Source organism: Calidifontibacillus oryziterrae, assembly GCF_000331575.1.
Classification (GTDB): domain Bacteria; phylum Bacillota; class Bacilli; order Bacillales; family Bacillaceae_J; genus Calidifontibacillus_A; species Calidifontibacillus_A oryziterrae.
In genome coordinates, this window is the sequence record NZ_ANOK01000003.1 from 576,713 (window position 1) to 634,383 (window position 57,671).

Annotated in this window: 69 protein-coding genes and 4 pseudogenes (1 of these 73 cut by a window edge); 15 read left to right on the top strand and 58 right to left on the bottom strand. The window is 34.2% G+C overall.

Features of this window, described 5'->3' with window-relative positions; genetic code table 11:
• From D612_RS0102875 to D612_RS0102925, 10 genes are all read right to left on the bottom strand, one after another.
• Positions 1 to 1,382 carry the 5' portion of a P-loop domain-containing protein gene (locus D612_RS0102875; protein WP_017753978.1) on the bottom strand. 1,846 nt of this gene lie to the left of the window's left edge, so 1,382 of the gene's 3,228 nt are visible here — the first part of the coding sequence; it begins with the start codon at positions 1,380 to 1,382; its stop codon lies beyond the left edge, outside the window.
• Complete coding sequence (locus D612_RS0102880; protein WP_017753979.1) at positions 1,354 to 2,514, bottom strand: hypothetical protein; 1,161 nt, start codon at positions 2,512 to 2,514, stop codon at positions 1,354 to 1,356. Before D612_RS0102880 ends, D612_RS0102875 begins: the two co-directional genes overlap by 29 nt.
• A 244-nt stretch (positions 2,515 to 2,758) precedes the next feature.
• A complete protein-coding gene (locus D612_RS0102885) occupies positions 2,759 to 3,754 on the bottom strand; it encodes an arsenic resistance protein (protein WP_017753980.1) in 996 nt (331 codons plus the stop codon).
• 186 nt (positions 3,755 to 3,940) lie between these two features.
• Complete coding sequence (locus D612_RS0102890; protein ID WP_017753981.1) at positions 3,941 to 4,390, bottom strand: CBO0543 family protein; 450 nt, start codon at positions 4,388 to 4,390, stop codon at positions 3,941 to 3,943.
• A 372-nt stretch (positions 4,391 to 4,762) separates the two neighbouring features.
• Positions 4,763 to 5,311, bottom strand: coding sequence for a DUF2812 domain-containing protein (locus D612_RS0102895; protein ID WP_017753982.1), 549 nt, complete (start codon positions 5,309 to 5,311; stop codon positions 4,763 to 4,765).
• Positions 5,311 to 5,637: a PadR family transcriptional regulator gene (locus tag D612_RS0102900; protein WP_026092366.1), complete on the bottom strand. Its 327-nt coding sequence runs from the start codon at positions 5,635 to 5,637 to the stop codon at positions 5,311 to 5,313. Before D612_RS0102900 ends, D612_RS0102895 begins: the two co-directional genes overlap by 1 nt.
• 181 nt (positions 5,638 to 5,818) lie before the next feature.
• Positions 5,819 to 6,097 (bottom strand): hypothetical protein, encoded by a 279-nt coding sequence (locus tag D612_RS0102905; RefSeq protein WP_017753984.1) that lies wholly within the window; start codon positions 6,095 to 6,097, stop codon positions 5,819 to 5,821.
• Positions 6,098 to 6,398: 301 nt separating this feature from the next.
• Positions 6,399 to 7,091 carry an aspartate/glutamate racemase family protein gene (locus D612_RS0102910; RefSeq protein ID WP_017753985.1) on the bottom strand — a complete coding sequence of 231 codons (693 nt, stop codon included), beginning with the start codon at positions 7,089 to 7,091 and terminating at the stop codon, positions 6,399 to 6,401.
• A 336-nt stretch (positions 7,092 to 7,427) separates the two neighbouring features.
• Entirely contained in the window at positions 7,428 to 8,672 is a 1,245-nt protein-coding gene (locus tag D612_RS0102915; protein WP_017753986.1) for an aminopeptidase, read from the bottom strand.
• 162 nt (positions 8,673 to 8,834) lie between these two features.
• Complete coding sequence (locus tag D612_RS0102925) at positions 8,835 to 9,038, bottom strand: helix-turn-helix transcriptional regulator (protein WP_017753987.1); 204 nt, start codon at positions 9,036 to 9,038, stop codon at positions 8,835 to 8,837.
• A gap of 486 nt (positions 9,039 to 9,524) precedes the next feature.
• Here D612_RS0102925 and D612_RS0102930 point away from each other — a divergent pair, with 486 nt between their 5' ends.
• Together D612_RS0102930 and D612_RS0102935 are read left to right on the top strand one after the other, a co-directional pair.
• Positions 9,525 to 10,583, top strand: coding sequence for an ABC transporter substrate-binding protein (locus tag D612_RS0102930; RefSeq protein WP_017753988.1), 1,059 nt, complete (start codon positions 9,525 to 9,527; stop codon positions 10,581 to 10,583).
• Positions 10,584 to 10,913: 330 nt separating this feature from the next.
• Positions 10,914 to 11,321 (top strand): DUF1259 domain-containing protein, encoded by a 408-nt coding sequence (locus D612_RS0102935; protein WP_017753989.1) that lies wholly within the window; start codon positions 10,914 to 10,916, stop codon positions 11,319 to 11,321.
• Positions 11,322 to 11,475: 154 nt separating this feature from the next.
• On the opposite strand, the gene D612_RS0102940 is transcribed toward D612_RS0102935, so the two are convergent.
• The 3 genes from D612_RS0102940 to D612_RS0102950 all read right to left on the bottom strand — a co-directional run bounded on the left by D612_RS0102940 (position 11,476) and on the right by D612_RS0102950 (position 14,268).
• On the bottom strand, positions 11,476 to 12,078 hold the full coding sequence (locus D612_RS0102940; RefSeq protein WP_017753990.1) for an undecaprenyl-diphosphatase: 603 nt from the start codon (positions 12,076 to 12,078) through the stop codon (positions 11,476 to 11,478).
• Between the two features lie 147 nt (positions 12,079 to 12,225).
• Complete coding sequence (locus D612_RS0102945; protein WP_017753991.1) at positions 12,226 to 12,540, bottom strand: PadR family transcriptional regulator; 315 nt, start codon at positions 12,538 to 12,540, stop codon at positions 12,226 to 12,228.
• Positions 12,541 to 13,458: 918 nt separating this feature from the next.
• Positions 13,459 to 14,268 carry a hypothetical protein gene (locus D612_RS0102950; protein WP_017753992.1) on the bottom strand — a complete coding sequence of 270 codons (810 nt, stop codon included), beginning with the start codon at positions 14,266 to 14,268 and terminating at the stop codon, positions 13,459 to 13,461.
• Between the two features lie 222 nt (positions 14,269 to 14,490).
• Here D612_RS0102950 and D612_RS0102955 point away from each other — a divergent pair, with 222 nt between their 5' ends.
• Together D612_RS0102955 and D612_RS0102960 are read left to right on the top strand one after the other, a co-directional pair.
• Entirely contained in the window at positions 14,491 to 15,246 is a 756-nt protein-coding gene (locus D612_RS0102955) for a DUF2087 domain-containing protein (protein WP_026092368.1), read from the top strand.
• Positions 15,247 to 15,268: 22 nt separating this feature from the next.
• On the top strand, positions 15,269 to 15,625 hold the full coding sequence (locus D612_RS0102960; RefSeq protein ID WP_017753994.1) for a GIY-YIG nuclease family protein: 357 nt from the start codon (positions 15,269 to 15,271) through the stop codon (positions 15,623 to 15,625).
• A gap of 445 nt (positions 15,626 to 16,070) precedes the next feature.
• Here the strand turns inward: D612_RS0102960 and D612_RS0102970 are convergent, their stop codons facing one another.
• From D612_RS0102970 to D612_RS0102995, 6 genes are all read right to left on the bottom strand, one after another.
• A complete protein-coding gene (locus D612_RS0102970) occupies positions 16,071 to 17,375 on the bottom strand; it encodes a DUF4179 domain-containing protein (RefSeq protein ID WP_017753996.1) in 1,305 nt (434 codons plus the stop codon).
• The gene (locus D612_RS0102975; protein WP_017753997.1) at positions 17,368 to 17,892 is read right to left on the bottom strand and encodes a sigma-70 family RNA polymerase sigma factor; all 525 of its coding nucleotides are present in this window, start codon (positions 17,890 to 17,892) and stop codon (positions 17,368 to 17,370) included. The genes D612_RS0102970 and D612_RS0102975 overlap by 8 nt, the downstream gene beginning before the upstream one ends.
• Before the next feature lie 327 nt (positions 17,893 to 18,219).
• On the bottom strand, positions 18,220 to 18,507 hold the full coding sequence (locus tag D612_RS0102980; protein WP_017753998.1) for a hypothetical protein: 288 nt from the start codon (positions 18,505 to 18,507) through the stop codon (positions 18,220 to 18,222).
• Between the two features lie 231 nt (positions 18,508 to 18,738).
• Positions 18,739 to 19,170 carry a DUF1801 domain-containing protein gene (locus D612_RS0102985; RefSeq protein WP_017753999.1) on the bottom strand — a complete coding sequence of 144 codons (432 nt, stop codon included), beginning with the start codon at positions 19,168 to 19,170 and terminating at the stop codon, positions 18,739 to 18,741.
• Positions 19,171 to 19,219: 49 nt separating this feature from the next.
• On the bottom strand, positions 19,220 to 20,044 hold the full coding sequence (locus D612_RS0102990) for a metallophosphoesterase (protein ID WP_017754000.1): 825 nt from the start codon (positions 20,042 to 20,044) through the stop codon (positions 19,220 to 19,222).
• Positions 20,045 to 20,144: 100 nt separating this feature from the next.
• Entirely contained in the window at positions 20,145 to 20,759 is a 615-nt protein-coding gene (locus D612_RS0102995; protein ID WP_017754001.1) for a LysE family translocator, read from the bottom strand.
• Positions 20,760 to 20,878: 119 nt separating this feature from the next.
• Between D612_RS0102995 and D612_RS0103000 the strand changes: the two genes are divergently transcribed.
• Both D612_RS0103000 and D612_RS0103005 read left to right on the top strand, forming a co-directional pair.
• Complete coding sequence (locus D612_RS0103000; RefSeq protein ID WP_017754002.1) at positions 20,879 to 22,252, top strand: aminotransferase-like domain-containing protein; 1,374 nt, start codon at positions 20,879 to 20,881, stop codon at positions 22,250 to 22,252.
• Positions 22,253 to 22,479: 227 nt separating this feature from the next.
• On the top strand, positions 22,480 to 23,178 hold the full coding sequence (locus D612_RS0103005) for a hypothetical protein (protein WP_017754003.1): 699 nt from the start codon (positions 22,480 to 22,482) through the stop codon (positions 23,176 to 23,178).
• A gap of 94 nt (positions 23,179 to 23,272) precedes the next feature.
• On the opposite strand, the gene D612_RS0103010 is transcribed toward D612_RS0103005, so the two are convergent.
• The 14 genes and pseudogenes from D612_RS0103010 to trhA (D612_RS0103085) all read right to left on the bottom strand — a co-directional run.
• Entirely contained in the window at positions 23,273 to 24,262 is a 990-nt protein-coding gene (locus D612_RS0103010; protein ID WP_017754004.1) for an anti sigma factor C-terminal domain-containing protein, read from the bottom strand.
• Positions 24,252 to 24,755, bottom strand: a complete 504-nt coding sequence (locus D612_RS0103015) for an RNA polymerase sigma factor (RefSeq protein WP_017754005.1) — start codon at positions 24,753 to 24,755, stop codon at positions 24,252 to 24,254. Before D612_RS0103015 ends, D612_RS0103010 begins: the two co-directional genes overlap by 11 nt.
• A 391-nt stretch (positions 24,756 to 25,146) precedes the next feature.
• Complete coding sequence (locus D612_RS0103020) at positions 25,147 to 25,911, bottom strand: GNAT family N-acetyltransferase (RefSeq protein WP_034725809.1); 765 nt, start codon at positions 25,909 to 25,911, stop codon at positions 25,147 to 25,149.
• A gap of 202 nt (positions 25,912 to 26,113) precedes the next feature.
• Complete coding sequence (locus D612_RS0103025; RefSeq protein WP_017754007.1) at positions 26,114 to 27,340, bottom strand: multidrug effflux MFS transporter; 1,227 nt, start codon at positions 27,338 to 27,340, stop codon at positions 26,114 to 26,116.
• Between the two features lie 142 nt (positions 27,341 to 27,482).
• Positions 27,483 to 27,641 carry a hypothetical protein gene (locus tag D612_RS19675; RefSeq protein WP_017754008.1) on the bottom strand — a complete coding sequence of 53 codons (159 nt, stop codon included), beginning with the start codon at positions 27,639 to 27,641 and terminating at the stop codon, positions 27,483 to 27,485.
• Positions 27,642 to 27,744: 103 nt separating this feature from the next.
• Positions 27,745 to 28,149: a hypothetical protein gene (locus tag D612_RS0103035; protein WP_017754009.1), complete on the bottom strand. Its 405-nt coding sequence runs from the start codon at positions 28,147 to 28,149 to the stop codon at positions 27,745 to 27,747.
• Positions 28,146 to 28,370 (bottom strand): helix-turn-helix domain-containing protein, encoded by a 225-nt coding sequence (locus D612_RS0103040; RefSeq protein ID WP_017754010.1) that lies wholly within the window; start codon positions 28,368 to 28,370, stop codon positions 28,146 to 28,148. Before D612_RS0103040 ends, D612_RS0103035 begins: the two co-directional genes overlap by 4 nt.
• A gap of 10 nt (positions 28,371 to 28,380) precedes the next feature.
• Complete coding sequence (locus D612_RS0103045; protein ID WP_017754011.1) at positions 28,381 to 28,857, bottom strand: DUF2975 domain-containing protein; 477 nt, start codon at positions 28,855 to 28,857, stop codon at positions 28,381 to 28,383.
• 285 nt (positions 28,858 to 29,142) lie between these two features.
• The gene (locus tag D612_RS0103050) at positions 29,143 to 29,529 is read right to left on the bottom strand and encodes an FAS1-like dehydratase domain-containing protein (protein WP_017754012.1); all 387 of its coding nucleotides are present in this window, start codon (positions 29,527 to 29,529) and stop codon (positions 29,143 to 29,145) included.
• Positions 29,530 to 29,747: 218 nt separating this feature from the next.
• Positions 29,748 to 30,179 (bottom strand): hypothetical protein, encoded by a 432-nt coding sequence (locus D612_RS0103055; RefSeq protein WP_017754013.1) that lies wholly within the window; start codon positions 30,177 to 30,179, stop codon positions 29,748 to 29,750.
• A 480-nt stretch (positions 30,180 to 30,659) separates the two neighbouring features.
• Complete coding sequence (locus tag D612_RS0103065) at positions 30,660 to 31,091, bottom strand: hypothetical protein (protein ID WP_017754015.1); 432 nt, start codon at positions 31,089 to 31,091, stop codon at positions 30,660 to 30,662.
• 341 nt (positions 31,092 to 31,432) lie between these two features.
• Positions 31,433 to 31,825 (bottom strand): hypothetical protein, encoded by a 393-nt coding sequence (locus D612_RS0103070; protein ID WP_017754016.1) that lies wholly within the window; start codon positions 31,823 to 31,825, stop codon positions 31,433 to 31,435.
• Between the two features lie 198 nt (positions 31,826 to 32,023).
• Positions 32,024 to 32,359 carry a hypothetical protein gene (locus D612_RS0103075; protein ID WP_017754017.1) on the bottom strand — a complete coding sequence of 112 codons (336 nt, stop codon included), beginning with the start codon at positions 32,357 to 32,359 and terminating at the stop codon, positions 32,024 to 32,026.
• Positions 32,360 to 33,148: 789 nt separating this feature from the next.
• A pseudogene (gene trhA, locus D612_RS0103085) lies at positions 33,149 to 33,379 on the bottom strand (PAQR family membrane homeostasis protein TrhA); the annotation flags it as partial.
• A 267-nt stretch (positions 33,380 to 33,646) separates the two neighbouring features.
• On the opposite strand from trhA (D612_RS0103085), the gene D612_RS0103090 reads away from it, so the two are divergent.
• Both D612_RS0103090 and D612_RS0103095 read left to right on the top strand, forming a co-directional pair.
• Entirely contained in the window at positions 33,647 to 34,456 is an 810-nt protein-coding gene (locus tag D612_RS0103090; RefSeq protein WP_017754019.1) for an AAA family ATPase, read from the top strand.
• A gap of 162 nt (positions 34,457 to 34,618) precedes the next feature.
• Complete coding sequence (locus D612_RS0103095) at positions 34,619 to 35,023, top strand: hypothetical protein (RefSeq protein WP_017754020.1); 405 nt, start codon at positions 34,619 to 34,621, stop codon at positions 35,021 to 35,023.
• A gap of 162 nt (positions 35,024 to 35,185) precedes the next feature.
• Here D612_RS0103095 and D612_RS0103100 read toward each other — a convergent pair whose 3' ends face one another.
• The 18 genes and pseudogenes from D612_RS0103100 to D612_RS0103180 form a co-directional block, all read right to left on the bottom strand.
• The gene (locus D612_RS0103100; protein WP_017754021.1) at positions 35,186 to 35,767 is read right to left on the bottom strand and encodes a hypothetical protein; all 582 of its coding nucleotides are present in this window, start codon (positions 35,765 to 35,767) and stop codon (positions 35,186 to 35,188) included.
• Positions 35,768 to 36,035: 268 nt separating this feature from the next.
• Positions 36,036 to 36,677, bottom strand: a complete 642-nt coding sequence (gene trhA / locus D612_RS0103105) for a PAQR family membrane homeostasis protein TrhA (protein ID WP_017754022.1) — start codon at positions 36,675 to 36,677, stop codon at positions 36,036 to 36,038.
• Positions 36,678 to 36,711: 34 nt separating this feature from the next.
• Positions 36,712 to 36,924, bottom strand: a pseudogene (locus D612_RS0103110) (LysR family transcriptional regulator substrate-binding protein); the annotation flags it as partial.
• A gap of 111 nt (positions 36,925 to 37,035) precedes the next feature.
• Positions 37,036 to 37,572 carry a hypothetical protein gene (locus D612_RS0103115; protein ID WP_017754024.1) on the bottom strand — a complete coding sequence of 179 codons (537 nt, stop codon included), beginning with the start codon at positions 37,570 to 37,572 and terminating at the stop codon, positions 37,036 to 37,038.
• A 56-nt stretch (positions 37,573 to 37,628) separates the two neighbouring features.
• Positions 37,629 to 37,709: pseudogene (locus D612_RS20085) on the bottom strand (YoaP domain-containing protein); the annotation flags it as partial.
• 589 nt (positions 37,710 to 38,298) lie between these two features.
• Positions 38,299 to 39,003, bottom strand: coding sequence for a methyltransferase domain-containing protein (locus tag D612_RS0103120; RefSeq protein WP_017754025.1), 705 nt, complete (start codon positions 39,001 to 39,003; stop codon positions 38,299 to 38,301).
• A gap of 231 nt (positions 39,004 to 39,234) precedes the next feature.
• Positions 39,235 to 39,747, bottom strand: a complete 513-nt coding sequence (locus D612_RS0103125; protein ID WP_017754026.1) for a GNAT family N-acetyltransferase — start codon at positions 39,745 to 39,747, stop codon at positions 39,235 to 39,237.
• A gap of 163 nt (positions 39,748 to 39,910) precedes the next feature.
• Entirely contained in the window at positions 39,911 to 41,353 is a 1,443-nt protein-coding gene (locus tag D612_RS0103130) for a YcdB/YcdC domain-containing protein (RefSeq protein ID WP_407637442.1), read from the bottom strand.
• A 190-nt stretch (positions 41,354 to 41,543) separates the two neighbouring features.
• Positions 41,544 to 41,750 carry a hypothetical protein gene (locus D612_RS0103135; RefSeq protein WP_017754028.1) on the bottom strand — a complete coding sequence of 69 codons (207 nt, stop codon included), beginning with the start codon at positions 41,748 to 41,750 and terminating at the stop codon, positions 41,544 to 41,546.
• Between the two features lie 23 nt (positions 41,751 to 41,773).
• A pseudogene (locus tag D612_RS17750) lies at positions 41,774 to 42,025 on the bottom strand (LURP-one-related/scramblase family protein); the annotation flags it as partial.
• 70 nt (positions 42,026 to 42,095) lie between these two features.
• Positions 42,096 to 42,446, bottom strand: coding sequence for a DUF2200 domain-containing protein (locus D612_RS0103145; RefSeq protein ID WP_017754030.1), 351 nt, complete (start codon positions 42,444 to 42,446; stop codon positions 42,096 to 42,098).
• 69 nt (positions 42,447 to 42,515) lie between these two features.
• Positions 42,516 to 42,773: a hypothetical protein gene (locus D612_RS0103150; RefSeq protein WP_017754031.1), complete on the bottom strand. Its 258-nt coding sequence runs from the start codon at positions 42,771 to 42,773 to the stop codon at positions 42,516 to 42,518.
• Between the two features lie 44 nt (positions 42,774 to 42,817).
• Positions 42,818 to 42,979, bottom strand: coding sequence for a hypothetical protein (locus tag D612_RS19680; protein WP_017754032.1), 162 nt, complete (start codon positions 42,977 to 42,979; stop codon positions 42,818 to 42,820).
• A gap of 42 nt (positions 42,980 to 43,021) precedes the next feature.
• Positions 43,022 to 43,411, bottom strand: a complete 390-nt coding sequence (locus D612_RS0103160) for a hypothetical protein (protein ID WP_017754033.1) — start codon at positions 43,409 to 43,411, stop codon at positions 43,022 to 43,024.
• A gap of 530 nt (positions 43,412 to 43,941) precedes the next feature.
• Positions 43,942 to 44,130, bottom strand: coding sequence for a hypothetical protein (locus tag D612_RS0103165; protein WP_017754034.1), 189 nt, complete (start codon positions 44,128 to 44,130; stop codon positions 43,942 to 43,944).
• A 202-nt stretch (positions 44,131 to 44,332) separates the two neighbouring features.
• Entirely contained in the window at positions 44,333 to 44,929 is a 597-nt protein-coding gene (locus D612_RS0103170; protein WP_017754035.1) for an NADPH-dependent FMN reductase, read from the bottom strand.
• 347 nt (positions 44,930 to 45,276) lie between these two features.
• Positions 45,277 to 46,356, bottom strand: a complete 1,080-nt coding sequence (gene rsgA / locus D612_RS0103175; RefSeq protein WP_017754036.1) for a ribosome small subunit-dependent GTPase A — start codon at positions 46,354 to 46,356, stop codon at positions 45,277 to 45,279.
• 189 nt (positions 46,357 to 46,545) lie between these two features.
• Entirely contained in the window at positions 46,546 to 47,700 is a 1,155-nt protein-coding gene (locus tag D612_RS0103180; RefSeq protein WP_017754037.1) for a cysteine desulfurase family protein, read from the bottom strand.
• A 282-nt stretch (positions 47,701 to 47,982) separates the two neighbouring features.
• On the opposite strand from D612_RS0103180, the gene D612_RS0103185 reads away from it, so the two are divergent.
• Entirely contained in the window at positions 47,983 to 48,201 is a 219-nt protein-coding gene (locus tag D612_RS0103185) for a hypothetical protein (protein ID WP_017754038.1), read from the top strand.
• Positions 48,202 to 48,577: 376 nt separating this feature from the next.
• On the opposite strand, the gene D612_RS0103190 is transcribed toward D612_RS0103185, so the two are convergent.
• The 4 genes from D612_RS0103190 to D612_RS0103205 form a co-directional block, all read right to left on the bottom strand.
• Complete coding sequence (locus D612_RS0103190) at positions 48,578 to 48,967, bottom strand: hypothetical protein (RefSeq protein WP_233274975.1); 390 nt, start codon at positions 48,965 to 48,967, stop codon at positions 48,578 to 48,580.
• A gap of 250 nt (positions 48,968 to 49,217) precedes the next feature.
• Complete coding sequence (locus D612_RS0103195; RefSeq protein WP_017754040.1) at positions 49,218 to 49,619, bottom strand: DUF5367 family protein; 402 nt, start codon at positions 49,617 to 49,619, stop codon at positions 49,218 to 49,220.
• Positions 49,619 to 50,206 carry a TetR/AcrR family transcriptional regulator gene (locus tag D612_RS0103200; RefSeq protein ID WP_017754041.1) on the bottom strand — a complete coding sequence of 196 codons (588 nt, stop codon included), beginning with the start codon at positions 50,204 to 50,206 and terminating at the stop codon, positions 49,619 to 49,621. Before D612_RS0103200 ends, D612_RS0103195 begins: the two co-directional genes overlap by 1 nt.
• Before the next feature lie 177 nt (positions 50,207 to 50,383).
• Positions 50,384 to 50,758 (bottom strand): nuclear transport factor 2 family protein, encoded by a 375-nt coding sequence (locus tag D612_RS0103205; protein WP_026092373.1) that lies wholly within the window; start codon positions 50,756 to 50,758, stop codon positions 50,384 to 50,386.
• Positions 50,759 to 50,920: 162 nt separating this feature from the next.
• Here D612_RS0103205 and D612_RS0103210 point away from each other — a divergent pair, with 162 nt between their 5' ends.
• Positions 50,921 to 51,745 carry an MBL fold metallo-hydrolase gene (locus D612_RS0103210; protein ID WP_017754043.1) on the top strand — a complete coding sequence of 275 codons (825 nt, stop codon included), beginning with the start codon at positions 50,921 to 50,923 and terminating at the stop codon, positions 51,743 to 51,745.
• A 198-nt stretch (positions 51,746 to 51,943) separates the two neighbouring features.
• Here D612_RS0103210 and D612_RS0103215 read toward each other — a convergent pair whose 3' ends face one another.
• The 3 genes from D612_RS0103215 to D612_RS0103225 all read right to left on the bottom strand — a co-directional run bounded on the left by D612_RS0103215 (position 51,944) and on the right by D612_RS0103225 (position 54,459).
• Entirely contained in the window at positions 51,944 to 53,401 is a 1,458-nt protein-coding gene (locus D612_RS0103215) for a DUF4153 domain-containing protein (RefSeq protein ID WP_017754044.1), read from the bottom strand.
• A gap of 91 nt (positions 53,402 to 53,492) precedes the next feature.
• Positions 53,493 to 54,131 carry an HAAS signaling domain-containing protein gene (locus D612_RS0103220; protein WP_017754045.1) on the bottom strand — a complete coding sequence of 213 codons (639 nt, stop codon included), beginning with the start codon at positions 54,129 to 54,131 and terminating at the stop codon, positions 53,493 to 53,495.
• Complete coding sequence (locus tag D612_RS0103225; RefSeq protein WP_017754046.1) at positions 54,112 to 54,459, bottom strand: PadR family transcriptional regulator; 348 nt, start codon at positions 54,457 to 54,459, stop codon at positions 54,112 to 54,114. Before D612_RS0103225 ends, D612_RS0103220 begins: the two co-directional genes overlap by 20 nt.
• 484 nt (positions 54,460 to 54,943) lie before the next feature.
• On the opposite strand from D612_RS0103225, the gene D612_RS0103230 reads away from it, so the two are divergent.
• The 5 genes from D612_RS0103230 (at position 54,944) to D612_RS0103250 (ending at position 57,161) form a co-directional block, all read left to right on the top strand.
• Complete coding sequence (locus tag D612_RS0103230; protein WP_017754047.1) at positions 54,944 to 55,162, top strand: hypothetical protein; 219 nt, start codon at positions 54,944 to 54,946, stop codon at positions 55,160 to 55,162.
• Between the two features lie 126 nt (positions 55,163 to 55,288).
• Positions 55,289 to 56,050 (top strand): spore coat protein, encoded by a 762-nt coding sequence (locus D612_RS19900; protein WP_017754048.1) that lies wholly within the window; start codon positions 55,289 to 55,291, stop codon positions 56,048 to 56,050.
• A 38-nt stretch (positions 56,051 to 56,088) separates the two neighbouring features.
• Positions 56,089 to 56,268 carry a hypothetical protein gene (locus D612_RS19685; RefSeq protein WP_017754049.1) on the top strand — a complete coding sequence of 60 codons (180 nt, stop codon included), beginning with the start codon at positions 56,089 to 56,091 and terminating at the stop codon, positions 56,266 to 56,268.
• Positions 56,269 to 56,307: 39 nt separating this feature from the next.
• Entirely contained in the window at positions 56,308 to 56,640 is a 333-nt protein-coding gene (locus D612_RS19905) for a hypothetical protein (RefSeq protein WP_017754050.1), read from the top strand.
• Positions 56,641 to 56,732: 92 nt separating this feature from the next.
• Positions 56,733 to 57,161, top strand: a complete 429-nt coding sequence (locus D612_RS0103250) for a spore coat protein (protein ID WP_017754051.1) — start codon at positions 56,733 to 56,735, stop codon at positions 57,159 to 57,161.
• The last annotated feature ends 510 nt before the right edge of the window (positions 57,162 to 57,671 follow it).

Sequence of the window (57,671 nt, forward strand, 5' to 3'; positions counted from 1 at the left end):
TTGCTATCAGATTTAGCTACGATATTTTTTATTGTAGAGGGCTTAAAATATTGTTTATATGGTGATAATGCATGACCGATATAGGCATGTAATAGCTCTTTGTTTTCCTTCGCATCTCTATTTACAAGCATTTTTTCAGTAAAGGTATATTGCTTCAGTTTTTCTTCAATAAATTTTGGGATATCCTCATCATTTCTACATGTTAGCAATATAAACACGTTATCATGGATGTCTTCAATTTTTGGAATATAGTCAAATATTGTTGGTCCTTTTGTTTTACGAATTTCATCGATACCATCAATGATTAATAATAGTTTGTCTTTTCTACTTTTTCGAGAATAGTTTTGTAAAAAGACATTCAACATTTGCGCCATATCTTTTCGATCTTGAATATTCATCGGTAGCCGTTTATTAATCCCACCCTTTTGCTGAATCAGAAAGCGGATTGTACTTATAAAGCTACTACTGCTTTCGTTTAGGGCATCGTTAATGTAATACGTTAGAACATTGCAATTTTCTAACAGATATTTGTTTCCTATGTTTTCGTCTAAAATTTTGACAAAGGTCGTTTTTCCCATTGCAGCTTCCATTTGCAATAAGAAAATCCCTTTATCGTGCGTTTTCAACAGGGAATCAATTTTACTAGTTAAATAGTGCGGAGTGAGCACATCGTCACGAATCGTAAGGAGTTCTTCTTCTTCACTTAATAAATACGTATCCCCATCAAGATCACTTTCGAATTGGTGAAGCTTTAATTGGGATGATACCATTTTATATAATTGCTCAATCTCTGGGATCCTTTCTTTCGTTTTATGAGCACTATGATAATCAAGAATGGCCGTTTTACCGTTCCGAGAATAGTACGTATCATAAAAATAAATCCTTTGCTCCCTATAAAGAATATAAGGATTTAAAAGGACCGATTGTCCATTGTTGTATTGAACGTATAGTGTACCGGCTTGCTCTTTCCAATCATTTACGACTGAACCTTTCAAGGTTTGAATCGTATTGTCAATGTTAAGATACATTGTGAGGGTTTCATATGATACGGCATGATTTCTGAAATATTCAGTAATCAACTTAATATGCTCTGTCATCGTTTGCTTAAATTCAGTAGATGTATGATTTTGCAGGGCGCCATGACCAATACAATCATTGCGCCAGCGCGTTACGTCCCCATCATAAAAGAGTTCGACAACATCCTTCAAAATTGCAGATAGCGGGTGGTCGTTCGCGATGTGTTTACTGAGAGCTTTCGCTAGCATATGCCAATCGCCTAAGCTTAACGGCTTGCCAACAAGTCTAACAAGTATCATTATATCGTCTGTAGTTTTTTCCTCTTTGTTGTAAAGCTCACTTACCGTAACTAAAAATTGAAGCATTTAGATTTAACATGTTTTTTTCATGGATGCCGCGGCGGATTTTGTAAATATTATAATATTTTAACTTCGTCATAATATCTTCGATCCGCTGAATTTGTTGTAATGACAACTGATCTAACACATCGCCAGCAGCACTGCCTTCATGGGTGTGAATCGTATATAGGAATAAAATAATATCTAATTGAAATTCGGGAACAATGATTTGCTGTTGCTCTAATAATGGTAGCAATTCTGATTGGATTTTCACTAGAGCGGGCTTCACATAATTATACTTACGATCAATTCTAATTAATGTTTCGAATTTTTTCGAAATATCTAGTAATTGGATTTTTTTACTATGATCATCTAGCTGGCAGAAGCGCTTCAATGTGATTTCAAGGAAATGATCGTGCTGCTCCAACTCGTTGTTTGTATATATTTCATATAAGGCATCACTGAATTTTCCTTGCGCTAACTGTCGTTTTATATGCTGCTCGACCGTGTTTTCAAAAAATGAGAATTTATAGGGACTGTTGTACAGATCTTCAATTCGTCCGCGCTCGGTTTTCGTAAACTTTCCTGAAGTTCTTGTTAAATATGTATTACAGACGCCATCGGCGAGCATGAGCTTGAAGTTGTCGCGGGCATCACCAAACTGAATTGTATATTTCCAATCATTTTTTTTCGTTAAGGCTTTTCGCGCTAGACCGACAATAACGCGTTCCCGTAATTTTTGTTCATATTGCTCAAAAGGAATGATGCCGTAGCCCTGTTCGAGGTTTTTTCGTGTTGCAACTAGTATATGTAATTCAAAATCACCGTACTGTGCCGATAATTGTAATAGCAGTTGGATAATACCTTCGGCAAGTACATTAAGGTAGGTTGTGTCACTATTTATTATTTTAACTCGCTCTCGGTTTTCGAAAATAACAAATTCTGCATGATTTGTTTTGATCATTTCTAGTACTTGTAATGTGTAGGACGATTTTTCTTGGTTAAAGTGAACATAATCCTTACCAAGTATTTCTCGTGCAGTTTGTGCATCGATTTGGTCTTTCGGGATTAATAGTCCACCAACAAGCGAAGGATTACGTGCTAGATTCATATCACTTTGAAAATCTCCACTTTCGTCAAGCCATAGTTCGAACTGCAACTACTTCCCCTCCTCTTAGTTGAACGTTTCTATAAGTAAATTTCTATAAGTAAATAGAAATCAATAGTCTTTTATATGATAACTCTCTTTATTTTACTTTATTTTTCCATTGAATAGTATACCGTTTCAGGAAACATCGTTTGTGAATAGCCGAGAACACTTTTCTGCAATGTATAGTAGCATTCGTAAAAAAAAACGAACAGCCTGTGAAAGCTGTTCGTTTTTTAGCTATAGGTATCGTATTTTATGCTAATGAAGGTTTTGATGCCGATGGTTCTTGTTTCGTTTGTTTGAACCAATATTTTGCTGCGAATTTACCATAGTAGGCAATGCTTTGTTGTTGGACGATAAACGCTAGCGTTACAATTAAAGCAGCCTCTGCCCCAAATGATGTGGCAGCTAAGCCAATCGCAATCGATAAATTACGTAAAACTGTTCCGTTTACTAAGGCAATCCCGTCTTCGCGATTCAAGAACTGCTTCGCAAAAACCGTACTGATCACATAATTTATGCCATAAAACACTAGTAGGACAACAAATGCTAAAGCGATGAGCTGCAAATTGTTTAAAATCATTTCCGCTTTCATGCTAATACTTACAAATACGACGTATAACATACCCCAATTGCTTAAAGGAGCAAAGCTTGGTTTAATTTTTTTCTGGAATTGTTCCTGTGAATTATTTTTCATAATCTGTTTAAATGTGATATGACCTAACAACATCGGTACAAAAACAATCAAAATGATCGTTACGATTGTATTCAAAATATCAATGTCAACGTACTTTCCGACCATTAGCAGTAAATACCATGGTGTTAGTAACGAGCCAATAATTAATCCGAAAACTGTCAGCTTTATCGCCGCCGGGACATTTCCTTTATGAATTGCTGTCCAGGAGATTGTCATTCCGCTTGTTGGCAATAGCGCTGATAGCGCCAAACCGGCAAACATAATCGGATGTTCACTAAGTAATGATTTTCCTAACGCAAAAGCAACTAAAGGGATGATCAAGAAGTTAATGAGAAGCGAATATGCTACAATTTTATTTCCCTTCTTCGAAGTAAGCTCCTTTATTTTAAATCCAACCATTGTTGCGTATATCATAATGATCGTGCCGATTAAAATCGTAGGCTTTAAAAAGCTTGTATCAACAAAAGCGCCTAAAATAAAGCCGAGCACCAAGGTCGCTGGAATACTAAACATTAAATGTTTTTGTGGAAAATAATATAATTTTTTTAACACGATCGCCACTCCAAACCTTTTAATTTCATACTCTGCAGAGATATTTCTCTCCGTTTTCAACCATACCCTTGATGGTATATAATATACTATAAGGGGTATGATAAAAGCTGTCAATTAAAAGGTTTTTATGTGACTACAGAAAAAGGAGTTGTCCACATATTAGCGGACATCCCCTTCTTCAAACTACTATTTTTTAAGCAGGTAGCGAGTGTACATATGAAATCCTACTAACAGTAAATACAAAAATGGATAAATAATTGCTGAATACCATAATTTCCACCCATTATAATAAAAAGTCCCGGACCATAAGTAGAATACCTCAAATACCACTGCAAAAATCCACCATCCTATAAGATAAATAGCCTTTTTCCAATTACTCCTCTTGTACGGAAAATAATTTAAAAATACAATATTTACGGCTGGGAAAATGCCGATCATATAGATGTTGGCTTCCCAATCAACACCTTCATTAAAATAACCATACAAATGATATTTTAAGTCCAAAAATACATCCGTAATTACTTGAAGAAATGTTGAAAACAATGTTGTCGTAACAATTTCAATTCCTGACATTCGCTTTGGTACTTTTATTGCAATAAAATTAAAAACAATAACAGTAAGGATGAGAAATAGCATTATTGAATGCCTCACAATGTTCAATATATAATTTTTCTTATCATTTCCAATTGTAGTTATAAATTATACACTTAAGAACCTAGGCAAATGCTTCGCTTCCACTTAGCTGACATTAAATTATTTTGTTTTAGTTGATAATGAATTCGATAAATTAGTAAGCTGTAAACCAATTTGATGAGTTCTTTCCATTTGGTTTATTTGCATTTCACTTGTTTGAACGTTTATCGATTTTCGATTACATGGAAAGGACGAACGTTTTTGTTTTGAAAATAAAAGAATTCAGAATCGATTCCATCCTTTTTCCAAGTTATTAATCTCTTCATTATTTTTTCTCCATTCGCAATTTGATACGAGTCACAGTGGTAGTAAAAATTATTCCCTAATCAATTTTTCCTTTTCTAAGGTTGTTACTTTTTTATTTAAAGGGAAAATCACATATAAAAGCAAGACCGCAATAACAAACGATATAATAGAAATATAAATATTAACTGGTGGATAACCTGTTGCTTGTGCCTGAATCCCAGTGAACATGTTGTACAACCCAATAAAAAGATTTAAAGCGAGCAAAATCGAACATAATCCGATTATACGTTTATAATGTTTTATCTTTGAATCGAGATTTGAATAAATATTAAACTCACCATCAGCTGCTTTTTTTCGGAAATAAGCCCATTGGGAAAAAGTGGCGACTAGTTCAGCACCTGTTTCCTTCATAAAGCGAATATATTCCTCGCTCTCTCGACTATTGACTGGATGGTCCAGCAGCTCAAGTCGATAAATGTACTCGCCTTTAGGTGCATCTTCGAACACATATTTACACCATGTATAGTTTATCAATGCGAATCCTTTTTCTGACATTTCATTTAAGAAATTTTCTTCCTTTTCAAAATCAAAATACGCTTTCCGGATAACATGTTTCATTAAAATACGCCTCCAGCAATATGTTTGCCATTAGTTAATAATTCGTTTAATCTTATAAGCTCTGTATTTACGATTTCTTTTCCCAACGTAGTAATCTGATACTGTTTTTTACGTGAGCCTTCATCAGTTTCTATGGGGCTAATCCAGCCTTTTTTTAGTAACGTATTAATTGCTCCATACAGCGTTCCTGCTCCTAGCGATACACGGCTGTTACTAAGCTCTTTGATATTTTGCATGATACCGTAGCCATGCATCGGTTTGTACAGTGACAAAAGAATATAAAATACAGCTTCTGTTAAAGGTCCTTGATCCGCACCCTCTGCCATTACCTCACCTCTATTCATTCCTTTGGAATTTATATGTTTTAAAATATTCATAAGCCCACCTTTTTCGGTGTTAATTTATTATGTTACGATTTCGCTAAATCGTGTGGAAGTCCTGCAAATCTATCTCTTTTTGTAAAATTACGTAAAATTGGGGTATTCTGCTTAGCCTAATTTGCCATTTCTATCTCTCATGCAAAGCTTTGGTGGCTTTATGGATATCAGTTTTTCTGACATATATATCGTATTGAGTTGTGTTTTTAAATGGATTGGTACGATCTCCAAATCCCATCGGTGATGTGGTCTTCGTCTTAACTCCGTATTTTTCTAATTTCGCTTTTATGTTACTGTAGCTTTCATAACCAAATGCTGTATATATCAAAGTCCAATTTCGGTTAATAACGATTTCAAAAACAGTAAACAATAGGACTGCCCCACCAATTACTAAGAAAAAAACAAGCATGTTGTCCCCCCACCACCTAATTGAAATTTTTTAACTTGGAGTCGGTTACTGTAATTACGTTTTAGCGGGGCTGGAAGTTTCACAATTTTCGTTTTTATTGATTCTTTCCTTCAACGATTTTTGTTTTGTTCAATAAGTTGAGGGTGACTTTATATATAAAAACAGCATTCCTAAAAAAGAAATGCTGTTCATACGCCTCTTTAATATCCGAAAAGGAACATTAACTCAGGGTCAATTATTTATTATTTCAGATATCGTAAGATTATGGCTTTGAGTGTTTCGTGATCGATCACCATATTGATTATTCAGCGAGTGCTAGATTTACTGCCTCAAGTGCGTGGATGAATGTCGTGTCAAAGAGCGGAACATCTGAATCATCCTGTTTAACCAATAATCCAATTTCGGTACAACCTAGGATAATTCCTTCTGCTCCATTTTCTACTAGACTTTTAATGATATTTTTGTAATACTCTTTAGATGATTGCTTGATATCACCTAAGCAGAGCTCTTCATAAATGACCTTGTTTACAATATTGCGGTCGTTTTCATCTGGTATGATCACTTTGATTCCATTGGCTTCAATACGTTTTATGTAAAAGTCTTGCTCCATCGTATATTTTGTGCCAAGTAAGCCAACCGTTTGAATTCCAGTTCGGTTAATTTGAGTTGCTGTTGCCTCAGCTATATGTAAAATTGGGATATGTATTTTTTCCTCGATATAATGAACGACCTTGTGCATCGTGTTCGTGCAGATGACGATAAATTTTGCCCCTGCCTTTTCCAAGGAATAGGCAGCTTCTGCTAACAAATGTCCAGCCTTTTCCCACTCACCGGTCGCTTGAAAATGTTCCACCTCTGCAAAATCAACACTATATAACAAGCATTTTGCTGAATGTAGGCCACCCAATCGATTTTTTACTTCTTCGTTAATAATTCGGTAATATTCAACAGATGATTCCCAGCTCATCCCACCGATTAGTCCAATTGTTTTCATCATGATTCCCCCATTATCATTTTGGAATATATAATTACATTGCAGAATAAAAGCGCAAGCGCCCTGATTAGCGACGTATAAACTAAGAGCGCATCGACTGAGATAAACAAAACACGTCGAGGGACGAGTCGATGTTGACTTATCGCAAAAGAGATGAGCGAAGTTTACTTGTCGCTGGGTGCTGGAGCTGGATGACTACTCTCTGTGCTATAGTATTTATCCACAGGATCAAATTTTAAAATTTCCTAAACAATGAATAAGGAGCACACGGCTCCTTTCATAAGTTTTTTCTTTTTGCGTAATCATAGTATGGCAATGTGATTTTCAAGCCGTCTATTAAATTGCCCAATCTCCATTGCGGAAAATTGGAATAATCGTTCCATCTTGTTTAATACCATCAATGTCCATTTTGTTGGAACCGATCATGAAGTCAACGTGAACAGTACCGGTATTTATACCATGTTCCTTTAACTCTTCTTCACTCATTTTCGTTCCACCCTGTATCGTGGTTGGGTACGCTGAACCAATAGCTAAGTGATTGGAAGCATTCTCATCGAACAGAGTATTGAAAAAGATAATCCCAGATTGAGAAATTGGCGATGGATCTGGTACTAACGCGACTTCACCTAAGCCTGTACCACCATCATTGTCAAAAACAAGTTTCTTAATCGTTTCATCTCCTTTTTCGGCAGAAATATCAACAATTTTCCCATCTTTAAAGTGGACTTCAATCCCTTCAATCAATGTCCCGGCATAGCTTAATGGCTTTGTACTCCTAACAACACCTTCCATGCGGCGCGTGTCAGGAGAAGTAAAAATCTCTTCAGTTGGCATGTTGGCGATAAATTCTTCCCCTTTTGGATTGTAGCTTTCAGCACAAGCCCAAATATGGTTTTTAGGTAAGCCGATTGTTAAATCAGTACCAGGTGCAGTGTAATGTAATGCATCAAACTGGATCTCATTTAATTTTGTAGCTTTTTCATTTAATGTTTTTTTATGTTCATCCCAAGCAGCAACTGGGTCATTGGTGTAAACACGACATGTTTTAAATATTTGATCCCATAACGCATCGACCTGTTCTTCCGTTGTTGCTAAATGTGGGAATACCTTCGCCGCCCAACCAGCCCCTGCTGCTGCAGCAACCGTCCATTTAATATCGTCATTTTGCGTTGCGACTCTTTGAACTTTGAAAGCTTTACCAGCTTCACGCTGATAAGCGGCAACTTTAGTAGGATCCACTTCATTTAATAGGCCTGGATCACTGGAAAGAATCGTTAGACGGCTTACACGGTGTTTCAAGATATGGTCTTCTGATTCTTGGATTTCGTATTCAGGAATGTTGGTCAGTACATCTTCTGTTTGGTGAATGTAATGCAGTTTGCTGATCTCGTCATCTGCCCATTTTACTATAACTTTCTCAGCTCCTAGCTCATACGATTCCTTTGTTATTAAACGTGCTAACGCAGCTTGATCGACGGTAATGGTTAATTTCACCCAATCACCACTTTTGACGTTTATTCCTTTAGAAACAAGTAACTTCGCGTATTTTTGTAGGTTCTCTTGAAAATTTGGCAAGGCCATATTTTTACCTCCAGTCATTTTTTCTGATTCCATACTAGCATATTTCATTAGAGCTTGCTGTAATCATTAATTGTAAAAAGATGTGCTAACAATGATTAAAAAAACAATAAACGTGCCAGCTACGATGATTTTTGTTGATTTATCCATTTTGAACCTATCCCCCTATGATTCATTCGCGGAAGGACAAAATAATTGTTCCAGCGAAATTTCTAAATGTCTTGCGATATCAAAAGCAAGCTGAAGGCTTGGATCATACTTGTTGTTTTCAATCGCATTTATAGTTTGTCGACTTACATTGCACAGCTCTGCTAATTTACCTTGTGACAACCCCTTTTTTTCTCTATGCTCCTTTATTTTATTCTTCACTTGATTTACCACTTCCGCATTTTTGATGTCAAAAACTTTTTACATGCTTATGATAAAATAACTTCGAAAAGGTGTCAAATATATTTGACACCTATATAAAATATGAGAGGGGTTAACACGAGCCTATGTAAAGTTGTATAATATTGTAGAGGAAATCCTGTGAAAAATGAAAATAATCAATTAAATCTCATATATTTTACTCTCCTTAGACTTTTCCAACTCTTTTCCTCACTATTACGTGCTCTGAATGGAGCTATCTTATTAGTTTTAAAGAGTTAATGAAGGAAGAATACTTGTTTTATTCACCTTCACTACTACCTTTCTGAAGTTATGCAATATGACCACTGTTTATTTCGATAGAAAACGCTAAGTGTAACAGCAAATGAAAAATTATAAATCAGTTTATTAGAATTGTTTAGCTTATTGTAGAATTCTACTTTTGATCATTTCAATAAATATCTTTTTTTACTAGGGAGAGGGTTTGGAATGAGGAAATTAATCATATTTTTACCACTATTAGCAATTCTACTTGCTGTAGCCTGTGGAATTCCAGTAATAAAAAATAGCGATAACAATCAAACTAGTATAAAATCTTCAACTGACTTAGAACAGGTCCAGCTATTCTTAGCTGCTGATGGTAATGCCATGTATTATGCATATATCGCTCGGGATAATGGCTATTTCGCCGAGGAAGGACTTGATGTTGAATTAATATCAGGCCATGGTGGGACTAGTATTGTCCAAAAAATAGGTAGCAATACAGCTGATTTTGGTATTGTAGCAGTACCTTCTCTACTTTCTGCATGGAATGAAGGTCATGATATCCAAGCTGTTTATCAAATTAACTCAACAAATTTATTTGATTTGATTGTCCCAAGGTATTCTGATATTAGAGATATTAGCCAATTAAAGGGAAAAGTAATTGGGGTAACTGAACTTGGTGCAGCTGAAGTACCGTTTGTACAATCACTCCTTGCAAATGCAGGCTTAAATGCTGAAGTTGATGTAACAATTCGTCCATTTGGAGAACATGCAACGGCAAAGTCTATTTTGACGGGGTTTGAAAATGGTGAAATCGCTGCCTTTAGTGGCGGTGCCCATGACCTTGTTTCTCTATATGTAAGTGGCTTTAAATCAAACTCGCTAATTCCTAAAGTATATAAAGCCCTTCCATCCACTGCGATTATTGCGAATGGATCAATTATAAATGAACGTCCAGACCTTGTTGAAAAAATTGCTCGTGCTATTGCGAGAGGGACAGACTTTTCTATTAAAAATCGTAATGCTGCATTAGAGATAATGAAGGAAGCAGCCCCAGAGGAGTTTACAGATGAGGCGGTTGGTCAAATGTGCCTAGACACCTTCATTGACTTATCGACCCCAATTGAAACTGAAAAAGGATATGGCTATATTTATCAAGATTCGTGGAAGAAACTCATTGAACTATTTGGTAAAGGTGATAGTCCTGTCATTACACACGAAATTGATGTTTCGAGATACTTGAATACAAGCTTTGTCGAAAAAGCAAATCAACTTGAAAAGTGAAAAACGTTAGTTATCACTAACATACTCTAGGCAATTTCAATAACTACCATTCATGTTGTTAAAAATGAATTGAGCTGTCCAGAAGTCATAATTAATGATTTTTATGGGCAGCTCTTTTGTTGATTATGAAGGTCATCGCACTTTCACCTGCCATTCAAGCTACATATTCTTCCTTCGTATATTCCAATTTCCCATATTGTATTCGATTCTTGTAAAATTCCATGCTTGCCATCCACGCTTGTCCCTTGCAAGTTATCAAATAAAACATAGTGTAAATAGCAAAGGAAAATATTCCTTTTTATGAAAAAATTCAAGAAAGGAGGTTCCATGATGAGTTGGGACAAAACAAAAAGCCTTTGCCAAGAATTTGCTAGGATACTAGGTGGGAATGGAAGTTTAGACGAAAATGAGGTTTGTTTAGTGCAGAGGTTTCGTAATATAGATTTTACAATTTTAGGACGCGAAACGAATTCACCACTAGTTGTTCCTCAATTTTTTAGTTTTGAAAACCTAGATCGAAGAGGTAATGCGCTGAATTTAGGTGAAACGGTTCTATTGCAAAAAGAGGTAAATCCTTTATTAACGGAACTTCGAAAACGGGACATTCTCGTAACTGCTATTCATAATCACTGGCTATTTGAAGAACCTCGGGCAATGTACATGCATTTTGAATCAATTGAACCACCTCTCGAATTTGCAAGGAAAGTACGGGAAGCATTTAGAGTTTTGAAATTTTAAGTTTAAAAAAGCACTATATAAGGCAATGTACTGCACCTAATCTGTTAGATTTAAATTCTAACTTTTGAGATAGAGCACAAATTTATTGCCCTAAGTAGTGCTTTTACATTTTTGTAATTACGTTATTCGATCATAATAGATCACTAGATAATAATTACATTGTTTCTTTTTGTTTCGTTACTGAATCGATAATCTTTTGTTCACTTTTTTCATAACTTACTAAAAATTTTGTAGTCCAGCTTAATTTAGGGACAACATTGAACACTACAATAGCTATAATAATGCTAATTAAAGCACCTGCAAACACATCTGCTGGATAATGGACACCAACCCAAATGCGCGAAAACCCGACTATCAGAGCTATAATAGTCGCTAAAAATCCCCAACCTCGATTGAATAACAAAAATGTAATACAAAAGGAAAAGAAAATGATTGTATGGTCACTTGGAAAGGAGTTATTAACTGCTTTTTCAATTAATTGATTTACGTTTGCTATTTCCGCAAAAGGTTGATTGTTTGTATGTAGTTTTCCGGCAATCTTCCCTACTATTTCCGAAAGGACGAGGGTGACAACTCCACTAATGACGATCAATCGATTATTGTTGCTACGCGAAAGCCAAAGAGTGACTACTGCTAGTGCTAAGAAAAAGATCGTATATTCTGCAATGAAAATCATCACTGGATTCAATGCTGTGTAATGTTTCCCTAAATCATTAATCATTCTGAATAGTTCAATATTGTATGCTGATATTCCCACGATGTATTTCCTCCTACTTTAATTCATTTTAAAATTTTTGGTAAAACGGCGTCAACTACCTTGTAAATAGAGAACATACTAACAAAAATTACTCATATTATATAGGTATATAAATATTTTTTCATAATTTTCATACGATATCGCTTCTTAAATAAATCGATCGATTATCTCGGACACGGAGTTCCAATCTTGTATGTAGGTCCGTAAATGGCGTTTTCCATCATCTGTAATCGCATAGTACTTGCGCCTGCCTCCAAATGTTTCGTCACCCCAGTAAGAAAAAACAGATTTTTGTTTTTCCAAACGTTTTAAAGATAAGTACAACGTAGCTTCTTGGATTTCAAACTCCCCTTCTGTTCTTTCCTTTATCGCTTTAGAAATTTCATAACCATAGCTATCCTGCTCATTTAATAGCGAAAGAATTAGAAGGTCAATAGTACCTTTCAGCATTTCTTTATTCAAATTAATGACCCCCAAAATTACTTAAAAAATTTTAATGGCTCTACAAAGTTTAAATAAGTACCTATTAAAGTACTTAATGACTTTACATTGAATAGTACTTAATGATTTTACATTGAATAGTACTTAATGACTTTACATTGAATAAAATAGTACCTAAAATAATTGAGTACATAAGTATACTACATAGTGAATATGAGTACTAAATGTAATTTAGTACATAACTATTCTATATAGTAAATACAAGTACTTAATATTGCAATGTAAAATTTTAATATTATCAATTATTTTCATGAAAAATAGCCTCAACAAAATGGATGGAGCTACTTTTTGGAGTAATACTGTCCCTTTGGTAGAATCCTGTACGTATAAGTGATCGTATTTTCACCAAAACTTACAGGTTGAGAGCCACTCGCTTTAAATTCGGAATACATGTGGACAATAGATCCGTTATTTTATAAAATTCCTACTTTAAAAAGGTTATTACGGACACCAGATCCGTTATTTAACGAAAATTGTGAGAAAAACCTGCCTTGGGAAAGAAATAGCGGAAGCTGTGTCCGATAAATTCAAAATTATAGCCATTCCCCACCAATTAACGGATCCACTGTCCGTTACTAATAATAGACCGAAAAATCAGGTGATTACTAGGCATCAAATTAGTAACTAACAACGGACTTTTACTAATTTTTGTCTATTATATTTTTGACGGTGCAATTTTATAACAATATTGCTAAGCATTATCATCTTTCATTGTTCGCAAACAGTGTATCTTGCAATATTCCTAAAGTGTATCTTGCAACATTTTTAAAGTGTATCTTGCAACATTTTTAAAGTGTATCTTGCAATATTCCTAAACAGTGTAATTCTTGGAATTTTGGTGGTAATGCCATTCTTTCCATTACTCATAAGGAAGAAAATCTACTCATAAGGCAGAAAATCTATTGATTTGGCCTGGTACATATTATCACGATATTCATAAATAATGACAACCTCTCCAATGAAACCTGCTGGAGAAATTTGTGCAGCCATCGTCACAATTAGTTGATTGTTTCTTACTTCAAAATCTATAATACTGCCGAAGGCAACATCGTCAAATAGGTTTGTAGGCTGAATTTCTAAAGGCGTTATATCTACGACTGATGTCTTGTCACCTACTCGAATTTCGGCTTGAGTTGGCGATAGTTTAGTTTTTACATTTTTATATAAAACAGCTAGCGGGTGATCAACAAGGACCTCGCTGAAACGTTCATTGTCTGTATTAAAAACATAAACTTCATCCAATAATACACCAGACCCGTAGCCTTTGTTTAAAATGATAATAAGCTCTTTGTTTTCATCCTGATTAATATTTTCATAAATGATTAGTGGAGCGTATGTAGGATTATGAGCTAAGCTTAACCAAAATGGTCTCGAGTACAATGTTCCTTTGAAATCTATTTTAAAGTCGTAGTAGAAATCGTCTGTCTTTTTTGCGTACAAAAAAATTTGATCTTCGTTAGATTTCGTGACCATTTCATAGCCATCTGGGATATTTTTTGATGAGGCAACGAAATCATTTTTACTAGAAATATTACCTTTTTCATCCCCTACCGGATCATCATTAACTGTCGTAATGGCGTTTTCCTTCTCGGATTTCTTCCCTCTCCCATCCCCATCGATTGCTGCTTCTACTTTCAAAAAAACAAAGAAAATCAAGATGGCTACAAATAAGCCTATGTATTTTTTCATAAACAACACCTCATGATCGTTTGTCTGCTAACTTGATCCTTCGAACGAGCTATTTCTTAAATTTTACCTATTTTACCAATTTAACCTATTGTACCATAAGAATAGAACAGCTTTTAATAGTTTGACATTAAGTAAATTTTATTATATTATGTTCGTTGTTTGATAAACAATTATAAAATACGTTTATATTTAATATAAACTTTGATAGGATGTGTTTGTGTGATTAATATATCAGAACAGTTTTGGAATGCTTCATTAGAAGAACTAAAACGTGGTTATATTCAAGATGCTGATTGTTATACTTGCCTGTTATGTGGTGAAAAATTGGAAAAGGGTGTTATTTATCCTCATGAAGATGTTTTTTATGAAGCTGAACGGTACATGCGTCTTCATATCGAACGAACTCACCTATCGGTATTTGAATACTTGATCGGACTTGATAAAAAACTGACAGGTTTAACCGAACATCAGAATCATCTCCTTCGCCTTTTTTATCAAGGGAAAAATGATAAAGAGGTTCAAAGTGAGCTAGGGATTGGAAGTACTTCGACGATTAGACATCACCGTTTTGCGTTAAAAGAAAAGGAGCGCCAAGCGAAGACCTTTTTAGCAATTATGGAACTATTAAAAGAAAAAGATCATTATGCTCCCGCATTTATCCAACCGCATAAGACTGCCAAAATGGTTGATGACAGATACGCTGTAACAGAAGACGAACAACAAGAAATCATCAAAAAGTTTTTTCCCGAAGGGATAACTGGTCGTTTGACGAAATTTCCACCGAAAGAAAAACAGCGATTGATCGTTCTTCGAGAAATTACAAAGCGATTCAAACGAGATACCACATATACAGAAAAAGACATAAATCATCTACTAAATGAAATATATGACGATTATGTCATGTTGCGCAGGTACTTAATCGAATACGGCTTTTTGGATCGAAAGTCAGATGGTAGCCAATATTGGTTAAAAAAATAACGAAAGATTGTGAGTGAATGAAATGAACCGTAAAAAGGAATTAAAAGCGCTTTACAAAGAAATTCCGGTTGAGGCTGGTATTTTTCAAATAAAAAATAATGAAAATGGGAAGATTTTTATCGGTAGTACAAGAAATTTTAAAACGTTAAACGGATTACAATTCAGTCTTGAAGCGGGTACACATACGAATAAAGGGCTACAAGAAGAATGGAATCAATATGGGAAAGATGCTTTCAGTATTGATGTTTTAGAAACACTCAAAAAGAAAGACGATCCATATTTCACTGAAAAAGAAGCGTTGTTAGAGTTGGAAAATAAATGGTTAGATCAACTGCAACCGTACGGAGAAAAAGGTTATAACAAGAAGAAAATCCGATAACCTAATTCAGTCTTACCCCTAATTTGTTGTGAGCAGTATATTTACAATTACTCAGCATTAGAGAATGAATCAAATTATTTACAATTGTTCGTCATTTGGTAATGAACCAAGATATTTACAATTGGTCGTCAATAGGTAATGAATTGAATCTAATATAAACACATACTAACATTAGTGTAACAGACCAAGGGCTGTCCGATAAGTCCTTAAAAAGATTAAAAATATGCTAAAAATTGGTGATTTTGAAGAGTGAATGCGGTGACTCCTGCGGGACTAGCAAGCGAACCGAGACCGTGGACTGAGCGTAGCGAGGGAATCGGCTCGGTGTTTGCCCTAAGGTCCGCGTCCGCCATAGCGATCAAAATCACCATATTTATTGGGATTAAAAAAAAGAGGCTGTCAAAAGCCATTAATTATGACTTTTTAGACAGCCCCCTACACAGAATTATCGAATTTGAATTTCAATTTCTCCATACGTAATTGGTTTTGGGAACTTAAAGGTTTTAAGCTGTAAACCTTTCGTTTCTTTCGTGACATATTCTTGCTTGAAGCTGTTACCTTCAATTCTTTCAGGTAATGGCTTTTCTTCGGAAATTAAATTATTTCCATTCTCATCAATAACCATAATTGCATTAGATGATGCATGATCGTCGATAACAGCATCACTTTGAACTTCATAGGAAACAACGACCTTGTCTTTCAAATAAGACACATCTGTAACAACTACTTTTCCAACCTCACCTTGATCCATCGTTACCGGAAAGCTTTGGTTATCTAATGGGACGACTACTTCTTCATACCCTTCTTCGCTAACAGGGATAATATAAGGAACGAGCGTTACCTTTTTTGTTCCCTCTTTTAAAGGAGCATAGAGAAATTCGAGTTCGGCAATTTCTTTCCCATTAATTGTTTCGCCACTACCACTGCCGCTTAAAGGATTGACTATATCCCCACTATCATCGGTTAAGTGGAATTGAAGCTGATACAGTAATAGGCTGTCTTTTTCATCTGCAATACCTTTGACATTAAGATTCGTTCCTGCTGGACCGATCTTCAAAGAGCTAATTTCAAGTTGAGCAATTTCAGTGTCTTTCACAATTTCTGGGCGAATCACGGTCACTTCATTTGATTGCTTTACTGGAAATTTAAACTCCCATTTTCCTGGAATTAAACCAACAGCATCAATTCGCATCCTCATATCAAAGTGTTCCGGAAGTTCTTCGGTCGGATTGATATCGATTATTCCTTTATATTTCTGTGGTGTAATAAACTCTCCTGAATAGCCTGAACTGAAGTTGATGTCTTTTCCGTTTACCTCGATTGTCGGACGCTCGAGGTCCCCAATTGCAAACAATGATTCCTGAGTATACCCAAATGTTAAGCGCGTGCCATCATAAAAAACTTCATTAATTGTTAACGTAATTCCGTTATCCTTTGCTGATTGCTCAACAATTTGGGTTAAGCCCTTTTGTCCTGCTATTTGTAACCCTTCATCGCCAATGTCATTGAAAAATGTCCCGACAATTGGGAGATGGGATGCCACTTTCGCCATTGCTGGCGAAATCATTGCCGATCCGATAAATAATCCAAATCCAATGACAGCTGCACTACAAGCATATACCGTTATTTTCAGCTTTGATTTCTTCGGTTTTGAGCTGCTCAATGTATTTATAATAATTTGGTCTAACTTCTCTGTTGGAACGGTTATTTTATCGATTTCTTTCTTGAAATTTGGAAATTCGCTATTCATTTACACACTCCTCCTTTAGCTTTTCTCTTAACATTTGGAGCCCACGATGAATGTTTGTTTTTACCGTACCCTCCGGACAATCTAAAACTTCAGAAATTTGCTTCACTGAGTAATCTTTATAAAAACGTAGGAGTAAAACAGTCTTATACTTTTCATCTAATTCGAGAACGGTATGAAGTAAATCATGATTACTTTCTTTTGGCACGTAAGGATTTGTTTTACTTTCTAACACGTCCCGTTCCATTGGGATAATTCTTTCCTTCTTTCTTAAAAATTCAATCGCTGTATTGATGAGAATTCTAGTAATCCAAGTTGAGAAATATTGTTCTTTTTTTAAATTTTTAATAGAGATAAATGCTTTAAAGACTGTTTCTTGAAAAACTTCGAGAGCATCGACTTCATTTTTCATATAAATGTAGGCCATCTTGTAAAGCTTTTCTTTTTCTTCATCAATCAGTTCCTGAAAAGCTTTATTATTTCCTTTCTTTGCGCGTTTCACTTTATTTATATGTGACAAAATTGCTCCTCCTTTCTTCTACTTGTTAGATAAACGAGTCATTAAAAACGTTTCAGAAATTTCGATATTCATGAAATAAGGTAATGGGAAATTCGAATTCATTTCTCATTACCTTTATGAAAAAATACGAAGGCATTTATGTCCTTTTGAAATTTATTTAAGCGAATTATCTCATTTTTAAACCGCGATATATGATCAGTATAAGTATTACTAGTAAACTTACTAGTACAACTATACTGCGATGATTCTCAAGTGCCGACTCCACTTTTCTTATTATAATTTCCGATAACGGTTCAGGGATCGGCTCATTGCGTGTTTCCGCATAGGTTATCCTTCCATGGTACCGTTGCTTCCTTCCGTGGTACCATGGATTCCTTCCGTGGTAACGTGGATTCCTTCCGTGGTAACGTGGATTCCTTCCGTGGTACCGTTGCTTCCTTCCGTGGTATCGTAGCTTCCTACCATGGTACCGGAACTTCCTTCCGTGGTATGAATAGATACATCTACTCTTGTTAACTGTGATAGATCAGTTTGCGGACTGGTCTTTTCACTTGAACAACCAACTATTAACACGATCATAGCAAATAAATAAAGAATATTTCGTAGTTTGTTCATTTTTATCACCCATCTTTATAGACGTACAAAATTGCTAAAATGTTCCATTCCGAAGGAATTCTTTATCGGAAAAGCGATAAGGCCATCTATATAGACATATTACATTGGTAAAATGTTCTAGTGTAAGTTGGATTTTTATTAAAAAAGATTTCCTTGCATGATTTTAATAAAATAAATAAAACCTATCTCCTGCTGTTCTGAGCTAGAGTAGGTTTTCAAGGTTTTAGTTATTCATTTTTCACTTTTATTTGGATACGTCTGTTGCAGAAACTTCAGCGATTGAGTTATTAATTCTTTTAAAATATCGACATTTATATCTGCTACTTTGTTAATGTAAACACACCCTTTTCCCTTCGTGTGTTTCCCAAAATCACTTAGTAATTCATCCCCGTCTGGATCGCAAGTTGCAAAATACAAACTAATTTTTGCTTTTCGTGGAGAAAAGCCGACAAGCGGTGCGTCTCCTTCGTGACCTGAAGCATATTTGTAATGGTAACTGCCAAAGCCTATAATACTTGTTCCCCAGATTTTAGCTGGGTACCCTGTTGTTTCTGTAAAAATTTCTAATAATTTATATGCGTCGTCACGTTTTTTTGGATTTTCTACTTTTTCAATAAATTCAAGCACACTACTATCATTTTCTCTTGTTTTCTGTTCATACAAAACTAGCGACTACCTCCTTTTTGCATCACTAATTAATGGTTGCTTTCACTCAACTATTATTCACAATTGTAATCAAGCTTATTTGGCTTTGATTTAAAAACCGAATCGGAATCACACTCGTACCAAGTCCACTATCGATATATAGGTGTTGATTTTCTTTTAGGCGGTATATCCCTTTGTCTAATTTTGGGAAAAGTCCTTGATCTGGAGCCACAACTGCGCCTATAAATGGAAGTCTCACTTGTCCACCATGGGTATGTCCGCTCAGAATTAGATCAGCTTGTATCATTTCAAATTGTTTTATTATATCTGGAGAATGGGATAGCATGATCGTGTATAATTCGTTATTCGTAGTAAGAAATGCTTGATCTACATTTTCATGGTTGGTTGAAAAGTCTGCAACCCCAACTAAGTTAAATACTGCATGATTTAGAGTTAGTTGCTTGTTTCCGTTATCAAGAATCGTAACATTCCGTTTTTGTAGACCGTCAAAAAATTCATGCGTATTTACATTTTCCCACTCGTGATTACCAGATACAAAATAAACATTTTCATTAATCGCAGTAAGTTGATCAATAAGATAGTAGACATTTTCAAATTTGGCCGTTCGTCGGTCGATGAGATCACCTGTGATAACAATAATGTCTGCATGTAATTCTTCTACAGTATGTAGCAACTTCTCATTGTGATCTCGAAACGCTTTGTTATGGACGTCACTAATTTGCAAAATAGTAATCTCGGAACCTTTTGAAATTTTGTCACTATGAAACTCAATTTTATTTATCTTAAATGTGTTTGTATCGTAATAAATCCGTGCTAATAAAAATATGAACACAAAGAGAACTATAATAAATGTTAGCCATTTTAAACTCATTTAACACCATCCTAAATTACGTTCAATTAAAAATTCAAACATTAAATTTATTGTATGTTTATTTATATCATAGTATTTGATTTTATGGGAAATCGCTAGGTTAAAAAGGCTTTAATCCTATCAGTACATAGTAGACATGATCCTTAAGTATCGTAAAAGCTACGTAAATTAAAAGAATTGCCATTATTTTATTAAAGAACATTAGGATTCCATTGTTTTTTATTAATTTTGAAAAAAACTGTCCGAGTATGCAATATGTACTTGGGGCACCAATAACCAAAACCATAAATAAGAATGACATAAACGCAATATTTATACCAGTTATATTATTAGCTGGAAAATTAATAGTTGCTATCGGTAAAGCCGTCAAAGAGGCTTTTGGATTAAAGAGTTGCATTAAAAACCCATCTTTAAAGGTGATTGTATTATTCTTCGAAGAAGGATGAATTTCTATTTTTTCTGTATAGATCTTATAGGCTAAATAAATAATATAACAACTACCAACCAAGCTAATATAGATTAAGTATTCTTTCTTTATTAATTTTTCTCCTGAATAACCATAAATGATAAATAATAAAAACATAGCTACTCCTACACCAACAAAGAAACTGAAAGAGCTTTTGAATTTTTTATTAAAACCCTGATTGGCACCTAAAAGGTTAACGGGTCCAGGAGTATACATAACCCCGATACCATATAGAAACATTTCTAACATATTTGCCCTCCTTATAAGAATCTTTAAAACTTGTATTTTTTCATAGCTTTATTTTAAAATATACATAAAAATGGTACAATTTCAGAATTGTACCAATTACAATTTGAGGTAATAATAAAATGATCGATTATTTGGGGAATAAAATTACATGGGTACCAACATTAAAATCTAGTAAAAAACCTAAATATATTTTAATTGCTGAATCTATTGAAAGAGATATACAAAATGGGAAGTTGTTACATGGTGATCGGCTTCCGCCCCAGAGAGTTATTGCAAACTTTTTAGGCATTAACCATGGAACGGTAACTAGGGCATACAAATTATGCGAAGAAAAAGGTCTTTTGACTGGAATTGTTGGAAAAGGAACTTTTGTTAGCAGTAATGCAGGTTTGCCAGTTCAGTTATTAACAGATCATAATGACAAAAACATCATAAGTTTAGGTATGGTGCTGCCACTATATGAGACAAATACATTTATTGAGAAGCAACTTAAGTCCATTAGTGAATTAATGGATTATAATATTGCTTTAAAATATTGTCCTCCCGAAGGACATATTAAGCATAGGTATATTGCTGCCAAGTGGTTAAATCAATATAAAATTGAAAGTTCACCTGACAACATAATTATTACTTCTGGAACACAGAATGCACTTTCCATTATACTTGTGAGCCTTTTTTCTAAAAGTGATCGAATTATTGTTGATGAACTAACGTATACAGGTTTGAAAAGTCTTGCCAAATATTTGGGTATTATTCTAATACCTGTGCAAAGTGATGAATCAGGTATTAATATTGAACTTTTAGAGCAAACATGCAAACGTGAAAAAGCAAAAGGTATCTATTTAATGCCAGACTGTCATAACCCAACTTCTGTCACAGTAGGAGAAAAGAAAAGAGAAGAAATTGGCAAGATCATTTCAAGACATAATTTATTACTAATAGAGGATGGGGCTTGCAGTTTTACAATTAAGAATAAATTAACACCAATTAGTGCTTTTGTTCCGGACAGAGGTTTCTATATTTTCGGAACATCAAAAGCACTAAATCCTACTCTTAGAATTTCTTATATTGTATCACCATCCAAATATACGAAGAAGCTACAACAAGGTATTAACAATTTAAATTGGATGGCTTCTCCATACAATGCTGAAATGGTTTCATTGTTACAAACGACAATGAAATACGAAGAAATTGTCAAAGTAAAGTTGGCTATATTGGAAGAGAGAAATACAATTTTTGATCAAATATTTAATAATTTTAAATTCACGCGATCCAAAACTTCTCTTTTTCGATATTTGGAGATTCCAGATGAATACAGTAGCATGGAACTGGAACGTATCGCCCTAGAGCATGGTGTACAAATATTCTCCACAAATAGATTTTTAGTTGGAAAAAATAATAACTGTAATGCAATTAGAATTTCTGTAAGTTCAACCGATAACATCAAAGAATTAGAAATGGGTTTAAAAATAGTTAGGGAAATAATTAAGTAATCCGCTTTTGCTAATGAATAATGGGGCTTGCTGTTATGGGTTTAATTATATAAGGATTATATAAGGGATTTTGTGTTGATCTACATTATTGGAAAAGATGTTACGTATGAAATGTTTGCTTTACCAACTTGGATCGCAATAGATAACACTGATTTATCGGTACCAAATCGTTGCTGAATCTTGCATCATGGTAGATAACTGGGATTTATTATCAGCAAAATGGTGTGATGCTCGATTTACTGACGATAAAACGGATTTATTATCAGCAAAATGGTGTGATGCTTGATTTGCTGACGATAAAATGGATTTATTATCAGCAAAATGGTGTGATGCTTGATTTGCTGACGATAAAATGGATTTATTATCAGCAAAATGGTGTGATGCTTGATTTGCTGACGATAAAATGGATTTATTATCAGCAAAATGGTGTGATGCTTGATTTGCTGACGATAAAATGGATTTATTATCAGCAAAATGGTGTGATGCTCGATTTGCTGACGATAAAATGGATTTATTATCAGCAAAATGGTGTGATGCTCGATTTGCTGACGGTAAAATGGATTTACTATCAGCAAAATGATGTGATGCTCGATTTACTGACGATAAAACGGATTTATTATCAGCAAAACGGCGTAAGAATCGATTTTCTGACGGTAAAATGGATTTACTATCAGCAAAATGATGTGATGCTCGATTTGCTGACGATAAAATGGATTTATTATCAGCAAAACGGCGTAAGAATCGATTTGCTGACGATAAAACGGATTTACTATCAGCAAAATGATGTGATGCTCGATTTGCTGACAATAAAATGGATTTATTATCAGCAAAATGATGTGATGCTCGATTTGCTGACGGTAAAATGGATTTACTATCAGCAAAATGATGTGATGCTCGATTTACTAACGATAAACCGGATTTATTAACAGCAAAACATCGTGACATTCAATTTGGTGATGATAACAAAAATTTATCGTCACAAAAGAAGTATCGTAAAACACTGTATTTCCAGCCGTTAAATTACTTCAGCTCAGCAATGACACCTAATGTTGAGCCTTTTATAAATGGCAACCCTTGTAATGATTTAAGTTGTTCAGGTGTACCCGTAACAATGGCTCCAATAATTTGGACATCGCTTTGTTCTAACTTTCCATTATCTCCGATTAATGCATTGTAAGCTTCTCCTGCTTCCCATTTAAAATTGTTACTGTCTTGAAGGCGCTCGAGGCTTGTTATGAAAGAATCGATACCGCCATAAGCGTCCTCTTTAAATTGCTCTGCATGAAAGCCATAGATAAACGGGTAATCAGCTGAAATCGTATCTTGGTCTTGCTGAAAAAAATCGATCCGCTCATACGGATATGCATCAACCCACCACCAAACGACTTGCACATTAGAAGGCAGCTTGTTTTGAATTTCATTATAGCTGTACGCTTGATCAAACGACAAACCAAGTTCAACAAAATTTGTTTTTTCAATTTGTTCTAGTTCGCTAATGCTATCTTTATATACGTCATAGGCTACATCGGGATGATAAAAAAACAACTCGCGATCACCTGTGTAAGCATTAAATCTATCAAATTGATGGGTTTCCGCTAATGATTCCGACCGCTCGAACTGGATGGATCCATATGAACCATAGTTACGAGAAAACGTACCAAACAAATTGTAACTTCCTTCGATTGGCTCCCAAATATGAGGACGATTTCCGAGTACCTTATATGTTCTAATTTTTATGTCTCCCCCTAACCAATCAGTGTTATAGGTTTGATGACTTATATGAACATTTGGTCCACTAATTTCATTAAACATTACAATTTCACCAATCGTCTTTTGTGCACTGTGTAATGTTAGTTTCCACAAACCGTACCATAAAACTGACAGAATGATCGGTGTAACCACTATCGTTATCACTATGATTTTGATTGTTGACCAAAACTTTGCTTTTCTCATTAATTTCTTAATCTGGTTATTATCAAATGAAAAATCCTTTTGCTCATTATTCATCATGGGAATCCCCCTTATATCTTTCACTAAACTTTTCTTTTGCACGTCTTATATGCGTTTTTAACGTATTTTCATTCATATCAACTAGTGCTGCAATTTCTTTGTACGATAATTCCAATTCATACTTCAACACTAGTAATTCCTGTTGCAAACCCGAAAGTGAGTCAAGCGTATCCTTAATTTTGCTGGATTCTTCTTTTTCGAGAACATGTAATTCGGGAATGTTCGTTGAAATTGCCAGTGGGGTTTCATCAACGTCGGTTGTTCGGTACCGCTTTTCTTTTCGTTTGAGATCATAAAATTGATTGGTAGCCACCCGGTATAACCAACTCATCACTTTGTCTGACTGAATACCATCTTTATGTAATAAAAACTTGTAGCATGTATCTTGAACGATGTCCTCTGCATCTTCATGGGTAAGGCCACGCTTACGCAAATAGCGGTATAGCAAGGTGCAGATCTGTTGCAGAAATTCATTCATTGTTTGGTTTACCATGACTCCCCCCTCAGCTTACGAAACATTTTTGCAGTTTCTGATAAAAATAAAACAAAAAAAATCTTTTTTCGCGCGGTTTCTTAATTTATTGTGATCTACTAGTCATTAAAGCTGTTGAAAAGCTTCGTTTTTCATAGAATCATTGAACGTTCATTTATATAACGAAAAACGTAAGGAAAAGTTTACATATTTTATAAAAAAATCTTTTTTGTTTAACAAAAGCATTAGTAAAAAAATAGTTTGTTGAATAACGAAACTATATTAGTGAGTCTAGAAAAAGCGAATAAAATAAAACAAAAAATACTCCTCTATGTAGTCAGATTTTTTTAAATCTGTCTATCCCAAGGGGAGCATATCATACATTCCAAGTGTTTGAATTCATTTGAATGATTTAGTTTATGAAAGATTTTTTAACCCTATACCAATATTGATAAACTTCGGAAAAACCAATGTTGGTATAAAGTTTTAAAGCGGGATCGTTATTGGAAAGTACAGTTAAATAACTGTATTTAGCGCCATTTGCTTTTCCCCATTTAAGTAAATTCATGACTAATTGTTTACCAAATCCTTGATTTCGATATTGGCTGTCAGTGACAATATCATAAAGACCAATGTATTCCCTTTCAATAACCCCAAGACCACAAGCAACGACCTTGTCTTGATGATAAAGGGATAGAAAGCACTTTTTTGTAGCAATAGTAGAAAGCATTTGGACGATTGTAGGTTTGTGTTCTTCCTCAACATTATTGAATCTGCAAAAATAGTCCAGCCATTCGGAATTCAGATTTTTAGTAATATTTACGCTATGTAAGGTGGGCTCTATAGTTCCTACTAAATTCATAGTTTGAACACTAACAAAAGATGTTCCATCAAAGTCTACTAAGGAATACCCTTTTTGCTCTATTATTTTATCTAAATTTTCTGGTTGTACAAAAGGGGTAATTTTAAATGTAGGAGTCAAACCATTATTAGTGTATATTTTTTCACAATCATTAATTTTATCGTCCAAATTATAAGTTGAAAAATAGAGTGGATTAATCGAATTGGCATAGATTGTATAACCTTTAGCTAATCGTAAAACCCATCCGTCATAAAATAACGTAGACAAAGACTGCCAATTATTCATGGATAGTTCTTCAATTATTTTATAGCTCATGTTCCCGACTCCGATCATGTTTAAATTCGTCTTATCATTAGGTATCATCACGAATTGATTTTTATCATCAATTATAATCACGAATTCTATAATCACGAATTCTATAATCACGAATTCTATAATCACGAATTCTATAATCACAAATTTATTTTATCACCAATTACCATTACAATTTAATTTCATCATCACGAAACATCATGATTTAATCATGAAAATGAAAGACTAATCTCTTAAAACAGACTAAAGCCCCAATGTTACAAGACGCTATAACAATAGCCATTGGCAACGCCGTATGAGCGCTCCCAATCCCCACCAATGGAGCGGAAATCGCACCTAAAATAAATGGGACTAATCCGAGTAATGCAGAGGCACTACCCGCATTTTTTTCCTGACTTTGCATAGCTAAAGAGTTGCTTAACATACTAATGACACCCATACAAGAAAAAATCAAAAAGAAAGCAAGCAAGATAAAACGAATATTCCAGTTAAATAGTATCGATGTCAATAATAGAAGGCTTGCAAGCAAGGATATATATAAGAAAAAGATTAATATCTTTCCTTCCCCGAAATTCCCAACTACTCTTTCAGCTATAAATGTTGCCAAAATAACTCCCGCTGCATTGATGGCAAAGGAATAGCTATACTCCTGCGCTGACAAGCCATAAATATCCTGTAACACAAATGGAGAAGCAGATAAATAGCCGAAAAATCCTGCAAAAATCAGTCCTTGAGTCAGTGTGTAGCCGATAAACAGTTTGTTTTTAAATAAAATTCCAAAGTTTAAGACAGAGTTCTTCAATCCGCTTTCTGTACGTTTTTCATCCGGCAAAGACTCATTAACCCCGAAAAGTACGGTGAAAAATATGAAGAAACTAACAATCCCCAAAAATAAAAATATGCCTCGCCAATCCGTTATTTTCAGAAGCTGACCTCCTGCTACTGGTGCGATAATCGTAATGACACCATTGAGCAATGTTAAAACGGCCATAAACTTCGTTACTTCATAACCTGAATAAAGATCGCGGACAATCGCGCGGGACAAAACGACACCACCTGCCCCAGAAAACCCTTGAAAAAATCGGAAAATAACTAACATCCAAATGGATGGACTAAACGCGCACAAAATTGTTGAAACAACAAATATGAGAAAGGAAACGGTTAACGGAATTTTTCGACCTAACACATCACTATATGGTCCAATGATTAGTTGACCAAACGCCATTCCTAAAAGGACGGATGTCAAACTTAGTTGGACTGAAGCTGCATTTGCACTTAAATCTGTTGTCATTTGTGGCAAAGCTGGTAAGTAAAAATCCGTCGCAAATGGTGGGATTGAAGCTAAAAACCCTAATATGAATGCCAACACTAATCGGTTCGGGGAATTTTTCTTCTTTGTAAAATCTATTGTTTGACTCTTTGCTAAGCTCATTCTCTACTATCCTTTCAACTTAAAACTCCATTACACATCCTAATTAAATAAATAAAAAACACATCACTAAAAGGACGTGTTTACAGCTAAAATACACCCTATGTTGTCTGCTTCTTTAAGAAAATTAAGGACATTGTCTTCATTAATCTTTGTCTACAGTTTTTTTATTCAATTCTCTTAACTCATCTCTTATATCCTTTAAGTATTCATTTCTTTCTTTTGTTCTTTGTAAGAAAGTGTAAATGGCATATATTCCAAGACCAATAAGACTAATATAAAAAAGTAAAATAATAGAACCCATACCTAAAACCATCCTTTAACTCATTCTTTATTATTTTTTACTAAATGTTACCACATATTACGTCTTTGTTGTTGAAAAAACGGGAAAATGAACACTTTTAATTTTAATCCTGCACAAGAAAATTCAATAAGAGTATATAGAAAGGATAGACAACCATTGCAGCAATTGCGAGAAGTCCTGTGACAGGATTAGGCGTATCGCCGCCGTACGTGATCGGAAACAAATTTGCGAATAAATATACAAACACAACAAAATAAGGGAACCATAGAATCGCAGTCCAATATTTTGCTTTCCGAGCTCGCAGCCACTTTTTTGTTAAGAAAAACAGCAGGATTGTTCCACCAATAATTATAGTGATAGTAGATAAAGCAATTAAAATATTTAAAGTACTAATACTCCAATCTGTTAATCTGCTCATTCTATATACATTTAACATAAGCTCAAGAGGAACAAATGCCATTAATGCATAAATCATATTTACGAAATTTAATCTTAAGAAAAATTTCATTGAATTTGACCTTCTTCATCACTTTTATATTCTAAAATATCTCCAGGCTGGCATTGTAACGCCTTGCAGATCGCCTCTAACGTTGATAATCGAATTGCTTTTGCCTTACCATTTTTCAATATCGAAAGGTTCGCCATTGTGATACCAACCCGCTCTGAAAGTTCGGTTACGCTCATTTTCCGTTTCGCTAACATAACATCAATATTTACTATAATCGCCATTGTTTTCACCTCAAACCGTCAAATCATTTTCAGATTTAATATCGATTGCTTCTTGTAAAAGTCTTTGAAGGACAGCAGCGAACACTGCGATCACCATTGCAGCAAAGATCGGGACCATGCCGATGATGATGAGACCTGGTGCATCGTCTAGCTCTGCTAGCATAAAAACAAATGGCAAAATAACCACATACAAACCACTGATGGTGATTGCACACAATTTAATAATTTTTAGTGCTTTAACAGAAATTTGTGAGAAAGCTTCGTTTTTGTCAATATAGGTTAAAAGTTTAAAAGCCTGATACAATGCAACGAAAAATGGAATGACTGATAAATAAATAGCTACAATAATGGGGTATAGCATATGGGCGAAATTTGGATTTGCTGGATTGTTAACTAACCAAGGCAACCCAAATACACATAAAGCAAGACCTGGAGTTCCTATAATAAAAACTGCCAACTTCAAAAATAGTGTTGACCCTCTTTTCATAAAAAGCACCTCACTTCGTTATTTTCTATTAGAATTTACCATGTTATTTATCGTTATACAATAAATATTTATTAAATTAAATGATATTATTATCGAAATATAGACAAAAAAAAGCATTCCTTTTAAAAAGAAATGCCCAAACCCTTAAGTAGTCAACCTCACCGACTAAGTGTTAAAGCTTTTTGGTAGTGGTTCGGTTGTATGTATGTACGATCAAAGACAAGTTGCCCTCACCCATTATTTAGAAATAGCCCGCGAACACTTCTACCTTTAGTCATTGAAAACTCAGTCATTGGTTAAAATTACTCCCGCAAAGCTCCCTGTCATGACTTGTTTCTCATTTTGATTTGTACATAGGAAACTTGCCATAATAGCTGTACGATTATTCTCTTGTTTTTCATATTTTTCAATGGTGACTTCACAAACGATCGTATCACCAGTAAAAACTGGTCGCAAAAACTCAAAATTCATTGTCCGAGCTAGCACGTTTGCGTCACCACCAACTTTTGTTGGTAAAGTACCAGTCAATAATCCTTGGACGACAAATCTTCCCTGTTCATCTGGGGATACGTGATGAATTCCCTCATCGCCTGAAACCTTTGTAAATAATTCAACATCCTCAACTGTGAAAGTCCGTTCAAATATTATTTTATCGCCTACCTTTAAAGACAATTATCTTCCCCTCCCTAATTAAAACGAGACATTTTTATTTGCAGATTATAAACTTTATACACATAAGATCTCTAATCTAATCTATCCTCTATAATGAGCTATCACTTTTACAATAAATGTAATAAAAATCGAGTATAAACCATTCTTTCTATTATTAGAATAGTCTAGTAGTTAGGAAGCAAGAGAGCCTTTTCCTTGCTTCCTTTGTTTCAGTATTTCTAAGTTATATCCACAAAATAACCATATAAAAATACGGTTACAACCTGAAGAAATTCACTAAATCGAACTTCAATGGGTGTTGCAATAACCATCCCACTTGTAAAATTAATAACTCCTCCAGCAGAACCTTCAATATCTGTTTTTACTGAATCAGCTTGGAAAATAAATTCACCTAGAGGTTGTGATTGAATAATTGAGATTAATACACGTCTATCAGCAGGGAGACTAGACCCAAAATTATAAGCAATATCTGTTAATATAAAAACTTGATTTTCAGGAATTTCAAATACTTCTTGAGTTCGATCAGGTAATACCCTTGCAAAATTTTCGATCCTATCAGGCAGTACCCCTGAGCCCCGACCAACTGCCGTTACTAAATTACCAGGTGGTACCCCTAAATGTGTACAATTTTGATGGCAAATGATTCCCAATTAACTCATCCTTCCTTTTTTAATAGTATGGTATGGAAAATAAATGAAGGATGCTTGTGTGAAGGTCACATATTTGTTTGATTTTGTTTCAAAGTACTTGCTCTTGAATTAATCTTATCTTCAAGGAAAAGGGTCCTTTCTTTTCAAGATAAGCACCCGTAAGTTTAAGCTATAAATGAAATAATTCCTATAACTGTGAAGACTGTTAAATGAATAATACGGACTCCTTCTCCTTTTGCTGTATTAAGCTTTTTTCTAACATCTTTCCAGCCAAAATAATACGCTAACACGATAAGAAATAAAATCTCTTAAGGTTTACTTGCTGGAAAATAGTATGTTAAATAAAATCCAATAATGATCAATGGTGTCATGATAAAGTATTACAGCTTGTTACTCAATTTAGTCCCTTTTTCTTAGCTAATATCGTATCGAAAAAATTCTTTGATTTTGTAAAGCAAATCCGTTCTTTACAACTAGAATTTATTCACGCTCTATATGTAATAAGTCTCTTTGATGTTCGTTTTGAATCGAGTAGCCGGTTTGAATAATATTATCTTTATTACGAACAAAATATTTGTACTGCACATCTGGTTCATTTTCAAATATGACACCTATGGAATATGGATTCATACTTTCATAACCGTCCTCACGATGTGGCACCGTCCAAATCTCCCAGGTCTCTTCTGGGTATTGTTGTTCTAATTGCAATTGTAAAAAGCCTACTTTTTTTTCAAGTTGTAAATCAATCCAATATGGACGTATCACGTAAAAGCTAATAAATGAAATGACATAAACAATAGCTAATCTCTGAATAACCATTCTCCATTTTCCTTTGAAAACGAACGAAATCAATAAAAAAACGAGTAATATTCCGCTAGCTATCATCAATTCTATTAGTTCAATAGGGTGCAATGAATTCCCCCCTTTTTAGATGATATTCGTCAGATCAAATTTACAATAAAGCCGCACTTCTAATTTGCAATAAGGCCGTACTTCAAAACATTAAAACTATTATTCTGAAAAAATCCACGTATTGTAGTATATCAATATTGGCAACTTAGTCCTTATCATCATCAAAAACTTGATCTATCCTTCACTTAAAAAGTGATAGTACTCCAACTAGTACTTCCTGAAGGTGCTGATGCTGAATTCATGAATATTTTAAATGATGTTATTAAAGAATAAGACAAAGCATTAAACGATTATTGAATATATAATGGATAAGAAAATGCTCCTGTTCGCTTTATAAAATTCTACTGATTTTTAAACTTGCTTTGAACTTTAACAAGTACGTACTTTTTACTCCACATTTGTGTAGTAACAACTAATCGTTCTCCATCTTTTTCAAAAAATAGTCCAGCACCATCTTTTCCTTTAAATTCCCAACCCTTTGTGCCAATCATTTGTTTAATGTTTTCATCTGCTATTGAAATGCCCCCATTTTGAGTTCTTGTGATATACCAAATCGTATCATCTTCTACTGAAATTTCTACTAACTGGCTATCTGTTTCTTCCAGCTTTTCAATTACTTCTTTTGCTGTTAAATTTTCTATTGGAAGTGGCGGATGGTATGATTGTATTACAAAAATGAATAAAGCAAAAATAACAATTACAATAACTATTGAAATGAACCCAACCTTTTTCAATTAACTGCCCCCTCTGTTTCAAATCTAGATATTATAGCACGATCCATACAATACAAAAAATGCTCCGTCACTTCACTAAGAAATACCATTCTCCTTATTGAACAATCGCCCCTGTTCCTTTAAGTGCATGCTTCACAATCTTTAATATATAAAAACGAAATACACACAACTATAAAACCATAATTCTGTAATTAGAATTTAGATGCCAAAATGAATTATATATTTTTTCGTCTCTTTTGCTTGAATAACCAGTTCGATTAAAGTGTTATATTCTTGCTTATTTTGAGAAGACAAAATACTTATAAGTGCTTCCATTGATTTAGGCGGTATAAGGGTTATACCACAATAGGCAAGTCCTTTTCCTTCTACTCGGAGGTTATGCCAATAGCAATCTATTCCTTGCAAATCCATCATGACTGGTTCTATGAAGTCGTCATCAACCATAATGCAATTGTATTTTTGTGGTTCATATGTATCGTAACTTTCATTAGACAAGGGTTCATTTTGCATTATGCCAAACTCATGCTTTGCCAATATCGCTACACCTCCATTTTGGAAATTATAAATAAATTCATTTTACTGTATGAATTCTACTTGAACAAACTTGCTTTGTTAGTGAAAAAGCGACTGCTCCTCTTGAACAATCGCACCCGTTAGTGAAATAAGAAACTTACTTTATTATCCATTTATTTGAATTTCTTACAGTTATCAATATACAATGCAACATAACCGCAATTCGGACAAACTGACGCTTTTGGTTTTTCAGACATCTTGTTGAACAGTCCTTTACGCTTTTAAAATATTTTTATTCCATACATAACGCCTTCAACATTAACGCCACAATCTTTAACCATTTCATTCTGACATTGGTTGCATTTCAACTTTAAAACCACCTTTAAGATTTTTAATACATTTATATTGAGATATTGACTACATTATTAATTTCCCCTTTTTTATAAACTACTTATCTCCAAGATTGCCATGGAAGTAAAACAGCGAATGCATATTTTGTAATCGCACCCGTTACTTTAAGTTTTCAAAGCCTTATTTCACCCCTACTTTGACAAATTTGTACTCATATTTTTTCATTACAGCTACCTCCCATTATATGTATAATTCTACTAATGTGCATTAATTCTCTAATCTTGTTTATACTTTATATTCCGGGAAATTAATGCAAGTAATTATATTTTCAGTAAAATGCAAATTCCTCTATGACTTCTTATTGAAGAAACCTGCTCCGTTACTTCAATAAGAAAAATATTGTGTTATCATAATTCCGTTCTATAATTTCTACCCATAAAAGAAAATGAAGTGAAGATTTCAATTCAAAAGTGTTAGCACGCTGAAAAAGTGCATGATGCTACCGGCAATGACGAAAAGGTGCCAAACAGCATGGTGATACTTGAATCCTCGCCAAATATAGAAAACAGCCCCAAATGTATATAACAATCCACCGATAATTAAATACGTTACCCCACTAAGCTGCATGGCTTCTGTTAATGGCTCCCAAGCAAAAACAATTAACCAGCCCATTAACACGTATAACACTGTTTCTTCCCCTAGCTGAATTTATTTTACCAAACCAGATAAATTATTTGGTACGAAGTTGGTAATTAAATAAAGATGAATTGTTCAATCATTTATTAGTGCACAATAGGCTCTTGTTCAACTCCTGACCGTAGATTGCAAGTGAAACAATAGTGGTCGTCTATTGATCATTAAGCAACATAGCTTTCACTCTTTGTTTCTGCAAACGTCGTAAAAAGATGATAGTATTGATTATATCTATTCATTTACTCCAAAGGAAGGTTTATCCAAATGATATATTTAAAAAGCTTTAAACTTTCTTCCCATACCGTCAACAATCCAAATGCATATCCATACAATGTGTTCAGAAATATAGCAGGAGAAGTGTTTGTCTTTACTACCATTACAGTTTTGTATGGTAACAATGGTTCTGGCAAATCTACGCTGTTGAATTTAATGGCAAACAAACTGGATATTACAGGGGCTGAAGGATTTACTAATCAACGTGAAAACAATTACCCATTAGACTACATGATGGCCTGTTCCTATAGCCTTGGTGAAAATAAGAGTGATGGTGAGTCAGATCAAATACCACATAATAGTGTATACATCAAAAGTGAAGATATTTTATATGAGATCAAGAAGATTCAACAAGAAGCAATTCTTAAGGAGGGCTACTTGTATCAACAATCAAAATTAGGATATACGAAGGAGCAACTGGAAAAGTTGAACCATTCTTCGCAAATGCACAAACAAATTGAAATTATGAAGTTTGCAAATGAGAAGTATTCGAACGGAGAGACATCTATCCAGATATTTGATGAGTATCTTGTCCCAAATGGATTATATCTGCTCGATGAACCTGAAACATCTCTTTCACCTGCAAACCAAATTCAGTTGGCGACAGAAATCAATAAACTGGCAAGATTTTTTAACTGCCAGTTTATTATCGCGACACATTCGCCATTTATGCTAGGAACACTAGACGCTAATATTTATAATCTTGATGCTCCTCTTTTGAGAACATATAAATGGACTGAGCTTGAAAATGTAAAATTTTTCTACGACTTTTTCAAAGAACGTAAGAATGAATTTGAATAATATCTTTTTTATCCATATTAAAACAGGTAGAGTATAAAAGGGGGCGTTACCAAATCAAGCTAGAATAACATGTTAACAAGTCAGACCTATTGCGAAAGTCAGTTGTTTGTTGCTATAGTAATATAGGTAAAATTTAAGAATATATGTATTTGGAGGCTAACAATGAGGAAACTACTTATAATTTTATTAACATTATTTATTTTGGCTTTGACTGCTTGTGGTCAAAAAGAACAAAGAACAATTGAACTCCAGCCCTACACATTAGCTGAGTTATCAAAAATTGATCTAACTAAGATCAGTAAAATTACAATAAATAGTAATGAAACTGGAGAAAAGAAAACTATAACTGACAAGACAGTTATAAAAACTTGGGTAGAGAATATGAATGTTGCCTATTTTATACCAGATGTAGTTCAAGAAAAAAATACAACTGATTGGACTTACGATTTAACGCTTTATGAAGGAAATAAAAAAGTCTTTCATTTTTTACCGAACTACATCGATGATATTTACTTTAAGCCAGATGAAAAAGTAATGAAAAGTATTGAGGATTTATATAATTCATAGTGCTTTGCTAGCCATGCACTCAACACATTATAAAAACGCTTATTTTCCAAGTTTTTAACTTAGGAATAGGTGTTTTTTTCGCTTTCCCCCATCCTTCACTTCATAGTCGTTGCAATTTTTCATTCCGCTATAAATATACTTGTTCAGGAAGGAATCGACCCTTTAATGGGACAATTGCTTTGAATATTTTTTTTGCAGCCATAAAAATAAATTCGTAAGAAATCGTGAAATCAAAAATGCAGTAACATAGACAATTAACAGATGAAAATAGTTTGCCTTTCCGTACAATTTCAAAACACCTATGGCTTCCATACTGGGCTTAAATATGAATGCAAAAAAGCAAGCAGTTAGAAAAGAATAAAGATAATAATTTTTATTGTGGTTTAACGTCCATTGGTACACCATCATAAAAATTACAGGTACGATACTTGAATCCAATACCAAGCCTGGTAATCCAGGGATTAATGGAAAAGGGAAGTTCCAAAAACCCATATTCCTGCCATACATATCTAAATATCCAATCGTCATATGGATGCTATATCCATAAAATCCAATTAAAAAAATCTTTTCTTTATCAATTTTGATGAGAACAAACGCTAAAGATGCTATAAATAATAAAACCATTAACCAAAATTCAAATGCAGTATAGATTGACCATTCAAGCCAATACTCAGTTAACGCTCGATAACCATCTCTAATGGTCTTGACAATTTTATCAAATTGTTCTACACGATTATGTTCCAACGCAATCATCCTTAAATATTTCTTAAGGCTTGTTAATGAATAGGATAGTTATGTAGGGGGTATTCATTGATTCAGCCTTTATAGAAATATTTTGCGTTTTTATGGAAAATATATGTATCCTTGTAATATGAACACCTTTTCAAATATAAAAAATTATTTCTCCTTTTCATCCCCTAGCTGCTATTTATTCGTCCGAAAGATCCTGTTTAATATCAACCACTTGGTTATAATTCTGTTCCATGATTATTACTCTTAATATGTAAAATAATTAATTCAAAAGTGTTAGCACACTGAAAAAGTGCATGATGCTACCGGCAATGACGAAAAGGTGCCATACAGCATGGTGATACTTGAATCCTCGCCAAATATAGAAAACAGCCCCAAATGTATATAACAATCCACCGATAATTAAATACGTTACCCCACTAGGCTGCATGGCTTCTGTTAATGGCTCCCAAGCAAAAACAATTAACCAGCCCATTAACACGTATAACACAGTTGATGTGAACAAAAATTTCTTAACATAAAAGGATTTAAAGACCGTTCCACCAATTGCAATGCCCCAGACGATTCCGAAAATAGTCCATCCAACCCATCCTTTTACGGCAACAAACATGAAAGGTGTGTAAGTGCCGGCGATGAAAAAATAGATCGAACAATGGTCAAAGATTTCAAATAGGTTTTTAATTCTGCTGCCTTCAGGAAAAGCGTGCAATAGTGTCGATGATGTATACATGAGAAGCATAGTCGCTCCAAATATTGTGAAGCTAACGATATGCCAAGCGCTTCCGTACAAAGAAGAAAATACAATTAATATTACTAGTGCTGCAATGCTAAGAAGAACCCCAATTCCATGAGTAATAGAATTTGCAATTTCTTCGCCTTTGTTAAAAATGTGTGTGTTAGCCATTAAATCTCGCTCCTATTGGATTCTATTGAGAGAACATATCATGTAATATACTGGTACTAAGCCCGTTTTCCACCATGGACATAATGGCATAGTCATCCCATGTTGTAAAGTGAACTTGAGGTGAAATATGGTGCTTCTCAAAAATTTCAGAGATTTCTGCTTTCGCACCCTTTTCCAATAGCATAAACGGATTGTTCAATAATTCTTTGATTGGAAACTTATCACAATGCTCAAGCGGATGATCTTTATCAGCATTCATGAAAGCATAACAGGACTTGAAAATTCCGTGTGCCAGTTAAATTTAAAACCAGAACTAAACCTGGTACACCTATATTTTATAACATATTTTTACCCCCACTTATTTACTAATAACAAAATTAGAAATTTTTACTTCTTCCCATTCGACTCCATGGGGAGAAATATTAGAATATAAAGTTATTAACTCATTTTCTTCTATAACAGCTTTTAACAGCGGGAAATTCATTTCTTGTGGTTGTAAGTATTCATCATACAATTGTTGATAGTGTTTATCGCCACTTTCCTTTGCAGCTTTAATATATCCAACTGTATCCGGGTCTTTATCATAATTTTTATGTATCAACTTATATGAAAAAGTAGCTTCAACCTTTCCATTCACAACTTCTTCCGTATAATCTGATAATTGAAAATCTAATAACTCATAGTATGGAGAAAAAACATTTTTACATTCTTCTTCCATATATGCGCTTATTTTTTCATAGTTCACATCATCAGTTGATCCTTTGGTATCAACGGCAATTTCATTATCATTGATTATATTATTAGCTTCTTTTTGCGCTGTGGTAGTTGCATCATTGCATGCAGTGACCACAAATACTACAAGCATTGTTATTAAGATTAATAGAATTTTTTTCATGTTATTTGCCACCCTATTTATAATAAGATTCCTAAAATATAGAACAAAGGATATCATTACCCCGATACTAGTTTTGCTAGTAACTTGTCGAATTTCTTTGAGCTGATTATTTCGTGTGTAATGAATTCACCGTTATATCACCCCCGCCATAATTATACAATCATCATGTCAGAATCCCTTTAGAAATCTTTACTTTTTCCTCCACTGACCTGCTCGTTAGAATAAAAGCGACTGAGGTATGTCCTCAGCAATCATTTCCCTTATAATCATTCCTTTTCCTCCTATTACCTTGACATTTTCATGGACTACATTGTAATACTAACTTACCCTGTTCGTACTAGCTCGCTATTTTAAAACAATCGTATGTATTTTTTCATCTTGGCATATTTGCTTTAACATTTGTTTTGCTCTATAAATACGGGTTTTTACAGTTGATAATTTTATATTTAGTACGCTCGATTTCTTTTAACGACCGATTTTTAAAGTAATATAGAGTGATTACATCTTCATATTTTTTGTATTATCATAACATACAACCTTATTGCAATGAATTCTGCGGATACGATCAATACAATGATTTTTTGCCACTCTTTAAATCCAAGTGTTTAAAGAACAGTCCACATCCGAAATACAAATTATAATTCTTAAAGTACCCGGTCGTTGAACAAAAACAGCGTTACTTCATATTGAGTAACGCTGTTTTAATATAAACCATTAATTCATAATCTATTTGTCAATTTTCAGATAGTGGGTTGCTGATGGAAGAAATCGAAATTTAGTTTCGTTAATTTTTGCACTAACGTCATTTGTATTTAATGAATCTATTAGTTTGTCTAAGTGTGGGTAAATTTCATCTTTAAAACCAACTAAAGGGTATATCAATATTAATCCGCCCTTTTTTGTAATCCTCACCATTTCATTAATTGCATCTAAATGAAATTTAAAATCAAATTGCTCTTGATATAAGAATAAAAAGTGATTACAAAAAACTAATGAAAACGTATTATTATCAAAGGGTAAATTAGGCAATGTTGCTGGGATATATTTTTCTTTATGTTTGTCTTTTCTATAATTATCAATAAATTGATTTAAAGAACGATTTCTAATTTCATCATGATGTTTTAGGCTTTTATAATTGTTCCATATAAAAAGATTTTCATTTTGGGATAACTTTTGAGAAGCTATATTAATTTCCTTTTTTCCAAGATCATAAATTTCTTCGCTTGTAAGTTTGTATAAAGGATCAACCGCAATAGCTTCATATTCCATTTGATTTAGTTCAGCAATAAATGAAGATGCTCCAGATGCAATATCAAGAATTTTACCTTTACTAAACAAATCCTCTTTAAACATAAACATTTCTTTATACTCTTGGTAAGAGCGACATGTCATCGCAACTCCCGATTGAGTATACAACTCAGTTTTACTCATTCCTCAACTCTCCATTTCTCAACTAAACTAATCTCAACTAATATGTTATTATAGGAAAAAACTGTATATTATTCAAGTTCTTTTTTGCTAACTTGCTTCGTTAGCAATAACGATTTTCATACTTTAATTAAATGTCAATCGCTCTTTCACTATAGGTGGTAAACTCGTAGCCCAAGAAGTAAAAAAACAAGTTAAAGGAACGAATTGAAGCATTAAAAGAGAAAGACATAATTACTTTTCTAATGATAGAACATATCTTACATCGGTTAGCGGTTCATTATTAATTTCGAATGTATATTCATCATGATTGCAAGTAAAACCATTCTTCTTATAAAAGTTGATTGCATTATCGTTTTCCTTTAATACCCATAAATAGCAATTGCGGAATCCTTTCGTTTTCATATCACGTAAGGCAGTATGTAATAATTGCTGCCCGTACCCTCTTCTGCAAAAATCAGGGTGTACATATATAGAAATAATTTCACCCCATTCCGAAAATTTTTCATCTCTCGCTTTCCCAAACGCAATACAACCTACCGGTAATTCATCTTCATAAATAAGCTGTGCGGTTACAATGTTATTGCTAATCCAATTATCAAAAGCATTTACCCAAAAGTCATCTTTAAGCTCATCTAAATATTGTTGTGGCACTATTCCTTTATAAGCTGTCTTCCAACTTAAAGCGTGGATTTTGCTAATTGATTCTGAATCTTTAGTAGTCGCCTTTTTAATTTTTACACTCATTTTATACACCATCTCTCAAAATCTTTGAAAATATTTTTCTCTGTTGTGGCTCATCGGTAGCATTTGTTTTTTTATTTTTCAATAAAAACTGTGTTCTATAGTGATAATCTGTAGTATCTGTTCTTTATGTTCTCTTCATTGTGATCACCTGAAAACATACATATTAGTCTTTTTCAGTAATTATTTCTCCTGTGATTGCATCAATATAGCGAAACGATTTTCCTGTATGGCGATCACATGCTTGGTACGCAAGGATGTTGTTATTTTCTTCATAGTTTTTGTCCCAGATCAATTTAAAATCTAGATGCTTGCTGAAAATGTCATAAGCCTCTTTTTTCGAGATGGCTGCTTCAGACGGAATATGCTGCAGTTGTTCTAGGTCAGAGCTCGGTCCACTATAATAATCTATTTGGCCTGTTTGCCGATTAACAGAAACTACTACTATTTCTGAAAAAATAGGGATGCCATGTCCGTTATGTACGTGGAAATTGAATGCTATCCTAGTGTCATTTTGTTCATCCCCGTTATCATGGACAATCAATTGCAAATATTGATAATAATCGGGAATAATCATTTGAAGAAAGGCAATTGCTATTTGATAACATTCTTTCTGGCTAAGGGAAAGATCACCAGTTCGGTCTTTAATCCACATAAACCTTGTTATTTTCCCTGTTTTTTTCGAAATGAAAGCTTTTACGGTATCTTCATTATGTTTTTTAAATAAGCGATCCATCGATAAATCCTTTACGTCTTCATCGAGCGTCCAACCTTGGTCACGCCAAACTATCCCAGTTTCTTCGCCCCAATCGACTTCACGAATAACCTCCATCTCCTCAGAAATACCAATGATCTCTTCTGATGATAAATCATTCTGTACTATTGTTTCAGGTAGCGGGGGCAATGTAACGAACTCTTCCTTCTCCTTTTCATCTTCTTCATGGATGATCGTTAACGTCGGCACTAAAACGCCTGCCTTATATTTCATGAAAAATGGTTCAATCTTATATACGAGACGGAGTCCATCCTCGGTTACATTATGAATTACAGAATCTAATCTTGTGATTATAAGCTGAAAATCGAGGCGATTTTTGACGTGTTCGCTTAGTTTTTCTTTCGCTATTAATTTTTTTGGAACTTCTGGCTCTGGTTGCAGACCATTATACTTAAATTCAACAATCTCCCCGCGAGCGTCAACATCAACAAAACAACCTGCATCATCTAATGGTAGGTTCATCACTAATTGTTCATAGTAAAAGCGATAGGTCTTTGTTAATTTTTTCGTTTGGTAAAGGGTTAAATGCTGTAATGCATGAGGGTAATGGTCAAGCAAAAATTGTTCTGCCCGTTGTCTTAATTCAGTTTCATCTAGAGAAGCGCTATACGCATTTTCTTTTTTCATTTCAATGGATAATCGAGTCAAATTCCCATCAAGGTCAAGTGTGAGCGAAATCCCTTCGTCATGTTGGTCATCTGTCCATGTAAACATCGCTTCCCCTTCACCATTCTCCCCTTCAAAATATTCTTCTAGGACCGGCTGAAAATGATCAGGAATTTGAACTAATGATTGTGCTCGCTCCTTTAATTGTTCTTTTAACAAGGAATCCACCTCCGCGTGGTTTTACTATATTTTAAGAGCTTCTCTACTTTATCAATCTTTTATTCTCTTTTTCAGTATTCGTGAAACCATACGGTTATTTTTGCAAAACTCCGATAGAAAATTGAACGAAGTAATGAATTGGCGCTGACATTTGCGTTTACGCGTATCACGTCACTTTAGTAATATGTGGGTATGTGATTCAATCGTTATCTAAATCTCTATCGAGAAAAGTTTTGATATTTGCATTAATTCCATAATTTTTTTCAATCAATTGTCCAACTACAGATTTGTTAATACCATTCTTCACAGCTGCTACTATTACAATATAAAGAATAAACAGGCCTACACCCCAAAGAATAATATTAAAAAAAAGGATAAAACCTGGCACCCCAATATTTGAAACCATCTTTTCACCCCCTATAACAATAAAAAAATTTTTAAGTCTTTCTTAATCGTTAGTACTTCTTGACCGTTCACCTCCACAAAAAACTTCGGTAGAAGGCTGAACACTTTTTTCGTGATGAGCGCAACTTCATCTTTCGTTTTATTCATAATCGAGAACGTTTTTGGGATTTTCATAAAACTGCCTTCAACGTAATAAACATCATTCTCTTGCTGATCCTTTACCGTAAATTTGCCACTCAGGCTGAACACCTTCTGCTTTATATAAAGTTTCTTCACGCTGTTCCCCCTCGTTTAGGGATATTGTAATCCCTACCAATGTCCCCCAATGTACAAAGCAACCGATCAATTATTTCCGCATAATTTTCTCCATCGCTTTTCCCTTTGCTAGCTCATCGATTAGTTTATCTAAATAGCGAATTTCCTGCATTGTAGGTTCTTCGATATCTTCCACGCGGACACCGCAGATTATACCTTTGATCAAAGATCGTGATGGATTTAATTGCGGAGCTTCCGCAAAGAAGGTTTCAAAGTCTGTTTTTTTTTCCAATTGAGCATCTAATTCTTCTTGGCTATACCCTGTTAACCAACGGATGATTTCATCGACTTCTGATTTTGAACGCCCTTTTTTCTCTGCTTTCGTAATATAATGGGGATAGACTTTGGCGACACTCATTGTATAAATTTTATGCTTGGTCATGATACAAGCTCCCTTCTAAGTGTTTTTTACTATAGCAAGTAAAATTGAGGAATGAAATTGTACGATTCATCAAAAGGGTCTAATAATTGTCCCTATTAAATTTAAAATTCCCCCAATTACAACAAAAATAATTGCAGCTTTGATCTTTTTTCTCAATTCATCTCTTAATTCGATTGAAAGTGTATCTCCAATATTGAGATTTTTAAAACCTTTCCAAAACCGATAAAACTGGAAAGTAGCAAAAAGATAAAGAACTATTGCTAGTATTAACAAAAGCTTAAACCATTCCAAATAGATCATCACCCTATACTCAATTTGCAAGTCCATTTCCCATCATTCTCCGTACCAATTAGTTACTCTTTCGTTTGTTATTATTTTTTCATCTTTATAAAAATTAATAACAATAAACCTATGATTACACTGCTATTAATTTGATCTGCGAGAGTTGGCTCAACTTCTTGTATGTAAACTAGACCTACTGTATAAGTAATCAATCCTAGTAAAAGATAGACAATCCATTTATCATCATTCATTTTAGGTCTCCTTTTTTACGAAAATTTACGATAATACTATTGTTACTGAACTTCTTTAAATCCAACGGGAGAACCGTTATTTTTCATTTTCACAATTTTGATTGGACGTTCTGAGTTTGACTCAGATGTTTCGACTATTCTATAGTAGATATCGAAATCGTTACTCACAGATATTACCTCAATTTCTTGCCCAGTATCCCCGATAATAATTGCATATGCCTCATTTCCTATTTCAGCCATACCTGTACTTTGGCCAGGTGGTACATTATGCAAATTCATCGTCACTTCGTCTGGAGCATCTTGAAATGCTACTTCCTCATAAGAAACGTCTTGATTACAGCTAGAAAGGTAAAAACCTGTTGCAACTATTATTAAAATTTGCAACTGAACTTTGTTTTTGATTAACGTTCTTTTAAAAATTAATCTAGTCAATCCCATCGCATCCTTTTTCATATATTGGAGTATCTGTGGAAAACTTGTAAATTCCATTCATTTATTTGCCTGAATTTTTATGTTTATAAGTAAAGCTGGCCTGTTGATTTACGTCCCTATCACATAAGTTGCACCGTTCGCTCGCCAAGCATCCTCACTGATCACGTTCTCTGTAGTATGATCACTATTTTCCTTTCCACAACCATACGCTTCACCAAATGGAATACATAGAAAGCAACTATTTCTATTTAGTGGACAAAAAATCCGTTATTTTAACTATTTCTGGTGTTATGTGAATTTTAACGGACATCAAAACCTTTATTTGAAACGAATGAAGGGAAATATCGAGAAAATATATGAAATAACGGATCTGATGTCCGGATAGACATAGAAATCTTGAATTTTGCAAAAATAACGTACCTGGTGTCCGCACAATTAGCCTGCTTCGATATTCCGTCACGTAAGTGGTATTGATTAGAGATACTATAATGGAAATTCTATAGAGTATTTGAAGTGCATTGTGTTTACTCTCACTTTGTCGAATCTCTATTTTTCAATCCTTTTTTCTCTACAAAATTCCAAGAATAATAAACTATCCAAAAAATGATAGGAATTAATAACACATAATGGCTCTGATCAGCTGGAAGATAAAAAATTAAAAATACACCAATGATCGTCATCAGCGGCATATAAACTAAATAATATTTCTTTTTATCCAAAAAAACATCCCCCTCTATATCAAGCACTTTAAATTATTTTACCATAAAAAACCAGTATGTAAGCTAAACTAGTCGTTAGCGATATTACAATAACAACATTATTTCCTTTATGCTACTGGATATGAACATTGAAGTATCTTGATTCATAAAAAAGAAACCCTTATTTATTTAAAATAATTAAGGGTTCCAATTATCATTTCTTTTATCTCACTGTTTTGAGAGCAGTTGACCAAGAAATTAGTTGACCTAACATTTCGTTTACTGTACTTTCATGCATTTCGGCTGGTTTGAATGTTTGCCCATTTTCAAAATCCGTAAATAAACTTAAAGCTGGATGTGTACGAACATCTGCAACTGCTAATTCGCCTAGTATCCCACGAAGATGCTCTGCTGCACGTGCACCTCCTACTGACCCATAACTTACTATACCAGCTGCTTTATTATTCCAAGCTTCACGTGCAAAATCTAGAGCGTTTTTCAATGCACCAGTAATACTGTGGTTGTATTCTTGAACTATAAATATAAAACCATCTAAGTTAGCAAGTTTTTCGTTCCATTTAGCAATTCCTGGCTCTGATCCGTCTGTTGTACCTAAGAATGGCAGGTTAAAATCTTTAATATCAACTATTTCGTAATTTGCATCACCGCGTTTGTCCGCTTGTGATTTTATCCATTCTCCAACTTGTGGACTAAGACGTCCTTCACGTGTACTCCCTAAAATAATTCCGATGTTTAAGTTTGCCATCTGTTCTTCCTCCTTGTTAGTTGAGCTGCTAAATAACTTTGATAATAAGCCCATACTTTACCACCTAACTCTTACAGTTTAATTACAAAGGTAATTGTTGCTAAAAATAATATTTCCATAAGTGCCAATCCATATTCAAACAATAGGAGATAATAATATCTTCCTTATTGCTAAATCCTAACACTATTCGTAATTCCCCATTTAACTATTTTTAAGAAAAAAATATTGCGGGTTATAAAATATTACAAATTAAATAATAGAATAAAGATAATGATATTCATGGCAGAAATTAAGTTTTTGGACAACTGCCCTATCATAGCAATTGGAGTGAGTTCTAACAAAAAAAGCCATTTCTTGATTTTTATCAAAAAATGGCAAAAATATTTCTTACTACTGCTTTCCTATCTATTTTTGTTTTTTTCTTTAAAGAATTTCCTGGCGTTTTTCATGCCACCCACTTCATGAAACATATCATTAATCTTTTCTTTTTCTATCATTTTAGAATTTAATCCATCATATTTCATTTCTCGTTGAAGCTTTTTGTAGTTTTCTAACCTTTCCGCGGACAAAACGCCATCATGAATGGCTTTTTTGACTGCACACTTAGGTTCGCTATTATGGGTGCAGTCGTTAAATCTGCATTTAGAGGCGAGTTCGTCAATATCAGCAAAGGATTTTGCTAGATCAGCACTTATTATACCAAGCTCTCTCATTCCTGGTGTGTCTATCACAACTCCTCCATCTGATACCAAAATTAGCTCACGTCTTGTAGTAGTATGCCTCCCTTTATCATCACTTCTTATTCCACTTGTTTCTAATACACTTTCACCAAGTAGACGATTGATTAAGGTTGACTTCCCAACGCCAGAAGAGCCGATAAATGCGACTGTCTTACCACTGGAAAGAAATTTTTTCACAGATTGATAACCATTATCAGAAATAGTTGATGTTACAAGGACATCTACACCAATTGCGATGGTGGATATTTCATTGAGTCTTCCTTCTATCTCATTACACAAATCTGATTTTGTAAGGACAATAACCGGAGTAGCGCCACTATCCCATGCTACAGAAAGGTACCTCTCTAGTCTTCGAAGATTAAAATCATTGTTTAGCGACATACATATAAAAACGATATCAATATTACTAGCGACAACTTGGATATCATTTGTAGTACCAGCCACTTTTCGGGCAAACACACTTTTCCTATTTAGTACATGGTGAATAATTACGTTTCCTTGTGAGTTATCAGAACGGTCAACCATGACAAAATCTCCAACAGCCGGATATTCGGAAAGATCGCGTATGCTATGACGTAATTTTCCAGATATTTCAGCTGTAAACTCACCTTTTTCTGTAATGATTTTATATAAATTTTTTGATTGTGATGATATACGACCAATAAATAAATCTTTATATAATTTAGACTCTTGTATAAATGTTTCAGTAAGTCCTAGATTTTCCATATTAATAATACTCAACTTCATTTCCTCCTAAAGTTTTGGATTATAACCTTTGGGAGGTTTTATGCATGGATTTATTTAGCACAATCCTCCCCATTTGTTACAATCTCAACAATTTGCATGTTTAACATACAACAACATCTCCTTTCTTCTATTGAATAGTCATATTATATAATAATCAAAAAAGAAAATGAACATCATTACTGATCACTTGGTGAATTGATTATAGTTATAAAGCTTGCAATATTCTAATAGAGCTTGTAGGAGAGCATCAATATCACTGTTAGTATTCAAGTAGGAAAAGCTGATGCGGAGTGCACTATCGGCTAACTCGCGGCTTATTCCAAGTGATTCGAGCACTGCGGGACCGCGAGAATGATTTGATTTACATGCGGCGGCGCTAGAAATATATATTTTTTTCGAATCAAGATACTGTACCACTTGTTTATTATCTACACTAGGGAGTGAAAAATTGACAATGTGAGGTGCTCCCTGTTTTCTTGAATGGATAACAGCTTTTGGAAAGTGCTCTTCGATCATTTCTATCAAATAATCACGAAGTTTTGCCATATGGCCAATATTCGCTTCCATATTAGAAAAAGTGATCCGTACTGCTTCAGCAAACCCAGGTATCAGGGGTGTATTTTCGGTTCCTGAGCGTAAGCCTCGTTCTTGTCCACCCCCAAGATTTAGAGAAAACATTGGAGTACCATTTCTCACATAAAGCGCACCGATCCCTTTTGGACCGTGGATTTTGTGCGCACTTATGCTGATAAGATCAGCACCCAGGCTTGAAGCGGTAAAATTCATTTTCCCATATGCTTGAACAGCATCACAATGCAAAAGCGCAGAAGATTGCTTTTCTAAAATAATTTGTTTAATTTTATGTACGGGGAAAAAAGAGCCAATTTCATTGTTAACAAGCATGACACTTACAAGTACTGTGTTTTCAGTAATTGCCAGCTTTAACTCATTCATATCAAGCTTGCCATTTGGTGCTGAAATATACGATACGTTCCAACCTTGTCTTTTTAGATCACGAATCGTTTTCGTTACAGCTGCGTGTTCAGCTGTCGTTGTTACAATGTGTTTTCCATGCTTAGCATTTGCCAGACAAGCTCCTCTAATCGCTAGATTGTCGGACTCCGTGCCGCCAGATGTGAAATATATTTCATCACAACTGACTTCAAGTGAATCCGCAATAATATGCCGGGCTTTTTCGAGTTCTTGCTTACTTTCTTTTCCTAGACGATGTATGGATGAGGGGTTACCGTACACTTCTGTAAGCATCTTCACAACCTTTTCTGTTACTTCTGGATATGGTTTTGTAGTGGCGCAATTATCTAAATATATTTCTGGCATTCGATTCCCGCCTTTTTCTATATTTCTCCAATAAGCTATTGGATAGCAATAATCAATTTATACACTTCATTATAAAATATTAACTCTATACGTTGCCGATATAATTATCACGTTACAGTATGAAAATTCTAAAATATGAAATGGTTTTAATAAAATATGATGTAGCTACTTTCTTCTTAACATTTTCTTAATATTTTCCAGACATTTTTTTGACATCATTCATGTATGCTTGGTTTTGTTGGTTTTTCCTACCAATTTAATTTATTACCAGGGGGATTAGAAATGAAAAAACTAGTATTGAATTTAAGGAAAATTCATCGGATATTAACAGTTCCTATTGTTGTCTTAATGATCTTGAAGTTTGTATTAAATAATTCAGACTATGGATTGATAGTCACAAGAATTGTATCGATGGGTATGATATTTATGGCTGTTACAGGGCTGTTAATGTATGTCTATACTTATAAAATGAAGAAGAAAAACAGAGTTATAAACAATTAAATATAAAATTTGTTTATTAATTAGGACCATGAATAAAGGTGAACAACCTAATATTAGAAATATCGATCCATATTACCACCTTGTTATAGTTGTTGTTCACATTTGGTACAGGAAGGAATATGTGTTAACTACAATAAGGAAATAACAATACTAAAAAGCCCAACTTCTTTCGTAAAATAGGGAAATTGGGCTTTTGCTTCTGTCGCATATAACATCCAGGAATTATTTATCATAGTAAATATTGTAGTATTTCTTCTTTACTATTCCATTTTATGGTTATTTCAACGACGAGATCCTCGAAAATTACTTAGGATTAACGGTGATCCTATAGATTATTACACTTGCGAGAATGCTCGTGACTTAAGTAGTAAGGGGTTCAATCGGTTAACCTGACACTTTGATATTTCACACTTGAACCTTCCAAAATAGTGGATATGCTTTCAACCGTTATCCAATCATCCATATTATCCTGCCGTACAATAGTAAACGGTTTGATTTTTTTTACATTATCAATTTCTATCAGACAAAGATACCTTTTGCCGGCCCAACGCTTTACTTGAGAATCCGTCAAGTTAAGCTTATCTAGGTGCTCAGAAACCATTTTTTTCGATTCTTCCTCTGTCATTTTTTCAGAGTTAAATACATCTTTTACGACACCTTTTGCTTTAATTAATCCCTCGCCGTTGTTTTCAATAAAATAAAGAGTCTCACCCTTCAGGACTCTACCATAAGGTAATTTTCTACCTGCTGCTCCTCTGATTATCATTGTTTTTGCCCCGCTAAGTATTTTTTCCAGAACCTTTGCCTTAGTATCACAATAAACTAGATGCTCCATTTACTTCACCACATCCTTTATTAAAAAATTGGATTTATATGGCACTTCAATACTAATTTTACCATTTGTCAAACAGCCTAATGGTTGAAAAATTGGAACTATTGTAACACTTTATTCTGGAAAAAATGAGCTCTCCGCAATACACTATCAAGAACAATCATGGCTTAAGTCTTAAGACCACTCAAATCTTATGATGCCTTAGGTGGTTGATCATTGCAGGTATTACTAAATATAACGCATAAGCAAATGACATCCACGCAGTAAACGCAATAATTTGTGTTTCATCTAATTTTGGGAAAATCACATTGTGGTTTGATAAAGAAAATGTGTCTAATGATAGCCCAATTATCGTACCAATTATTCCAAACTTTAATGGTGCATTCTTTGATTTATCAAATAATAGATAAATATAAGTCACCGCCCATAATAATAGCCCTGTCCCAATTACTAATAATAAAATGCTTGTTATATAGTTTTCTGTACCTGGACCAAAGAGAACACGTTCTCCAAAAAGTACAAAAAACATTGTAGCAAAAAACCATACTAGTATACCGCATAGTACAGTTATTGAATATCCTTTCATTATTTATCCCCCTCGTTAAGTAAGCGAGTAAGACTATTAAATAGTCGTTCAATCTCTGCGTATGTTTTTTCTACTGGAAAATCTTTTTTTAATAACGCTTGTAATGCTAACCCGTCAATCATTGCATTTATGAGAATTCCCCACGTTTCAATTGAAACACCATCAATAGGTGATTGTGACCATAAATTCATTAAGTTTTGGGTTAATGCATTGTTTTCAGAACGTGTAATCTCTTCTAATTGCCGTCTTATTTTTTCATTTGTAAAACTCGATACAAGTAATGTGAAAAATAATTTATGAAAGAAAGAGTCATAAGAACAGCGGCTTTTTGCTGATTTTATTGCTTGACTGATAATATATGGATTACTTTGGTGTGAAATCTCTGACCATGAACTATCACAAATATCTTGAACAATATGTAATAACAACTGCTCCTTTGTTTTAAAATGATAATAGATGGTTCCCTGTGTTACTCCAGCCAATTCTGCAACTGATCGTAAAGTAAACTTGTCTATCCCGTTATGAACTAAACACTCCTTTGCACTTTTAATTAAATCTCCTTTACTAATAACATTTGGCTTTGCCAATTCATCACCGCCTTATTAGTTATTCAACTAACTAACTTTTTAACATAAATTTTACCACCTAATTTTGGTAATTACAATTTTTTCTTTTAAAATTATTAGTCATTAGTACAAAATTTCAACAAAATAGCGTTAACCCACTAACTGATCAACGCAAACTTAACAACAATTTAACCTACATTAGAACATACCATTCTCATTGGGGGAATTTTCCGGAATAGGCTGACCTACATCCCATAATTCAACGATAATATCATTATAAAAGCGAAAGATATGAACCACTGCTCCCCCAAGGTCATCTTTGTTTTGCTTTACATGTGAGTGTACAGCAACAATCTCACCATCTTCGATTACACGTTTTACTTCTATAATTATATGAGGATTATTAATTGCATTCTCTTCCATTGCGAGTAATAGTGAGTCAACATCTCCGGGGAAAAATGGATTATGATGACGAAATTCAGGACTAATGTATTTACGATATGCTTCCCGCACTTCCCCTGCTGCCACCAGTTGCAAAAACGATACCGCCTTCTCTTTAAGAGAATTTGTCATCGCAAAATCATCATTTCTATTTGGTTAATTATTTTATGAATGTATTCAACTAGCTATTTAATCTACACGTTATTATTATGTACTTTCTTTTGAGAAAAAATATGAATATTCATTCATTTTGTGTTAAAATTTGTTAAATCGAATATTGATGGGGGCGTTTTGATGTTATTAAGGACCAATTTTATGCAACAGTCGATAAATGGAGTTCAAATTGGAAAAGGTTCAGTCGCGTTTCAAGGGGTAAAATTAAGTGTCCATTGCTTTGTCGTGGATGGCGTTTTAATTGATACAGGTTCAAAATCATTAGAACATGAATTTAAACCATTTTTTAAACAACAAGATTTAGATCAAGTCGTGATCACACATTTCCATGAAGATCATACAGGTTGCGCCGCCTTTTTACAAAATGAGCTGCAGCTACCTATTTACATGAATGATATTATGCTTGATTATTGTAAAAAGAAACCCGATTATCCAATGTATCGAAAGTTGTTTTGGGGAAAACGTAATCCTTTTCATGCTAACGCAATGGGGAGTACTTTTTCATCTCGCAATGCAATATGGGACGTGATTCACACACCTGGTCATGCTATTGATCATCTTGCGTTTTTAAATAGGGAAACTGGTCAGCTATTTACTGGAGATTTATATTGTCAAGAAAAAACAAAAGTTGCTTTACGTGAAGAAAGTATTCCAACCATCATGGACTCCTTAAAAAAAGTATTAACCTATGATTTTGGAGACGTGTTTTGCTGTCATGCCGGCTTTTTAAAGGATGGGCGTGTGGCTCTCAAAAGAAAGCTCGATTATTTGATAGAGCTTCAAAGCAAAACAATTAATCTCTATGAAGATGGCTTAACAACACAACAGATTTGCAATCAGCTATTTCCAAAAAAATATCCCATCACCTATTTTTCATTAGGAGAATGGGGCGCTTCACATATTATTAATTCGATTATTCGCGAATATAGGAAGGCAACTGAGTAAGTTGATTATTCGCGAATATAGGAAGGCAACTGAGTAAGTCGATTATTCGCGAACATAGAAAGGCAACTGAGTAACTCGATTGTTCGCGAACATAGGAAGGCAACTGTGAAACTTTTGGAGATGAGAGTCGATTAATTTGAAATTCTAGTACGATTTTTAATTTTTCGGACATCAGATCCGTTATTTATCTAAATAAATTTAAAAATCCAACTCTCCCAACTTTTCATAAGCATGGCTTCTTGTTAAATTAAGAGATTGCCAGCCACTGCTTTTTAAAAACTCTCTTTCCTCTTTCCGCTGCTTTAATAATTCTTCCAAGCCTTGAACATTTCGATTTTTTTCATAGAGTTCAATCAGCGCTAGAAGCCCTGTGGATGAGAATCGATTTAAATAGGTAATATCGATTTTTCCAGTTGCCTCATAGCGGGCAATATTTTGTTCGACAACGATCATATCGAGGTTTACGACATTAATACCTGTATAATAAATGAGTGAAGCAATGAAATAAAAATGGAACAAGGATAGCTTCTCAAGCCAAATTTTGACAAGTGTATATGCAAAGATAACCATAAGGAAGATCATAAACGAATGCACAAGCACCCTTGTAAATGTGAATCCATATGCGTCTTCATACATCATCATTCGCATGAAAGCTGATACAAGAATAACTCCGCTTGATAAAACAAGAACCGTTAAGGCGATACGGATTGCTTTTTTTAAGTGCCCTAGTGAACTCTTTGTAAAATAAATAACCGCAATCGTGACGGATAAATTAATGATCGTAACAAATAACAATTCAAAAAAACCGCGTCTTGCATATTCTGCGTAGGTGTAGCCATCTCCAAGCGTGCCACTAAAAAAGTATTTGAATTGAACCGCAACAAATAGTATATAAACTAAGTCGAGAAGCAACAGTACAGTGAGAGCAATCACTCCATCCACTGAGATTGGCTTAAGAGTACTCTCTTTACTGAAAACTTCCATATTTTTTTGCAAAAGAGACTGAAAAAATCCAAAGAAAAGGAATGTGTAAATAACAATAATGACTATACGAAAAACAAAATCATCATTGAAGTTAAGTAATGTTGTGATGCCACTTAAAAGCTTTCCAAATTGGGCATCAGCTGAAATCAATAAATTAAGAATAATAAATAAAAACGGAACTGAAATCACAAAACCAATCAAGATCTTTTTCCATACTTCAAATTGCTTTTGATTGTCCCCCTGTTTGAATAGCTTTGCTATATATTTTGTGAAAAGTGCACTATAGCGAAGCCCATCAATCAATCGACGGACGATGTAATATATAAAAAGCAAGTGATTCCAATTAATTTTTTTCGGCGAAGTTATTAAAACAAGATGGAAGATAACAAGAATTGGGATCACCAACGTATTTAATGCATAAAACAGGGCTGTGTCGTTTATAAAATAGCCTGCTGATAATAGCCAAATTGAAATTAACAGTAAATAGCCAAACCTTTGATGAGTAAACGGATATGATCGAAATCTCCAGAAAAATAGTGCATAAAATGCAACAATAAAAACAAAATACGAAATGCCAATTTGGTTTCTAAAAAATGCTTCCTCGGCCACAATCCCTACGAATAAGCACAACAGCAAAAACAACCAGTCGATCTTTTCGATTTTGACGTCCAATTTCGTCTCCTCCAAATCTATATAGTTTGTTATTCTATGTATATAGAAATTATTTGTATATAGAAATTCTATGTAGATAGGCAAAAAAAGCTTAAACAGAAGCTCTTTTCCCCCATCTGTAGCTAAGTAAACATACTGGGTATAAAAGCAAAGTGAATAAAATGCAGATCCCGATAAAAGTTTCTGTTAACAATGGGCTGAACCATTCATGAGGAATAATCCGAAACACGGTCAGTACCATAAGTGAAAGATTCGGGATTAAAGCTAGCAGGAATGTTCCTTTCAACAATTTCAAGCCTTTATGACCAAATGTCCTACCTATTTCATAGCCAAGCAATGCCCAAAATAACATGTAAATCAGTGCAATCAATATCGGAATAGAGGATAACTGAACCCAAAGATCAGTTATCCAGTTCCAATCAAACAAATTATGCGCTATAGTGAGTGCTGCTCCCCCACCAAAAAACATGATATTAACAGCAACAAACAGCCATTTCATATTGCTTGGTGTAACCGAAAGCTCCTCTTTCCACATTGCGGCAATCTCTTCAGGTGTACCAAACCTTGAATAGACTTGATTTTGGATTTCAGACTCATCTTCTTGCTCGTTGAGGTTTGCAAAAAGCTCATCAAGATGAGTCTCATATTCCTTTAAAATCGACTCTTTTTCTGCGTGATTTTCCAGAGATCGTGCAAGTTGTGCTAAAAAATCATTCTTCAGCCGTTCCATGTTTTTTTCTCCCAATCACCTTGTTCATAACGGATACAAAGTCGTTCCATTCTCGGGTTTTTTCAAGAAGCATGTCTCTCCCTGCCTCGGTAATCCGATAATATTTCCTAGCAGGTCCCTTCTCCTGTTCTTGCCAATAGCATTCAATATATTCCTGCTTTTCAAGCTTATGAAGAGCTGGATAAAGCGTGCCTTCCTTGAAGGAAAACTCGTTCCCACTGCGGTTCTCCAGTTCTTTTACAAGCTCGTAACCATACATATCTCGCTCCGCTAGCAGTTGCAGCAGCAATAGCGATGTACTTCCTTTTACCAATTCTCGATTAAACATCCTATTTATCACCTACCTAGAATTATTAGGTATATAGAAATTCTATACTTATATGGATTAAATGTAAAGTGAAAATTTAATTAGTGAAAATTTAATTATAGGTGTTGTATACACTGTTTCTAAGAATGTTTTTGGGTGATTATAGTAACCACTGTTTGCTGTTCACTTTACTTTGTGGAAAGTCTTCTATAAATAATTATTTATGAATTCTACACATTTCTGATTATTTTTATCGTCTTTTGAACTCTTGCCAATTATGTAGTGTTTTTCTTTAATAGTAAAAGGATCTTCAACTTTTTCACTACCCTGCTATTTTAATGTTACTATGAATTTCACTTTTTGCATTAGAAAATTTTATAGTTTGTAATCAGTAAAATTTTCAAACTATAAATTGTTAAGTTTTGTTACATTCGTACAAGATTATTTTGAAAAGTTGCATATTCTTCCTACTATAACAAAACTAATATTCCTAGGAGTGATATAAGTGAGTGAATCACATCAAAACACAGTGATCCCAAGTAAAGTGATAGATTTGTTAGTTAATGATATTTTTCAAAAAAACGGCATCAATCTCGAGGATGGAAAAGGAAAACTATCTGTAGAGGATAAGCAAATGATCAAGGAGTTGGTTGAGGATCTACGCCTGCAAGTCGAGGCATTTTTAAAAAAGGATATTCCTTCAGTCAACTCCGATGCTGATTAAAGTGGAAAAATAACGCCCAACGAGGGCGATTTTTTTATTTTATGTAAAAAAACACATATACACAAGCACTGCGTGGAAAAACTCATATATTAAATTTAAACGTAAGGAAAGGTGGTGAAATATAAGATGTCTTCGAAAAAAAAGAAAAAGAAATATGATAAAGAGCATGAAAAAAGTAGAAGAGAAAATGGCAAACATGATTCAAATGAGACCTATGAAGAATCATATGATCATTTTTTTGATTTTCTATCAAAGGAACAACAATCCTCTACCGAGCCAGGTGATAACTTCTCTTCTTCAAAGCAATACGACGACGACAACGTAGAGGACAAGGTATTCGTAGAGTGGAACTCTGGTGAACATTCAGACGAAACTGAGGCATCTATTGATAAATCATTTGAATATCGATCAAAGGGGGATAAACAAATGGAACATCATTCTTGTGAGTACACATCCTTAGGCCATGACGAGGAACATTCAGATTATGGTTACCGTGGTCATAAAGATTCTCACTCTGCAGATGTAGTTCAAGATACAGACCAATTTGCCGCTTTCGGACAAGATTCTGATGAATTTATCTTTGTCAAAGATTCTTGCAATATTATGGTCCAAACAACCGACACACAAGCAGCGGTATCTATTCAAATTGCTTTACAGTTAGCGATTGCCCTAGTTGTTAGAATAACACTTGCTGATTCAGATCAAGGCCAAAGTGTGTTAGAAGACTTACTGCAATATTTTGATTCTGAACAAAGTAATTATCAAAAAATCTGCATTGAAAATTCAAAGGACGTTACAGTTATTACAACTGACACAGATGTGGCTGCAAACATTCAAGCTTTATTAGAAGTATTACTCTCTTTAGTTGCTAAAATCGACGTTTTATAAACTGTATTATAGTTTAGTGGAACGATCACATAAGTTTTATGTTACCAAAACGATGTAAGTTTCAATTTGGTGACGATAAAACGGATTTACTATCAGCAAAACGATTGAATTTTCGATTTGGTGACGATAAAACGGATTTACTATCAGCAAAACGATGTAAGTTTCAATTTGGTGACGATAAAACGGATTTACTATCAGCAAAACGATTGGATTTTTGATTTGGTGACGATAAAACGGATTTACTATCAGCAAAACGATTGAATTTTCGATTTGGTGACGATAAAACGGATTTACTATCAGCAAAACGATTGAATTTTCAATTTGGTGACGATAAAACGGATTTACTATCAGCAAAACGATGTAAGTTTCAATTTGGTGACGATAAAACGGATTTACTATCAGCAAAACGATTGAAGTTTCAATTTGGTGACGATAAAACGGATTTACTATCAGCAAAACGATTGAATTTTCGATTTGGTGACGATAAAACGGATTTACTATCAGCAAAACGATTGGATTTTCGATTTGGTGACGATAAAACGGATTTATCTACTTCAAATGGGTGCATATTCGAATTTAACGGTGGATAACGCTGATTAATATTGGATAATGCGAGTGTAAACATGGTTAACATAATGAGGTTTTTAAATGAAAATTTCAAAAATATAAAGAGGTGAAAAAAATGGCAGAAAAAAAATGGAGAGCTTTAGATAGTTGCGATATTGATAAAAAAACGGAAACCGATGTAATGCAAGAAGCGGATCAATTAGCTTTAAATGAACAAAAATCATTTGAATGGATTATCGTTAAAGATTCTGAGCAAGTTACTGTTCATTCAACTGACACCCAAGTCGCTGTATCCTTACAAGCTGCAATACAAGTTGCCATTGCGATTGTCATTACGTTAACTCTTGGAGATAGCCAAAAAGGAAATGCAGTCGTTCAAGACTTAAAGCAATTCTTTAAAAATAAACAACGAAATACACAAAAAACAGTTATACATGGCTCGAAGAACGTCGAAGTCATAACAACAGATACCCAAGTAGCTGTTAATATTCAAGCATTACTACAAATCCTAGTTGCTATCGTGGCAAAACTAGATGCTTTGTAAACGTATGCCCCACTAAATTTAACTTCAGAGATTATCAAAATATGTAAACACTTCAATAATCAACATCTCTCTATAAGACTAGCTCCTTAAACAAAAAATCTCCTCAGACTGTGCTGAGGAGATATAAAAATAAACGCTTGTACACATATTGACTTGTGAAAATTTTCATGCTTTCACAATTATTATCATTGCACCATTAATGTAAAGCTTATAAATTATTGTGCATTGTACAGTATCGCACAAACTTGTGCGCATTTTCGCATTGTACTACCTAACTTGTGCGCATTTTCGCATTGTACTACCTAACTTGTGCACATTTTCGCATTGTACTACGTTGTCCTAACTTGTGCACATTTTCGTATTGTACAAGGTTGTTATAACTTGTGCGCAATTCGCATTGTACAACATCGTCCAAAATTGAGTAAATTTGTTGCTTGTACATTATTGCACAATCTTGAATATTACTGCATAGCCATGTACATAATTGAACAATGTTAATTACACTTTTAC

Bases quoted from the DNA above. Each gene is read 5' to 3' on its own strand.
- D612_RS0102995 (WP_017754001.1), bottom strand. From the start codon at position 20,759: ATGTTAGAAATGTTTCTATATGGTATCGGGGTTATGTATACTCCTGGA.
- D612_RS0103095 (WP_017754020.1), top strand. From the start codon at position 34,619: ATGAGGAAACTACTTATAATTTTATTAACATTATTTATTTTGGCTTTG.
- D612_RS0103185 (WP_017754038.1), top strand. From the start codon at position 47,983: ATGAAAAAACTAGTATTGAATTTAAGGAAAATTCATCGGATATTAACA.
- D612_RS0102950 (WP_017753992.1), bottom strand. From the start codon at position 14,268: ATGAAAAAATACATAGGCTTATTTGTAGCCATCTTGATTTTCTTTGTT.
- D612_RS0102915 (WP_017753986.1), bottom strand. From the start codon at position 8,672: ATGGCCTTGCCAAATTTTCAAGAGAACCTACAAAAATACGCGAAGTTA.
- D612_RS0102960 (WP_017753994.1), top strand. From the start codon at position 15,269: ATGAACCGTAAAAAGGAATTAAAAGCGCTTTACAAAGAAATTCCGGTT.
- D612_RS19685 (WP_017754049.1), top strand. From the start codon at position 56,089: ATGTTACCAAAACGATGTAAGTTTCAATTTGGTGACGATAAAACGGAT.
- D612_RS0103035 (WP_017754009.1), bottom strand. From the start codon at position 28,149: ATGAAATTTTTCTTAAGATTAAATTTCGTAAATATGATTTATGCATTA.
- D612_RS0102980 (WP_017753998.1), bottom strand. From the start codon at position 18,507: ATGAACAAACTACGAAATATTCTTTATTTATTTGCTATGATCGTGTTA.
- D612_RS0102910 (WP_017753985.1), bottom strand. From the start codon at position 7,091: ATGAAAACAATTGGACTAATCGGTGGGATGAGCTGGGAATCATCTGTT.
- D612_RS19900 (WP_017754048.1), top strand. From the start codon at position 55,289: ATGTCTTCGAAAAAAAAGAAAAAGAAATATGATAAAGAGCATGAAAAA.
- D612_RS0103220 (WP_017754045.1), bottom strand. From the start codon at position 54,131: ATGGAACGGCTGAAGAATGATTTTTTAGCACAACTTGCACGATCTCTG.
- D612_RS0103250 (WP_017754051.1), top strand. From the start codon at position 56,733: ATGGCAGAAAAAAAATGGAGAGCTTTAGATAGTTGCGATATTGATAAA.
- D612_RS0103150 (WP_017754031.1), bottom strand. From the start codon at position 42,773: ATGGACTTGCAAATTGAGTATAGGGTGATGATCTATTTGGAATGGTTT.
- D612_RS0103000 (WP_017754002.1), top strand. From the start codon at position 20,879: ATGATCGATTATTTGGGGAATAAAATTACATGGGTACCAACATTAAAA.
- D612_RS0103125 (WP_017754026.1), bottom strand. From the start codon at position 39,747: ATGAGTGTAAAAATTAAAAAGGCGACTACTAAAGATTCAGAATCAATT.
- D612_RS0103205 (WP_026092373.1), bottom strand. From the start codon at position 50,758: ATGACAAATTCTCTTAAAGAGAAGGCGGTATCGTTTTTGCAACTGGTG.
- D612_RS0103210 (WP_017754043.1), top strand. From the start codon at position 50,921: ATGTTATTAAGGACCAATTTTATGCAACAGTCGATAAATGGAGTTCAA.
- D612_RS0103135 (WP_017754028.1), bottom strand. From the start codon at position 41,750: ATGGTTTCAAATATTGGGGTGCCAGGTTTTATCCTTTTTTTTAATATT.
- D612_RS0103025 (WP_017754007.1), bottom strand. From the start codon at position 27,340: ATGAGCTTAGCAAAGAGTCAAACAATAGATTTTACAAAGAAGAAAAAT.
- D612_RS0103090 (WP_017754019.1), top strand. From the start codon at position 33,647: ATGATATATTTAAAAAGCTTTAAACTTTCTTCCCATACCGTCAACAAT.
- D612_RS0103040 (WP_017754010.1), bottom strand. From the start codon at position 28,370: ATGGCGATTATAGTAAATATTGATGTTATGTTAGCGAAACGGAAAATG.
- D612_RS0102890 (WP_017753981.1), bottom strand. From the start codon at position 4,390: ATGCTATTTCTCATCCTTACTGTTATTGTTTTTAATTTTATTGCAATA.
- trhA (WP_017754022.1), bottom strand. From the start codon at position 36,677: ATGGCTAACACACACATTTTTAACAAAGGCGAAGAAATTGCAAATTCT.
- D612_RS0102895 (WP_017753982.1), bottom strand. From the start codon at position 5,311: ATGAAACATGTTATCCGGAAAGCGTATTTTGATTTTGAAAAGGAAGAA.
- D612_RS0102970 (WP_017753996.1), bottom strand. From the start codon at position 17,375: ATGAATAGCGAATTTCCAAATTTCAAGAAAGAAATCGATAAAATAACC.
- D612_RS0103145 (WP_017754030.1), bottom strand. From the start codon at position 42,446: ATGACCAAGCATAAAATTTATACAATGAGTGTCGCCAAAGTCTATCCC.
- D612_RS0103115 (WP_017754024.1), bottom strand. From the start codon at position 37,572: ATGAAAAAAATTCTATTAATCTTAATAACAATGCTTGTAGTATTTGTG.
- D612_RS0103225 (WP_017754046.1), bottom strand. From the start codon at position 54,459: ATGTTTAATCGAGAATTGGTAAAAGGAAGTACATCGCTATTGCTGCTG.
- D612_RS0103195 (WP_017754040.1), bottom strand. From the start codon at position 49,619: ATGAAAGGATATTCAATAACTGTACTATGCGGTATACTAGTATGGTTT.
- D612_RS0102930 (WP_017753988.1), top strand. From the start codon at position 9,525: ATGAGGAAATTAATCATATTTTTACCACTATTAGCAATTCTACTTGCT.
- D612_RS19680 (WP_017754032.1), bottom strand. From the start codon at position 42,979: ATGAATGATGATAAATGGATTGTCTATCTTTTACTAGGATTGATTACT.
- D612_RS0103010 (WP_017754004.1), bottom strand. From the start codon at position 24,262: ATGATGAATAATGAGCAAAAGGATTTTTCATTTGATAATAACCAGATT.
- D612_RS0102935 (WP_017753989.1), top strand. From the start codon at position 10,914: ATGAGTTGGGACAAAACAAAAAGCCTTTGCCAAGAATTTGCTAGGATA.
- D612_RS0103120 (WP_017754025.1), bottom strand. From the start codon at position 39,003: ATGAGTAAAACTGAGTTGTATACTCAATCGGGAGTTGCGATGACATGT.
- D612_RS0103005 (WP_017754003.1), top strand. From the start codon at position 22,480: ATGCTCGATTTACTGACGATAAAACGGATTTATTATCAGCAAAATGGT.
- D612_RS19675 (WP_017754008.1), bottom strand. From the start codon at position 27,641: ATGGGTTCTATTATTTTACTTTTTTATATTAGTCTTATTGGTCTTGGA.
- D612_RS0102990 (WP_017754000.1), bottom strand. From the start codon at position 20,044: ATGAGTTTAAAATGGCTAACATTTATTATAGTTCTCTTTGTGTTCATA.
- D612_RS0103170 (WP_017754035.1), bottom strand. From the start codon at position 44,929: ATGGGCTTATTATCAAAGTTATTTAGCAGCTCAACTAACAAGGAGGAA.
- D612_RS0103045 (WP_017754011.1), bottom strand. From the start codon at position 28,857: ATGAAAAGAGGGTCAACACTATTTTTGAAGTTGGCAGTTTTTATTATA.
- D612_RS0103015 (WP_017754005.1), bottom strand. From the start codon at position 24,755: ATGGTAAACCAAACAATGAATGAATTTCTGCAACAGATCTGCACCTTG.
- D612_RS0103180 (WP_017754037.1), bottom strand. From the start codon at position 47,700: ATGCCAGAAATATATTTAGATAATTGCGCCACTACAAAACCATATCCA.
- D612_RS0103190 (WP_233274975.1), bottom strand. From the start codon at position 48,967: ATGATAATCAGAGGAGCAGCAGGTAGAAAATTACCTTATGGTAGAGTC.
- D612_RS0102900 (WP_026092366.1), bottom strand. From the start codon at position 5,637: ATGGCAGAGGGTGCGGATCAAGGACCTTTAACAGAAGCTGTATTTTAT.
- D612_RS0102905 (WP_017753984.1), bottom strand. From the start codon at position 6,097: ATGCTTGTTTTTTTCTTAGTAATTGGTGGGGCAGTCCTATTGTTTACT.
- D612_RS0103020 (WP_034725809.1), bottom strand. From the start codon at position 25,911: ATGAGCTATAAAATAATTGAAGAACTATCCATGAATAATTGGCAGTCT.